48 protein-coding genes and 1 tRNA gene (1 of these 49 running past the window's edge) are annotated in these 57,671 nt (G+C 71.8%); 29 read left to right on the top strand and 20 right to left on the bottom strand.

Annotated features, from left to right (window positions below; genetic code table 11):
* From lepA to VK611_15795, 7 genes are all read left to right on the top strand, one after another.
* Window positions 1-1,722: the 3' portion of a translation elongation factor 4 gene (lepA, locus tag VK611_15825; GenBank protein ID HMG42801.1), read on the top strand. The gene continues 63 nt to the left of window position 1, outside the view; only the last 1,722 of its 1,785 coding nucleotides appear in the window; its start codon lies beyond the left edge, outside the window; its stop codon occupies window positions 1,720-1,722.
* A 59-nt stretch (window positions 1,723-1,781) separates the two neighbouring features.
* Entirely contained in the window at window positions 1,782-2,786 is a 1,005-nt protein-coding gene (hrcA, locus tag VK611_15820; GenBank protein HMG42800.1) for a heat-inducible transcriptional repressor HrcA, read from the top strand.
* Window positions 2,787-2,797: 11 nt separating this feature from the next.
* Entirely contained in the window at window positions 2,798-3,910 is a 1,113-nt protein-coding gene (gene dnaJ, locus VK611_15815) for a molecular chaperone DnaJ (GenBank protein HMG42799.1), read from the top strand.
* A gap of 58 nt (window positions 3,911-3,968) precedes the next feature.
* Window positions 3,969-4,664 carry an RsmE family RNA methyltransferase gene (locus tag VK611_15810; GenBank protein HMG42798.1) on the top strand — a complete coding sequence of 232 codons (696 nt, stop codon included), beginning with the start codon at window positions 3,969-3,971 and terminating at the stop codon, window positions 4,662-4,664.
* 113 nt (window positions 4,665-4,777) lie between these two features.
* Window positions 4,778-5,323 carry a transcriptional regulator gene (locus tag VK611_15805; GenBank protein ID HMG42797.1) on the top strand — a complete coding sequence of 182 codons (546 nt, stop codon included), beginning with the start codon at window positions 4,778-4,780 and terminating at the stop codon, window positions 5,321-5,323.
* Window positions 5,324-5,327: 4 nt separating this feature from the next.
* On the top strand, window positions 5,328-6,449 hold the full coding sequence (gene hemW / locus VK611_15800; protein ID HMG42796.1) for a radical SAM family heme chaperone HemW: 1,122 nt from the start codon (window positions 5,328-5,330) through the stop codon (window positions 6,447-6,449).
* 66 nt (window positions 6,450-6,515) lie between these two features.
* A complete protein-coding gene (locus VK611_15795; protein ID HMG42795.1) occupies window positions 6,516-7,907 on the top strand; it encodes a carboxyl transferase domain-containing protein in 1,392 nt (463 codons plus the stop codon).
* On the opposite strand, the gene VK611_15790 is transcribed toward VK611_15795, so the two are convergent.
* From VK611_15790 to VK611_15765, 6 genes are all read right to left on the bottom strand, one after another.
* Complete coding sequence (locus VK611_15790; GenBank protein HMG42794.1) at window positions 7,876-8,733, bottom strand: LysM peptidoglycan-binding domain-containing protein; 858 nt, start codon at window positions 8,731-8,733, stop codon at window positions 7,876-7,878. The genes VK611_15795 and VK611_15790 overlap by 32 nt on opposite strands.
* Window positions 8,730-10,289: a hypothetical protein gene (locus tag VK611_15785; GenBank protein ID HMG42793.1), complete on the bottom strand. Its 1,560-nt coding sequence runs from the start codon at window positions 10,287-10,289 to the stop codon at window positions 8,730-8,732. The genes VK611_15790 and VK611_15785 overlap by 4 nt, the downstream gene beginning before the upstream one ends.
* Before the next feature lie 63 nt (window positions 10,290-10,352).
* Window positions 10,353-10,748, bottom strand: a complete 396-nt coding sequence (locus VK611_15780) for a hypothetical protein (GenBank protein HMG42792.1) — start codon at window positions 10,746-10,748, stop codon at window positions 10,353-10,355.
* A 50-nt stretch (window positions 10,749-10,798) separates the two neighbouring features.
* Window positions 10,799-12,202, bottom strand: a complete 1,404-nt coding sequence (locus VK611_15775) for a hemolysin family protein (GenBank protein ID HMG42791.1) — start codon at window positions 12,200-12,202, stop codon at window positions 10,799-10,801.
* Window positions 12,203-12,209: 7 nt separating this feature from the next.
* Window positions 12,210-12,806, bottom strand: coding sequence for an rRNA maturation RNase YbeY (gene ybeY / locus VK611_15770; protein HMG42790.1), 597 nt, complete (start codon window positions 12,804-12,806; stop codon window positions 12,210-12,212).
* Complete coding sequence (locus VK611_15765; protein HMG42789.1) at window positions 12,803-13,768, bottom strand: PhoH family protein; 966 nt, start codon at window positions 13,766-13,768, stop codon at window positions 12,803-12,805. Before VK611_15765 ends, ybeY begins: the two co-directional genes overlap by 4 nt.
* Window positions 13,769-13,880: 112 nt before the next feature.
* Here VK611_15765 and VK611_15760 point away from each other — a divergent pair, with 112 nt between their 5' ends.
* Window positions 13,881-14,510, top strand: coding sequence for a hypothetical protein (locus VK611_15760; GenBank protein ID HMG42788.1), 630 nt, complete (start codon window positions 13,881-13,883; stop codon window positions 14,508-14,510).
* Between the two features lie 4 nt (window positions 14,511-14,514).
* On the opposite strand, the gene VK611_15755 is transcribed toward VK611_15760, so the two are convergent.
* Window positions 14,515-14,733 (bottom strand): hypothetical protein, encoded by a 219-nt coding sequence (locus VK611_15755; protein HMG42787.1) that lies wholly within the window; start codon window positions 14,731-14,733, stop codon window positions 14,515-14,517.
* A 102-nt stretch (window positions 14,734-14,835) separates the two neighbouring features.
* The gene (locus VK611_15750; GenBank protein ID HMG42786.1) at window positions 14,836-15,147 is read right to left on the bottom strand and encodes a helix-turn-helix domain-containing protein; all 312 of its coding nucleotides are present in this window, start codon (window positions 15,145-15,147) and stop codon (window positions 14,836-14,838) included.
* Window positions 15,148-15,398: 251 nt separating this feature from the next.
* On the opposite strand from VK611_15750, the gene VK611_15745 reads away from it, so the two are divergent.
* From VK611_15745 to era, 8 genes are all read left to right on the top strand, one after another.
* Window positions 15,399-16,103: an SAF domain-containing protein gene (locus VK611_15745; protein ID HMG42785.1), complete on the top strand. Its 705-nt coding sequence runs from the start codon at window positions 15,399-15,401 to the stop codon at window positions 16,101-16,103.
* Entirely contained in the window at window positions 16,103-17,425 is a 1,323-nt protein-coding gene (locus VK611_15740) for a hypothetical protein (protein HMG42784.1), read from the top strand. The genes VK611_15745 and VK611_15740 overlap by 1 nt, the downstream gene beginning before the upstream one ends.
* The gene (locus VK611_15735) at window positions 17,422-18,747 is read left to right on the top strand and encodes an ATPase, T2SS/T4P/T4SS family (GenBank protein HMG42783.1); all 1,326 of its coding nucleotides are present in this window, start codon (window positions 17,422-17,424) and stop codon (window positions 18,745-18,747) included. The genes VK611_15740 and VK611_15735 overlap by 4 nt, the downstream gene beginning before the upstream one ends.
* On the top strand, window positions 18,744-19,637 hold the full coding sequence (locus tag VK611_15730) for a hypothetical protein (protein HMG42782.1): 894 nt from the start codon (window positions 18,744-18,746) through the stop codon (window positions 19,635-19,637). Before VK611_15735 ends, VK611_15730 begins: the two co-directional genes overlap by 4 nt.
* 190 nt (window positions 19,638-19,827) lie before the next feature.
* Entirely contained in the window at window positions 19,828-20,646 is an 819-nt protein-coding gene (locus tag VK611_15725; protein HMG42781.1) for a type II secretion system F family protein, read from the top strand.
* A 14-nt stretch (window positions 20,647-20,660) separates the two neighbouring features.
* Window positions 20,661-20,855, top strand: coding sequence for a hypothetical protein (locus VK611_15720; GenBank protein HMG42780.1), 195 nt, complete (start codon window positions 20,661-20,663; stop codon window positions 20,853-20,855).
* A gap of 16 nt (window positions 20,856-20,871) precedes the next feature.
* Window positions 20,872-21,252: a hypothetical protein gene (locus VK611_15715; protein HMG42779.1), complete on the top strand. Its 381-nt coding sequence runs from the start codon at window positions 20,872-20,874 to the stop codon at window positions 21,250-21,252.
* A gap of 20 nt (window positions 21,253-21,272) precedes the next feature.
* On the top strand, window positions 21,273-22,130 hold the full coding sequence (gene era / locus VK611_15710; GenBank protein ID HMG42778.1) for a GTPase Era: 858 nt from the start codon (window positions 21,273-21,275) through the stop codon (window positions 22,128-22,130).
* Here the strand turns inward: era and VK611_15705 are convergent.
* The 3 genes from VK611_15705 to VK611_15695 are packed head-to-tail and all read right to left on the bottom strand — an operon-like array spanning window position 22,127 to window position 30,657.
* The gene (locus VK611_15705) at window positions 22,127-24,037 is read right to left on the bottom strand and encodes an ATP-dependent DNA helicase (protein HMG42777.1); all 1,911 of its coding nucleotides are present in this window, start codon (window positions 24,035-24,037) and stop codon (window positions 22,127-22,129) included. The two genes, era and VK611_15705, sit on opposite strands and share 4 nt — an antisense overlap.
* Before the next feature lie 54 nt (window positions 24,038-24,091).
* On the bottom strand, window positions 24,092-27,514 hold the full coding sequence (locus VK611_15700; protein ID HMG42776.1) for a UvrD-helicase domain-containing protein: 3,423 nt from the start codon (window positions 27,512-27,514) through the stop codon (window positions 24,092-24,094).
* Window positions 27,511-30,657: a PD-(D/E)XK nuclease family protein gene (locus tag VK611_15695; GenBank protein ID HMG42775.1), complete on the bottom strand. Its 3,147-nt coding sequence runs from the start codon at window positions 30,655-30,657 to the stop codon at window positions 27,511-27,513. The genes VK611_15700 and VK611_15695 overlap by 4 nt, the downstream gene beginning before the upstream one ends.
* A gap of 94 nt (window positions 30,658-30,751) precedes the next feature.
* Between VK611_15695 and VK611_15690 the strand changes: the two genes are divergently transcribed.
* On the top strand, window positions 30,752-31,402 hold the full coding sequence (locus VK611_15690; protein HMG42774.1) for a histidine phosphatase family protein: 651 nt from the start codon (window positions 30,752-30,754) through the stop codon (window positions 31,400-31,402).
* Between the two features lie 8 nt (window positions 31,403-31,410).
* Here VK611_15690 and VK611_15685 read toward each other — a convergent pair whose 3' ends face one another.
* On the bottom strand, window positions 31,411-32,310 hold the full coding sequence (locus VK611_15685; GenBank protein ID HMG42773.1) for a YhjD/YihY/BrkB family envelope integrity protein: 900 nt from the start codon (window positions 32,308-32,310) through the stop codon (window positions 31,411-31,413).
* Between the two features lie 116 nt (window positions 32,311-32,426).
* Here VK611_15685 and uppS point away from each other — a divergent pair, with 116 nt between their 5' ends.
* Together uppS and recO are read left to right on the top strand one after the other, a co-directional pair.
* Window positions 32,427-33,140, top strand: coding sequence for a polyprenyl diphosphate synthase (gene uppS, locus VK611_15680; GenBank protein HMG42772.1), 714 nt, complete (start codon window positions 32,427-32,429; stop codon window positions 33,138-33,140).
* A gap of 10 nt (window positions 33,141-33,150) precedes the next feature.
* On the top strand, window positions 33,151-33,867 hold the full coding sequence (recO, locus tag VK611_15675) for a DNA repair protein RecO (GenBank protein HMG42771.1): 717 nt from the start codon (window positions 33,151-33,153) through the stop codon (window positions 33,865-33,867).
* A gap of 74 nt (window positions 33,868-33,941) precedes the next feature.
* Here the strand turns inward: recO and VK611_15670 are convergent, their stop codons facing one another.
* Window positions 33,942-35,441, bottom strand: a complete 1,500-nt coding sequence (locus VK611_15670) for an RDD family protein (protein HMG42770.1) — start codon at window positions 35,439-35,441, stop codon at window positions 33,942-33,944.
* A gap of 99 nt (window positions 35,442-35,540) precedes the next feature.
* Here VK611_15670 and VK611_15665 point away from each other — a divergent pair, with 99 nt between their 5' ends.
* Window positions 35,541-36,884, top strand: coding sequence for a glycine--tRNA ligase (locus tag VK611_15665; GenBank protein ID HMG42769.1), 1,344 nt, complete (start codon window positions 35,541-35,543; stop codon window positions 36,882-36,884).
* Between the two features lie 9 nt (window positions 36,885-36,893).
* Here the strand turns inward: VK611_15665 and VK611_15660 are convergent, their stop codons facing one another.
* Together VK611_15660 and VK611_15655 are read right to left on the bottom strand one after the other, a co-directional pair.
* Entirely contained in the window at window positions 36,894-37,592 is a 699-nt protein-coding gene (locus tag VK611_15660; GenBank protein ID HMG42768.1) for a hypothetical protein, read from the bottom strand.
* The gene (locus VK611_15655) at window positions 37,589-40,027 is read right to left on the bottom strand and encodes a PrsW family glutamic-type intramembrane protease (GenBank protein HMG42767.1); all 2,439 of its coding nucleotides are present in this window, start codon (window positions 40,025-40,027) and stop codon (window positions 37,589-37,591) included. Before VK611_15655 ends, VK611_15660 begins: the two co-directional genes overlap by 4 nt.
* 167 nt (window positions 40,028-40,194) lie before the next feature.
* On the opposite strand from VK611_15655, the gene VK611_15650 reads away from it, so the two are divergent.
* The gene (locus VK611_15650; protein HMG42766.1) at window positions 40,195-42,372 is read left to right on the top strand and encodes an MMPL family transporter; all 2,178 of its coding nucleotides are present in this window, start codon (window positions 40,195-40,197) and stop codon (window positions 42,370-42,372) included.
* Here VK611_15650 and VK611_15645 read toward each other — a convergent pair.
* The 3 genes from VK611_15645 to VK611_15635 form a co-directional block, all read right to left on the bottom strand.
* Window positions 42,369-43,199: an ABC transporter permease gene (locus VK611_15645; protein ID HMG42765.1), complete on the bottom strand. Its 831-nt coding sequence runs from the start codon at window positions 43,197-43,199 to the stop codon at window positions 42,369-42,371. The genes VK611_15650 and VK611_15645 overlap by 4 nt on opposite strands.
* Before the next feature lie 112 nt (window positions 43,200-43,311).
* Window positions 43,312-44,091, bottom strand: coding sequence for an ABC transporter permease (locus VK611_15640; protein HMG42764.1), 780 nt, complete (start codon window positions 44,089-44,091; stop codon window positions 43,312-43,314).
* 7 nt (window positions 44,092-44,098) lie between these two features.
* On the bottom strand, window positions 44,099-45,061 hold the full coding sequence (locus VK611_15635; protein ID HMG42763.1) for an ABC transporter ATP-binding protein: 963 nt from the start codon (window positions 45,059-45,061) through the stop codon (window positions 44,099-44,101).
* A 90-nt stretch (window positions 45,062-45,151) separates the two neighbouring features.
* On the opposite strand from VK611_15635, the gene ppdK reads away from it, so the two are divergent.
* From ppdK to VK611_15620, 3 genes are all read left to right on the top strand, one after another.
* Window positions 45,152-47,794 (top strand): pyruvate, phosphate dikinase, encoded by a 2,643-nt coding sequence (ppdK, locus tag VK611_15630; protein HMG42762.1) that lies wholly within the window; start codon window positions 45,152-45,154, stop codon window positions 47,792-47,794.
* A 172-nt stretch (window positions 47,795-47,966) separates the two neighbouring features.
* Window positions 47,967-49,004 carry a TerC family protein gene (locus VK611_15625; protein ID HMG42761.1) on the top strand — a complete coding sequence of 346 codons (1,038 nt, stop codon included), beginning with the start codon at window positions 47,967-47,969 and terminating at the stop codon, window positions 49,002-49,004.
* Window positions 49,005-49,049: 45 nt separating this feature from the next.
* A complete protein-coding gene (locus VK611_15620; protein HMG42760.1) occupies window positions 49,050-49,652 on the top strand; it encodes a DUF4389 domain-containing protein in 603 nt (200 codons plus the stop codon).
* A gap of 69 nt (window positions 49,653-49,721) precedes the next feature.
* Here VK611_15620 and VK611_15615 read toward each other — a convergent pair whose 3' ends face one another.
* Window positions 49,722-51,293 (bottom strand): alkaline phosphatase D family protein, encoded by a 1,572-nt coding sequence (locus tag VK611_15615; GenBank protein ID HMG42759.1) that lies wholly within the window; start codon window positions 51,291-51,293, stop codon window positions 49,722-49,724.
* A gap of 140 nt (window positions 51,294-51,433) precedes the next feature.
* Here VK611_15615 and dnaG point away from each other — a divergent pair, with 140 nt between their 5' ends.
* From dnaG to VK611_15590, 5 genes are all read left to right on the top strand, one after another.
* Window positions 51,434-54,235 carry a DNA primase gene (gene dnaG, locus VK611_15610; GenBank protein HMG42758.1) on the top strand — a complete coding sequence of 934 codons (2,802 nt, stop codon included), beginning with the start codon at window positions 51,434-51,436 and terminating at the stop codon, window positions 54,233-54,235.
* 116 nt (window positions 54,236-54,351) lie between these two features.
* On the top strand, window positions 54,352-55,500 hold the full coding sequence (gene rpoD / locus VK611_15605; protein HMG42757.1) for an RNA polymerase sigma factor RpoD: 1,149 nt from the start codon (window positions 54,352-54,354) through the stop codon (window positions 55,498-55,500).
* A 46-nt stretch (window positions 55,501-55,546) separates the two neighbouring features.
* A tRNA-Asn gene (locus tag VK611_15600) sits at window positions 55,547-55,619 on the top strand.
* A gap of 53 nt (window positions 55,620-55,672) precedes the next feature.
* Window positions 55,673-56,182: a sigma-70 family RNA polymerase sigma factor gene (locus VK611_15595; protein ID HMG42756.1), complete on the top strand. Its 510-nt coding sequence runs from the start codon at window positions 55,673-55,675 to the stop codon at window positions 56,180-56,182.
* A complete protein-coding gene (locus VK611_15590; GenBank protein HMG42755.1) occupies window positions 56,182-57,096 on the top strand; it encodes a hypothetical protein in 915 nt (304 codons plus the stop codon). The genes VK611_15595 and VK611_15590 overlap by 1 nt, the downstream gene beginning before the upstream one ends.
* Before the next feature lie 353 nt (window positions 57,097-57,449).
* Here the strand turns inward: VK611_15590 and VK611_15585 are convergent.
* On the bottom strand, window positions 57,450-57,671 hold a 222-nt coding region (locus VK611_15585), incomplete at its 5' end, for a hypothetical protein (protein HMG42754.1).

Here is a 57,671-nt window from a genome sequence, read left to right as displayed (position 1 = left end):
CTCGCCGACCGCCTGCTCGAGATCAGCGGTGCCGTCGATCCCCGGGAGATGCGTGAGCAGTACCTCGACTCGATGGACCTGGAGCGGGAGCGCGGCATCACGATCAAGCTCCAGTCGGTCCGCCTCGACTACGCCGACCACGTCCTCAACCTCATCGACACCCCGGGCCACGTCGACTTCGGCTACGAGGTGTCCCGCTCCCTGGCCGCCTGCGAGGGCGTGATCCTGCTGGTCGACGCCGCCCAGGGCATCGAGGCCCAGACCCTGGCCAACTGCTACCAGGCCCTCGAGCACGACCTCGAGATCGTCGCCGCCCTGAACAAGATCGACCTCCCCGCCGCCGACCCCGACCGCTACGCCGCCGAGATCGAGAAGGTCCTCGGCATCCCCACCGACGAGATCCTGCGGATCAGCGCCAAGACCGGCGAGGGCGTCGCCGGGCTGCTCGACGCCGTGATCGAGCGGGTGCCCCCGCCGACCGGTGACTTCGACGCACCGCTCCAAGCCCTCATCTTCGACTCGCACTACGACGCCTACCGAGGGGTCGTGTCGTCGGTGCGGGTCATGAACGGCGTGCTCGCCACCGGTGCCCGGCTGCGGTTCATGCAGGCCGGCGCCATCCACGACGCCGACGAGATCGGCGTGCGCAACCCCGAGAGCACCCCGGTCGCCACCCTCGGCCCCGGCGAGACCGGCTACCTGATCGCCGGCATCAAGGACGTCGCCGAGGCCCGCTCCGGCGAGACCGTCACCCTCGCCACCCGTCCCGCCGAGGCCGCGCTCGACGGCTACCAGGACCCCAAGCCGATGGTGTTCTGCGGCCTCTACCCGATCGACGGCGACCAGTTCGGCGACCTGCGGGAGGCGCTGCAGAGGCTGCGGCTCAACGACGCCAGCTTCACCTACGAGCCCGAGACGTCGGGCGCCCTCGGCTTCGGCTTCCGCTGCGGTTTTCTCGGCCTGCTGCACATGGAGATCATCCGGGAGCGCCTGGAGCGCGAGTTCGACCTGAGCCTCATCGCCACGTCGCCGTCGGTGGCCTACCGGGTGCACACCATCGACGGGGACGAGATCGAGGTCGACAACCCCTCGGAGATGCCGTCGGCGCAGGAGATCGACCACATCGAGGAGCCGTTCCTCACCTGCACCATCCTCACGCCCACCACCTACACGGGCACGCTGATGGAGCTGTGCCAGTCGCGGCGCGGCGAGATGATCAAGCTGGAGTACCTGTCCACCGAGCGCATCGAGCTCGTCTACCGGGTGCCGCTGGCCGAGGTCGTGCGCGACTTCTTCGACCAGATGAAGTCACGCACCCAGGGCTATGCCAGCCTCGACTACGAGCCCTCCGGCTACGCCCGCTCCGACCTGGTCAGGGTCGACGTGCTGCTCAACGCCGTCGCTGCCGACGCGTTCAGCGCCATCGTCCACCGCGACAAGGCCTACGACTACGGCCGGCGGATGACCGAGAAGCTGCGGGAGCTGATCCCGCGGCAGATGTTCGACGTGCCCATCCAGTCGGCCATCGGCGGGCGCATCATCTCCCGGGAGACGGTCAAGGCGAAGCGCAAGGACGTGCTCGCCAAGTGCTACGGCGGCGACATCACCCGCAAGCGCAAGCTCCTCGAACGTCAGAAGGAGGGCAAGAAGCGGATGAAGTCGATCGGGCGCGTCGAGGTCCCCCAGGAGGCGTTCATCAGCGCCCTCCGCCTCGACGACTGAGCGAGCAGGCGCTCCCGGCCTCTACCAGCGAGTTGGCACTCGGTAGACTCGACTGCCAGATGCTCGACGACCGCAAGGCCGCGATCCTCCGGGCCGTGGTGGAGGAGTACATCGAGACGGCGCAACCCGTCGGCTCGGGTCACGTCGCGTCCGCTCCCGGGGTCGACGTGTCGTCCGCCACGATCCGCAACGAGATGGCGCAGCTCGAGGCCGACGGCTACCTGCTGCAGCCCCACACGTCGGCCGGACGGGTGCCCACCGAGAAGGGCTACCGGTTCTTCGTCGACCACCTGCGCAGCCCCGTCCGCCTGCCCGGCGCCTCCGCCGAGCAGGTCAAGGCCTTCTTCCAGCGGGCCCACGGCGAGATGGAGCAGATGCTGGTGGCGACCGGGCGGTTGCTGTCGAACCTCACCGACCTGGCGAGCGTGGTGGTGTCGCCGTCGTCCGTCGAGGCGACCATCCGCTCCGTGCAGCTGGTGGGCCTGACCGGGTCGGCGGCGCTGGTCGTGCTGGTGCTCAGCGACGGCACGATCGAGAAGCACGCCGTGGAGCTGCCCGGGGGCGTGGGCGACGAGCGGCTCGGTGCCGCCACCGCGCACCTGGCATCGCAGCTGCAACACGCGCCTCGGTCGTTGATCCCGGCTGTACCGGCGACCGGCGACGAGGCCACCGACCAGCTGGTCGACCGCACGCTCGAGGCGCTCTCGGGCCAGGAGCGGCGCACGGAGATCGACCACGTCTACGTCGGTGGCGCCGCCCGGGTCGCACAGGCGTTCGACGCCATCGAGACGGTGCGGTCGGTCCTGGGCATCCTCGAGCAGCAGTACGTGGTGGTGACGCTGCTGCGCGACGTGCTCGATCGGGGCCTCCACGTCGCCATCGGGTCCGAGACGGGGGTCGCGCCCCTGGCGGAGTGCGCCCTCGTGGTGGCGCCGTACGAGATCGAAGGTGAGCGCTTGGGCACCATCGGGGTCCTCGGACCGACGAGGATGAACTACCCGCAGGCGCTGGCCGCCGTTGCGGTCGTCAGTGACCGGTTGTCCGACCGATTGGCCGAGGGTTAGAGAAGAGAGCTGTGGCGACTGACTACTACGAGTTGCTCGGTGTGGGCCGCAGCGCCTCGCCGGACGAGATCAAACGGGCCTACCGCAAGCTCGCCCGGCAGCTGCACCCCGACACGCGGCCCGACGACCCCGAGGCAGAGGCACGGTTCAAGGAGATCTCACTCGCCTACGAGGTGCTGTCCGACCCCGAGAAGCGCCGCCGCTACGACCAGCTCGGCCCCGAAGGGGTCAACGGCCCGAACGTGGGCGACTTCATGGGCGGCAGCTTCAACGACATCTTCGAGGCGTTCTTCGGCGGCAGCCCGTTCGGCGGCCGGGGTCGCGGTCCGTCCGGGCCTCCCCGCGGCGCCGACATCGAGGTGGTGGTCGACCTCGACTTCGAGGACGCGGTGTTCGGCTGCAAGCACAGCGTCGTCGTGCAGACGGCCGTGCCGTGCGACGCCTGTGGAGCCACCGGCGCCGCCGAGGGCACCAAGGCCGTCACCTGCGTCGACTGCCGGGGCACGGGCCAGGTGCAGCGCGTCCGCCAGTCGTTCATCGGCCAGATGGTCACCACGTCGCCCTGCCCCCGCTGCAGCGGCTCCGGCGAGGTGATCGCCTCGCCGTGCTCGGAGTGCCGGGGCGAGGGCCGCAACCTCGACGAGCGCACCTACACGGTCGACATCCCCGCGGGCGTCGACACGGGCTCGACGCTGCGGCTGTCGGGTCGTGGCGCCGCCGGGCCCCGGGGTGGCGCCCCCGGCGACCTCTACGTCCACCTGCGGATCCGGCCGCACGAGTACATCCAGCGCGACGGCGTCGACCTCGTGTCGGAGGTGGAGGTGCCCTACACCCAGGCGGCGCTGGGCACCACGCTCGACTTCGACACGCTCGACGGGACCACCGAGCTGGAGGTGCCCCGGGGCACGGCGTCGGGCACGGTCTTCCGCCTGCGGGGCAAGGGCGTGCCGCACCTCGACCGCCGGGCCCGGGGCGACCTGCTGGTCACGGTGGTCGTCGAGGTGCCGACCGAGCTGGACGAGGAAGAGGAAGACCTGATCCGGCAGCTGGCCGAGCTGCGGGGCGACGACGTGGCGCCACCGCCGGCGGGGTTGATGTCCCGTCTCCGCTCGGCGTTCAAGTAGCCCCGTCCGGTCGACCGGTCGGATGCCCGACTTCACTCCCAGCTCCGCGAAGGCGCACGTGTTCGTCGACGACCTGGCGTCGCCGCAGCTGGGGGGCGACGACCAGCGGCACCTCCAGCGGGTGTTGCGCTTCGGGCCGGGCAGCGACGTGACGGCGGGCGACGGCGCCGGGCGCTGGCGGCCGTGCCGGCTGACGGCCGGCGCGGCCTTGGAGCCGATGGGGGACGTCGTCGTCGACGAGCGCCCCGACCCACCCGTCACGGTGGCCTTCGCCGTGGTGAAGGGCGACCGTCCGGAGCTGGTGGTGCAGAAGCTGACCGAGCTCGGCGTCGACCGCGTGGTGCCGTTCGAGGCCGAGCGCTCCGTGGCACGCTGGGACCCGTCCAAGGCGGCGCGCCAGGTCGAGCGGTTCCGGGCCATCGCCCGTCAGGCGGCGATGCAGTGCCGACGGACGTTCCTGCCGGATGTGGGCGAGCTCACGGACTTCGCTACGGTGGCGCAGCTTCCGGGGGCGACGATGGCCGAAGCGACCGGCGAAGCGCCCTCACTATCCGTGCGGACCGTTCTGGTCGGTCCCGAAGGGGGCTGGGGACCCTCGGAGCGGGGGTTTGGACTCCCTCTCGTCCGGCTGGGCGCGCACACCTTACGCTCCGAGACTGCGGCTATCACAGCAGGTGCGTTGCTCGTCGCAATCCGTAGCCACATCGTCGAACCCTCTATTGCGGCCCAGGTCAAAGGCCCGCACGGGACGTGATTGTTCGACCTATGGTCAGTGCGTAGAGTAGGCAACGTCCCACCGCGCGTTCCTGGGTGGGCGGGCGTAGGCCACCGCTTGAAATTCCCGCCGAGGTGGCCAGGAGGAACAGGATGGACAACGAGCTCGAAGCCGAGCGCGAGACAGGCTATGCCGTACGGGTTGGTGCCCGGCTCCGTGCGATTCGACGTCAGAAGCACCTGTCGCTTCAGGAAGTCGAAGCGGCGTCGGAGCACGAATTCAAGGCATCTGTGCTGGGTGCATACGAGCGAGGTGAGCGTGCGATCTCGGTCCCGAGGTTGCAGCGCCTGGCTCGCTTCTACCAGGTGCCGGTCGACCAGATGCTCCCCGCCGACGACGACTTCGGTGTCGGCCGAGCCGACGAGCAGGTCGTCGACCTGACGGAGCGGGCACGTGGTGCACGTCGTGACGATCGTCCCGTGACGATCGACCTCACGGCTGTGGAGCAGGTGCGGGGGCAGGAGGGCGAGATGATCGCCCGGTACCTGCGGATGATCCAGGTGCAGCGAGGGGACTACAACGGGCGGATGCTGACGATCCGTCGCGACGACCTTCGTGCCATCGCGTGCATCCTGGACTGTCATCCGGATCAGGTGCCGGCGCGTCTCAACAGCCTCGGGCTCAGCCTCGTCCGCTGAGGTGGTGTCGGTCCCCCTTGGCCAGCACGCCGGGCGGGGCGAGCAGTTCGGTGTCTACCTGCACGTGCCGTTCTGCACGACCCGTTGCGACTACTGCGCTTTCGCCACGTGGACCGATCGCCACCACCTCCAGAAGGACTACCTGGCTGCGTGCCGCACCGACATCGAGCGGTTGGTGGCCGGAGGGATGCCTCCGGCCACCTCCGTCTTCGTCGGGGGAGGCACGCCGTCGTTGATGCCACCGGCTGAGCTGGTCGAGGTCCTCGACCTGATCCCGCGCTCGGCCAACTGCGAGGTCACCGTGGAGGCGAACCCCGACACGGTCACCCCGGAGCTGGCCGACGTGTTCGCCAGCGGCGGTGTCACCCGCATGAGCCTCGGTGTCCAGTCGATGGTGCCGTCCGTGCTGGCCAGCCTGGGTCGCACGCACGATCCGGACAACGTCCGCCGATCCGTGGAGCTCCTGCGCTCGGCCGGCATCCCGACGTTCAACCTCGACCTGATCTACGGCGGGGCCGGCGAGACGCTGGACGACTGGCGGCGCACGCTGGACGCGGCGCTCGAGCTGGAACCGCCCCACGTCTCGGCCTACGCGCTCACGGTCGAGCCCGGGACGGCGCTGGCCGACGACGTCGCCCGGCACCCGGACGACGACGACCAGGCCGACAAGTACCTCGCCGCGTGCGACGCCCTCGAGGGCGCGGGCCTGGCCTGGTACGAGATCTCCAACTGGGCCCGACCCGGGCACGAGTGCCGCCACAACCGGCTGTACTGGTCGATGGGCGACTACCAGGCGGTCGGCTGCGCGGGGCACTCCCATCGGGCCGGCCGGCGGTTCTGGAACGTGCGGACCCCCGAGCGCTACATCGACGCCGTCGGACGCGACGTGTCGCCGGTGGCGGGGGACGAGAGCCTCGACGCCGACGGCCGTCGCCTGGAGGCGTTGCAGCTGGCGGTACGCACCCGAGCCGGGGTGCCGGCGAGCGCGCTGCCCGTCGACGAGCTCGACGGGTTGGTCGAGGTGGCCGGTGGGAGCGCCGGTCACGTACCTGACGACGGCGGGCGGCTGGTGCTCACGGTCCAGGGACGCTTGCTCGCCAACGAAGTGGCTCTGCGCCTCCGTTAGGCGCTCCGGCCCAGGCCGGGGAGGGTCTTGGTGTGCGCGGGGTCGCGGACGCGAGACTCTCCGCCCGTGCCGTTCCACCCCCTGGTCGAAGAATGGGATGCGGGCCTCACCGCCGGTGATCCGCTCGGCTTCCCCGGCTATGCGGCGCGCCTTGCCGACCTCGACGGCGAGTCGGTCAGGACCGGCTGCACCGAGCACTACGCGTTCGTCGAGAGCCGCTTCGACGTCCACGGCGGGACCATCGGAGCGGCCGCGGGGGAGAAGGTGGTGCGGGCCTACGACCGGGCGGTCGACCGTCGGCTCCCCATGGTGGTGTTCACCCGCACCGGCGGCGCCCGCGTGCAGGAGGGCATGGTCGCCCTGGCCCAGCTCGGGCGCACGGCGGCGGCGGCGCAGCGGCACTCGGCCGGTGGGCTGCTGTCCCTCGGGGTCTACGGCTCGCCGACGACCGGCGGCGTCTTCGTCTCGTACGCCTCGCTGGTCGACCTGCGGGCTGCCCACCCGACGGCCACGATCGGCTTCGCCGGGCCCCGGGTGGCCGAGGAGGCGCTGGGCACGAGCCTGCCGGCGGGGTCGCATTCGGCGCAGTCGCTCTACGACATCGGACTGCTCGACGAGCTGGTGCAGCCGGGCGAGGAGGCGGCGTGGGTGGAGGTGGCGCTGGGCCTGCGCGAGCAGGGCCTGCCGACGCGTCCGCTGCCGGCCGTCGACGATCCGGGTGTGGACGGCGCCTGGGGTGAGGTGCTGCGGGCCCGGGCCGTCGGGCGCCCGACGGGGATCGACCGGGCGGCGCGTCTGTGCTCGTCGTGGCTGGAGCTCAACAGCGGCGATCGGACGGTGCGGGCGGGGCTGGGCGTCGTCGCCGGTCGGCGCTGCGTCGTGGTCGCCACCGACCGCTACCACGCCGACGGTCGGCCGACCCCCGAGGGCTACCGGCTGGCCCAGCGGGCGTTCGCCTTCGCCGGGCGGGTCGGGTTGCCCGTGGTGACGCTGGTCGACACCCCCGGTGCCGACCCGTCGCCCGAGGCCGAGCTGAACGGGATCGGGTTGGAGATCGCCCGCACCTTCGCCGCCATGGCCGCCTGCCCGACCCCGATCGTCTCGGTGTGCGTCGGGGAGGGCGGCAGCGGGGGAGCGTTGGCGCTGAGCTGCGGTGACCGGCTGCTGATCTCCGAGCACGCCGTGTTCTCGGTGATCGGGCCCGAGGGCGCCGCTGCCATCCTCGAACGGGACGCGGCCAAGGCTCCCGAGGTGGCCGAGCGCCTCAAGCTGACTGCCCGTGACCTGAAGGAGCTCGGCATCGTCGACGACGTGATCGGCGACGGCCAGGACGCCCTCGACGCCGCGGTGGCCGCGGCCCTCGACACCGCCGTGGTGGGCGATCGGGAGCGTCGCTTCGCGGCGGCGACGGATCGTTGGCTCCACGTCACACCCCCGATCCGGAGGTCGCCGGCTTAGGCAGCGTCAGCACCTGGCCGGGGAACAGCAGGTCGGGCTGGTCGGGGACGGCGAGCCGCACGCGGTTGGCGGCGATCAGCTGGTGCCAGTAGGCGTCGAGCGCCGCACCGTCGCCGACCATGTCCTCGGCGATCGACCAGAACGAGTCACCCGACTCGACGACCCAGATCTCGTCGTCGTCCGCCCCCGCCACCGGCACCGACGGCTGCCCCGACGCCGGGGCGGTCGTCGTCGGCAAGGGCTCGAGCAGCCGCATGGTGGCCGTCGCCTTCGGCGTGGTGGCCGGAGCCGCCGTCGTCGGAGGGCCGGTGCCCGGCGTCGTGGTGTCGGGTGGCGGTGCGAGCAGGGTCATCGTGGCGGTGGCGTGGGAGGGCGCGGGTGGGAGGAGCACCATGGTGGCCGTCGACTGGCCTGCCAGGTCCTCGTGCCCGGCGAGCACCTTCACGGCCGGCAGGATGCTGGCTCCGGCGGGGGTGCCGCCGGTCCAGAGGATGGATCCGGCGGCCAGGCCGAACCCGGCGCCGCTGGCGAGGGTCCGGCGGAGCACCGTGGGGAAGGCCCGAGTGGCCAGGGCGTGCAGCCAGCGGTAGCCGAGGGCTTCGGCGAGGGCCTGGAGCCCTGTGGCCAGCAACAGGTAGCCGCAGAGGGACTGGGCCGCGAGGCGGACCAGCGCCATCGCCAGCGGGACCGGCGCGGTGGTGGCCGTCCAGTCGGCGACGGCAGCGGCCGAGCCCAGCGGGACGTCGAGGGTGCCGCCTCCCGTGCGACCCAGCAGGACCAGCCCGGCAGCCGGCAGCACCGGCGCCACGATGCGACCGGGCCTCATCTCGGCACCTCGACCGTCCGCCGCTCGCCGCCCGGCATCTCGACGGTGAGCTCGGGGCAGGGCTCGTCGCCGGACGACGCACCGATCTGGTCGGCCCCGGGGACCGAAGCCGCGGCCTCGACCTCCAGCGGGCCGGAACTGTCGGCCCAGGCAGGGAAGACGAACACGTCGCCCGTCGCCCGCTGGTAGACCGCAGGCGTCGCCCGGCCGTCGCAGTCCCAATCGCCGATGGCGATCGAGTCGTCGGCACCGGCGACCGCCCAGCGTTGGTCCTCCACCTGGACCACGCCGTCGACGATGCGGACGCCGTCGTCGCAGCCGTCACCGTCGATGTCGGCGACCACCAGGTCGGCGTCGGCCGCCGCGGCCGCCGCCTGGCAGCTCGTCGGTGGTGCTGCACTGGACGCGGCGCGTGCCGCCGGGCGCCCTGCCTGCAGCAGCAGGGCCCCGGCGACGACCGCGCCCACTCCGACGACGGCGGTAGCCAGCACGACCCGCGGAAGGGAGCGTTCCCGGGTCGGTGGACGTCGCTCCATCGACGGTGGACGACGTGGCGGATGGCGGTCGGTACGGACCGCCGGCCACGGTCGGTCGGCGAACACGTCGTCGTCCTGGGCCGACCGCTGGTCGCCGAACAGCGGGTCGACGTCGCTCGACCGCTGGTCGTCGAACGCACCGGGGCCGCGCAATCCGCCTCGTTCCGCGGCCTCGGCCGCCGCCACGAAGGCGTCGGCCTCGGCCTCGGCATCCGAGCCACTGCTGCCGCCGTGGCCGTCGTCGTCCGCCGCGACCGGCTCGGTCGGATCGTCGGCGCGGAGGGCGAGGAGGTGTGCCAGCGGCTCCGTGCGGTCCTCCGCCGGGTCGGCGGCCGGGGGCACCGACAGCCGCTCGGTCGCCTCGCCTGGCGACCGGGTGAACCCCGAGCCGGCTCGCGGCGAGGTCGGCAGCGCCGCTCCGGGGACCGCAGCCAACAGCGCCGCGGCCATCGTCCGGGCCGAGGGCCGACGGTCGGCCACCTCGTCGTTCGCACGTCGCACCACGTCGTCGAGCGCCCGCCGGTCGGCGACGTCGCCCCGTCGCCAGAGCGGCCAGCGGGGCTCCGACGGGGCGATGCGGTCGACCAGGTCGGCGACCACGCGCCCCAGCGCCAGGACGTCGTCGGCGGGCGTCTGGTCGCCCGGTGGGGCGAAGCCGCACAGCCGGGGGCGTCCGTCGGCACCGACCAGCACGTGGCTGCCGTCGAGACGGCCGTGGACCACGTCCATGTCGTGCAGGTCGCCCACGGTCGCCGCGATCGCCGCCGCCAGGCCGGCCGTCTGTCGCAGGTCGCCCCGCCAGCGGTCGACCGGATCGCCGGCGTAGCGCAGCCACAGCTCACCCGCCGCGAGCAGCTCCTCCACGTCGTCCGGCCGCACCACCGCCACGACACCGGGATGGCCACAACGCTGCAGGAGCTCGGCCTCGTAACGGAGCGCCGTCCGCTCGTCGGTCGTACGGGCGGACTTCACCGCCACCGCTCCGCCCTCGTCCGTCGCCACTCTCACTCGTGCGCTCATGACGCCTGAGGATACTGAGGAGCGTGAAAGATGTCGAGAGGACTTGAAGAAAAATAAGAGTTATCAGGGAGATACGGCGGTTGCCGAGGCGGTGGCGGTCACCGTGGTTGCGTCGGGTGTTCCCGGCATGACGGCGGTGAACAGGTAGTCCGCTCGCAGCGTGACGCTCACCTCGACCGTCTCCCCGTCGACCTCGACCCGGGGAGGACCGGCCAGGTGCGGTGCCAGCTGGCTGGCCGCGACCGTGCGGGCCACCACTCGCCGGGCCGCCGCCGGCTCGACGTGGAACACCCCCGACCGCAGTGCCACCGGGTCGGCGCCCGCGGTCACGGCGTCGTTGGCGGCCGACGCCGCCACGTCGAGGGCCTGGCGCTGCCGCAGGTGGACCAGCGACATGTCGACGGCGATCGACGCCAGCACCAGCAGGATCAGCAGGCAGGCCGGCACGAGGATCAGCACGCTGCCCCGATCCGAGCGATCCCGGTCTCGGCGGACTCGGAGACCCCGCCTCAGCACGACGCCTCACCCGGGACGCCGTCGCGGAACGGATCGACCAGCTCGCTGTGCTGCGCCGACACGTCGAACCCGTCGCCGAAGCCGCCGATCCAGGGGACGGACAGCGCCGGCACCTGGTAGGAGGCACTGAACGTCACCCGGGCACAGCGCACGTAGCCGTCGGACGAAGGGTGCTCCAGCCCGACCAGCCCGATGTCGGCGCGAGCGGCGTCGCGCCCGTGCGCGGCGATCGCCGCGAGCCCCGCAGCCGTCGCCTCGTCCGCGGCCAGCGAACCACCTCCGGCGTCGGTGACCGGGGCCTCGACGTAGGCCCGGGCCGCCTCCCGCGCCGCCGCGTTCACCGCCAGCTTGGCGTCGATCACGCTCCACGCGTTGGCCACGATCAGCGCACCGACCACGAAGACCAGCAGGCCGATCGGCAGGGCCTCCGCGCCGCCGACGACGCCCTCGTCGCCACCGCTGCGGTCGAGCCGGGACATGCGCACGCGCCCGATGCGGCGCCCCTGGATGCGCTGGGCGGTGAGCTGCCAGCCCGCCACCTCGACCGTCTCGCCCTCGACGGGCACGTGGCTCAACCGGCTGTAGACCAGCCCGCCGACCGTGTCCCAGTCGCCCTCCGGTAGATGCGCGTCGAGCAGGTCGTTGACCTCGGCCAGCGGCGTGCGACCCCGCACCAGGGCGCCGCCGCCGGGCAGCGGCTCGATCATCGGGTCCTCGACGTCGTACTCGTCCACGATCTCGCCCACCAGCTCCTCGATGATGTCCTCGAGGGTCACCAGGCCGGCGGTGCCGCCGTACTCGTCGACGACGATCGCCATGTGGAACTGGTTCTGCTGCATCTCCCGCAGCAGCTCCGGCAGCCGCTTGGTCTCGGGGACGAACGTCGCCGGGCGCAGCATCTCGGACACCGGGCGGTCCTGGAGGCCGTCGCGCTCCGCCCGCATGAGGTCCTTGGCGTAGACGAGGCCGACGACGTCGTCGATGGTGCTGCCGCAGGCTGGCAGGCGGCTGTAGCCGTTGAGCAGCATGACCTCGACCACGTCGGCGGCGCGGAAGTCGGCCTCGACCGTGACCATGTCGGGGCGGGGCACCATCACCTCGCGCGCGACGGTGTCGCCGAAGTCGATGATGGAGTCGACCAGCGCCCGCTCCTCGACATCGATGCGTGCCTCGCCGGTGCCGGTGCCAGAACCCGGGGGCCGTGCCGCCGTGCCGCCGAGGCGGACGTTCGCCACGCTCGCGGCGACGAATCCGCCGGCCACGCAGAGCAGGGCCGCGACGAACTCCCCGGGTCTCCCGTAGGCCACGCCCGCCAGGCCGACGATCGCCGCCGCCCCCGCGACGGAGCCGCCGAGAACTACGAGCAGGGTCGGGTGGGGTAGTGCCGGCCTCCGCACGAACGGCTCACTGGTTGCGGTGGAACTGGTCGAGAAGCTCGCGCTCGCGAGCCTTCATGCGCGCCGCCTCGTCGTCCTCCGCGTGGTCGTAGCCGAGCACGTGCAGCACGCCGTGCACCACCAGCAGGGCCATCTCGTCGTCGGCCGTGGTGGAGTGCTCCGGCGCCTGGCGGGCCGCGACCGCGGGGCACAGGACGACGTCGCCCAGCAGCAGGGGGGCATCATCGCCGTCAGGATCGGTGCGGTCAGGGCCGGTGCTGCCGGCATCGGGCCAGCGACCGATCGGACCGGTCTCGTCGATCGGGAAGGCCAGGACGTCGGTCGGCCCTGTCTTCTCCATGAACCGCTCGTTGAGCTCCGACATCGCCAGCTCGTCGACGAACAGCAGCGACAGCTCGGCGTCGCCCTCGACCCCCTCGGCGATCAGCACCTCGTGGGCCAGGAGCACCCAGCGGTCGACCTCGACCGGGCTCTGGTCCTGCTCGTCGGCGCCGAACACCTGGACCTCGCCCTCCTCGGGCCCCCGGCGCCGGGGGCGTCGGGAGAACGGCGGGCCCTCCCCGTCGTCACCGGGACGACCGCGGTCGGAGAGAGGGCCGGTCACTTGTCGGCCTTGGGCGCCGTGGTGTCGGCCCGCTCGTAGGCGTCGACGATGTCCTGGACGATCCGGTGCCGGACCACGTCCTTCGACGTCAGGTGGACGAACGCGAGGCCGTCGATGCCGGCGAGCACCTTGTCGAGGCCGGTCATGCCGCTGCGGCCGACCGGGAGGTCGACCTGGGTCATGTCGGCGGTGACGACCGCCCGTGATCCGAAGCCGATGCGCGTGAGGAACATCTTCATCTGCTCGGGCGTGGTGTTCTGGGCCTCGTCGAGGATGATGAAGCTGCGGTTGATCGTGCGGCCGCGCATGAACGCCAGCGGCGCCACCTCGACCATGCCGCGCTCCAGCAGCCGCTGCGCGCCCTCGGGCTCGACCATGTCGAACAGGGCGTCGTAGAGCGGGCGGAGGTAGGGGTCGATCTTCGCCGCCAGGTCGCCGGGTAGGAAGCCGAGGCGCTCGCCGGCCTCGACCGCGGGACGGGTGAGGATGATCCGGTCGACCGACTTGGCCTGCAGCGCCTGCACCGCCATGGCCACCGCCAGCCACGACTTGCCCGTGCCTGCGGGGCCCACGCCGAAGGTGATGACGTTGCCGCCCATGGCGTCGACGTAGCGCTTCTGGCCGCTCGACTTGGGCCGGACGCTGCGCCCTCGGGAGGCCCGCAGCACCTCGGAGGTCAGGACTTCGGAGGGTCGTTCGTCGGAGCGGACCATCTCGATCGTTCGTGTCACGCTGGCCGGCTCCAGTCGATGGCCTTGTTCCAACAGCAGGACCAGCTCCTCGAAGAGGTGGCCGACGCGCGGCGCCTCTTCGCCCGCGATCGCGATCTCGTTGCCTCTGACGTGGATCTCCACACCCTCGAAGGCGGACTCGACCACCCGCAGAAGCTCGTCTCGGTGGCCGAGGAGATCGGCCATGAGATGGTTGCCGGGAACGGAGATCTTGATCTGCGTGCTTGTCACCGCGGCGCAAGCCTAGAGGGTGGCCGCAGGCCCGCGCTCGCTCTCACGTCCGTTTTCAGCGCGCTCCGTACCCTTCTGTTCCGATGCGGCGTGGTCTGGGAGAGTTCCGGGTGTGAACGACCCGTACGATCCGCTCGGCGGACTGCCCGATGCCGAGCACCTGGAGGGTCTGTCGGGCCTGCTGGGGGAGGGGTTGGCGCGGCGGTTGGAGCGCTGGGCGGCGGACGCCCGCATCGACGAGGCGGCACGTCGGCGGGCCCGGGAGCGCTGGTTGGAGCAGCAGGCGCGGGAGGAGGCGACGTTGCTCGGCATCCTGGCCGACCTCGCCGAGCGGGGCACGGTGGTGACGCTGCAGCTGCGATCGGCACGGCCTCGCCGGGGGCGGGTGCGGCTCATCGGCGCCGACTTCGTGGCGCTGGCGCCGGTGGGCGACGTCGACGGTCGTGGTGGCGAGGTGCTGGTCGCCATGCGGGCCGTGGTGGCGGTGGGGACCCAGCCCGGGGAGCCGGTGTCGATCGGCGACCGGTCGGTCCGCAGCCGGATGACCCTCACCGAGGTGGTCATCGGTCTCGCCGGCGACCGGGAGCGTGCGGTTCTGGTGCTGGCCGGGAGCGAGGAGGTGGTGCGGGGGACGCTGTGGTCGGTCGGTCAGGACGTGGTGGTCGTGCGCGTCGACGGCGAGGCGATCGCGGCCACCGTGTACGTCCCGCTCGACGCGATCAGCCAGCTCACGATCGACTGAGGCGTCAGGCGACCTTCGCGGGGCGCGCGGCCCGCTCCCGCCGCCGGATCACTCGAAGGTCCGCCGTGCGGAAGCTGGCCACGCGGGTGCTCCACGAGTCGATGACGTCACGCCCGTTGCCGCAGCGGAAGAACGTGGTCATGGGCCCTTCCTGCTGGTACGCGTCGGCGCCCTCGATGACCTCGATCGTCTGGTCGTGGAGCGTGACCTCGAACTGCGGCATGTGCCGACGGTACGACGCCTGCCCTGTGAGCTACGAGAGGTGCAACTCTGTGGATCTCGAGGATTTGTCCACAGATCGCTGGGTTTTCGTCGGTAGGCGGGGTCAGGAGTCCTCGCGACTGACGGGTTCCGGGTACAGGTGCTCGAGCTCGCCGGGCTTGATGCGGGAGCTCTCGATGAAGGCTTCGACCTCGTGCGCGCGGAGTCGGATCACGCGTCCGAACCGGTACGCCGGCAGATCGCCGTGGTCGATGAAGCGATACAGCGTGCGTGGGGTGATGCCGAGCCGGCGAGCAGCTTCTTGCGTCGACAGCCACTCGGTCTCGTCGGAGCCCACGGACACTTCACTCGTGATGTCGTCGTCACCGCCGGAGACGCTCGCTGAGCTGACGGTTCCGACCTCGTCTGTGTTCACGAATCGGCAGATTACACGCCCGCTGTGTCGTTTGGGCGCCTTTCGATACAACTCTTTCGACAGTTCCGCAGATTACTTCGGTCGCACCCCGTGTGAGCAGGTCGAGCCCTTCGGATGACGTAGATTATTTTCAATTCCTTTGCGGGCTCTTCCATTCCCGGATTCCACTGCGTACTGTGGTGCTGCCACTCGTTTGAGTGGTGGACTACGACGAAGGTGCGGAACGCGGACGGCGGAGTGGGTGCGGACAGATGGTGCGGACTGAAGGTGTCCTCGGCAGAGGACGGTTCCTCGACGACGACGATGCGGGGTTGCGCGCTCGCCTGCGCACCACGAGTCGTGCCGTCCTGCCGAGCAGCAGGGCGCTCGTGGGTGCGCTGCTCCTGGCCATCTCCGGGGTGGCCACGTTCGCCGCGTGGCAGGGCGCGACGGGCGATGCGGGCGAGCCCTACGTGGTCGCCGGCCGGGCGTTGCGCCCTGGCGAGACGGTGACCGCGTCCGACGTGCGCCTGGTCGCCCTCGACCTTCCCGCCGCCGTCGCCGGCCAGGCGTTCCCCGACGTCGACGCCGTGGTCGGGCGTTCCACGTTCGGACCGGTCGGCGAGGGTGAGCTGCTCCAGACGGCCCAGCTCGGTGAGGTGGGGGAGAGCACGTCGCCGGTCGAGGTCGCCTTCTCCCTGCCACGTGACCGCCTGCTCGACGGCCGGCTGAGGCCGGGCGATCGGGTCGACGTGTTCGCGTCCGACGACGAGGCGACCACACAGATCGTGTCGAGAGCCCAGGTCGTGGCCCTCGACGAAGGCGCCGGCGGCTCCTTCACGACCGATGCCGAGATCGTCGTGACGCTCGGCCTCGCCGACGCCGCCGACCGGAGCCCGTTGATCCACGCCGTGCGGCGGGCCGAGGTGACCTTCACCCGCAGCCCGTCCGCCTCCGCTCGCGAGGAGGGTGACTGATGCCGTCGGGGCAGTACGTGGTGCTGGGCATGGCACGGCCGCAGGCGCCGTGGTTCGGCGACGTGGCGCGCTGGGCCAACTCCGGAGCGCTCCCGGTCGATTTTCTGATGGTTCTGAGCACGGAGGAGCTGTACGCCCGGCTGCGCTCGGGACGGATCTTCTCGGCTCTCCTGATCGACGCCGGGGTGTCCGGCTGCGATCGCGACCTGTTCGACCTGGCGGCGGGGGCCGGCTGTGCGGTGGTGGTGATCGACGACCTGCCGAACCGACGGTCGTGGGTCGAGCTCGGAGCGGCCGCGGTGCTGCCGCCGGCACCGGCGCGCGACGACGTGCTCGCCTCGCTGCGGGCCGTCGCCCGGCCGGTGCAACGGGTCGACGACGCGGAGCTGCGGGTGTCGCCCGCCGAGCCGCCGGGGTCCCGCCCGTCGTGGCGGGCCCCGCTCGTCGTCCTGACCGGCGCCGGCGGTACGGGGCGGTCCACGTTGGCGATGGCGCTGGCGGCGGGGCTGGCCTCGGATCCCCGTGACCGGGGAGCGGTCGTCCTCGCCGACGCCGCGCTCCACGCGCAGCAGCACCTGCTCCACGATGCGGGCGATGTGGTGCCGGGGCTGTCCGAGCTGGTGGAGGCGCATCGGTCGGGCGATCTCGACCCCGACCAGGTGCGTCAGACGTGCTTCGTCGTCGCCGAGAGCGGCTACGACCTGCTGCTCGGGCTGCGGCGGCAGCGCGACTGGGCGGCGCTGCGGCCTCGTGCCGTGGGCGCGGCGCTCGACGGGTTGCGGCGCTCGTACCGGGCGGTCGTGGTGGAGGTGGATGCCGACGTCGAGGGCGAGGCCGAGTGCGGCTCGGTCGACGTCGAGGAGCGCAACGTGCTGGCTCGCAGCTGCCTGACGGCGGCCGACGTCGTCCTCGCCGCGGGCGTTCCCGGCATCGGCGGCGTCCATTCGTTGCTGCGGGTGCTCGCCGACCTGCGTGAGCTGGGTGTCGAGCCCGGTCGGATCGTTCCGCTGGTCAACCGGGCGCCGCGCAACCCGCGGGCGCGGGCGGATCTGGTCCGGACCCTGGGCGCGCTGTCGAGCGGTGTGCTCGGCGGGGCCGAGCTGGCCAGCTCGCCGGTGTTCGTGCCGGAGCGTCGGCGGCTCGACGAGCTGCTGCGCGACGGTGCCGGGCTCCCGCCGGCGATGACGTTGCCGCTGGCCGCCGCGGTGCGAGCGGTGCTGGAGCGGGTGTCGGAGCACTCGGCTGCGGTTGCCGGGCCTGTGGCGGTGCCGCCGGGTTCGCTCGGCTCGTGGGCCACCCTCCCGACGGAGACGGCCGGATGAGTGCGGGCACCGACGATCGGCTGGTGGAGACGCCGTTGCCGTTGGCGGAGATCGAGCGTGCCGTGCAGGAGCAGGCCAAGCAGATCTCGTTGGAGGTGTCGGCGCCGGACGGCGAGCGGCGTCTGCGACAGCTGATCGACGACGAGGTGTCGCGGTGGGCCGACGAGCACCGCCGTGGGCATCGGGCGTTCGCCCTGCCCGACCCGGCGGCCGTGGCCGAGCGGGCGTTCCGGAACCTGGCCCGGTACGGCCCGCTCACGTCGCTGCTGGAGGACGACGACGTGTGGGAGGTGATGGTCAACGCCCCGGCGTCCATCTTCGTCCGCCGCCATCGCGGCAACTCGGGCTACCACGACGAGGTCTTCCACGACGACGCGCACGTCGCTCGCGTCCTGACCAAGCTGCTCGACGACAGCGACAGCGCCCACCGCAAGCTCGACCCGGCGGAGGGCCTGCAGGACGCCCAGCTCGACGACGGCGCCCGCGTCCACATCGTCCATGGCGACGTGGCCCGGGGCGGCCATGTGCTGGTCAACATCCGCAAGTTCACCGGCATCCCCTACAAGGACATCGGCGAGCTGGTCGAGCGGGGGATGTTGAGCGACGGGGTCGCCGCCTTCGTCAGGGCCTGCGTGCGGGCGCGATGCTCGATCGTGTTCGCCGGGCCGCCCGGTGCGGGCAAGACGACGTTGCTGTCCTGCGTCACGGCGCTGCTCGACCCGGCCCTGCGGGTGGTCGTGGCGGAGGAGGTGTTCGAGGCCGACGTGCCGCTGCCGAACGTCGCCCAGATGCAGACTCGCCCGTCCCGCGGCAACCGACCGGCGGTCGACCTGCGCCGTCTGGTCGCCGGGTTCCTGCGGATGGCGCCCGACGTGGCGATCGTCGGCGAGGTCCGGGATCGAGAAGCGCTGCCCCTCCTCTTGACGCTCTCGTCGGGGGTCACCGGCTACACGACCATCCATGCCGCCTCGGCCCGGCAGGCGCTGACCCGACTGCGCTTCGTCTGTCAGCTGTCCGACACGTCGACGGCGCTGCCGCTGGCCGCGCTGAACAGCCTGGTCAGCGAGAGCGTCGACCTCGTGGTCCACTGCGTGCGCTCGGCGTCCGGGCCGATCGTCAGCGAGGTCGTGGCGGTGGAGGACCAGGCCGGCGGTCCCGAGGCGACGCAGTTCACGGTCACCGACGTCTTCCGCCGCAGCGGTGCCGACCGGCCGCTGGTGTGGAGCGGCGACGTGCCGATCCGGGTCGGTCGCCGGCTCGCCGCGGCGGGCTACGACGTACGGCAGTTGCTGGGCGACGCGACGGGAGGAGACCCGTGGTGACTGGCCTGCTCCTGGCGTGCACGGCGTCGGCCGGCACCTACCTGATCTACACCTCGATCGCGTTCGGCTGGCGGGGCTTCGGCGGCGCCGCGTCGCGTCCGTCGGGATCGGGATCGTGGCAGGCGCGGGTGGCCCGCCTGCGCGACTGGATGGCGCAGGCGGGGCTCGCCGAGGTGCGGGTGCGGGATCTTGCCGTCGCCGTGGTCGGGGCAGGGCTGGCCGGCGGTTTCCTCGGGCTGGCGCTCTTCGGGTCGCCGTCACCGGCGATCGCCCTGGCGCTGGGCGGCGCCGCCTGGCCGGTCGCCGCGTGGCGGGGGCGACGACGATCGCTCCGCACCGCGGCGCAGGAGGCGTGGCCCCACATCATCGAGGAGATACGGCTGCTGACGTCGTCGGTGGGACGGTCGGTGCCGCAGGCGCTGTTCGAGGCGGGCCAGCGGGCTCCGTCGCAGCTGCGACCGGCGTTCGAGGCGGCGCACCGGGAGTGGGTGCTGTCGACCGACTTCGAGCGGACGACGGCGGTGCTCAAGGCGCGGCTCGCGGATCCGACGGCCGATTCCGCCTGCGAGACGTTGCTGGTGGCCCACGAGGTGGGCGGTGCCGACCTCGACCGGCGCCTCGAGGCCCTGGCCCGCGACCGGGTGATCGACGTGCAGGGCCGCAAGGACGCCGTGGCGAAGCAGGCGGGTGTCCGCTTCGCCCGTCGGTTCGTCCTGCTGGTGCCGTGCGGCATGGCGCTGGCCGGGATGAGCATCGGCACCGGTCGCGCCGCCTACCAGACGACCTTCGGGCAGGTGTTGGTCGTGCTCGGCCTCCTCTCGGTCGGCCTCTGCTGGGTCTGGGCCGGAGTGCTCCTTCGCCTCCCCGACGAGGAGCGAGTGTTCCAATGACCGCCCGCCGGATCCCGCGAGCCGTGCCGAGCGACCGGACGAGCCGCCAGCTCGCCATCTACGCCGCGGCGCGCGGTATTGGGGATGGGCGGTCATGGCTTTGAGATGGTTGGCGATCGGGGGGTTGGTCGGGTTCTTGGGGTGGGCCTTGGTGTTGGGGGAGCTGCCCTGGTTTCGAAGGCGGGCGCTGGTGGATCGGATCGGTCCCTACGTTGCCGGCGGGGTGCCGCGGCGTCGGGAGGTGGTCAACTTCCGGGCGGCCGGGTCGTGGCGGGAGCTCTTGGAGCCGTTCGCCCGGCAGGTCGGTGGGCGGCTGGCGGCGCTGTTCGGGGTCGCCGAGCCGCTCGCGGTGCGGTTGCGGCGGGTGCACTCGCCGCTCGGGGTGACCGAGTTCCGGGTGCGTCAGCTCGCCTGGGTCGGGGGCGGTCTGGTCACGGGGACGCTGGTGGCGGCGGCGCTGGGACTGGTCGGGCCGGTCGGGTTGCTGTTCGTGGTGGGAGGTCCGCTGCTGGCTTTCCTCGTGGTCGAGCAGGGACTGGCCGCCGAGTCCGACCGCTGGAAACGCCGCTTGTCCATCGAGCTCCCGATCGTCGCCGAGCAGCTGGGCATGCTGCTGGGCGCCGGCTACTCCCTGTCGGCGGCGCTCAGCCGCCTGGCGCAGCGGGGTCGGGGTGCCTGCGGGCGCGACCTGGCCCGGGTGTGCGAGCGGATCGGGCTGGGCCTCAGCGAGACGGCTGCGCTGCGCGAGTGGGCCGAGGTGGCCGACGTGCCGGCCCTGCACCGCCTGGTCAACGTGCTGACCCTCAACCGCAAGGCGGGCGATCTCGGCCGGCTGACCAGCGACGAGGCCCGGTCGATGCGGCGCGAGCTGCACCGGCAGATCGTGGCGACGATGGAGCGCCGCGGCCAACAGGTCTGGATCCCGGTGACGGTCGCGACGCTCGTGCCCGGCGTCATCTTCCTGGCCGTTCCGTTCATCGAGGCCCTGCGCCTCTTCTCCGAAGCGTGAAGGAGGACTGCCCCATGCTGCGCCGTCGAGGTCGTGACCACCGGGTGCGCCGCCGTCGAGGCGGCGATGTCGGCGAAGGAGTGATCTCCGCCGCGATCGCCGTCCTGATCATGGCGGCCATCGGATCGTTGATGTGGGTGGGGTTCAGGACGATCTGGTTGGACGCCGAGGCCAACACGCGTGCCAAGGTCGCCGAGATCGGGCAGTGACGATCGGGGTGTCGGGATGGTGGGGGCCGTCGCGGGGCTCGTCGTCACGATCATGTTCCTCGCCTTCGCCGTGCAGGTGATGCTCGGGCTCTACGCCACCTCGACGGTGCGCGCGACGCTGCACGATGCCGCGTCCCGGGCGGCGAACCAGGGTGCGGCGACTCCGTCGGGACTGGCGCGGCTCGCCGCCGAGGCCGAGGCGAGCCTCGGCGAGATGGGTGAGCGGACGACGATCGTCCTGTCGGTGGTCGACGACGACGGCGACGGTGTGGCCGACGCGGTCGTCGGTCGGGCCGTCAGCCAGCCGCCGCGGGTCGTGCCGTCGTCGGTCGGCGGCATGGTCGGCTTCGAGGAGATCCGCGTGGGTGTACGGGTGCGCGTCGAGCGTGTCGTGTGATGGTGGGTAGCGTCGGTGACATGTCTGACGAGGAGGGTGACTTTCGCTCGGGGTTCGTGACGCTCGTCGGCCGGCCCAACGTCGGGAAGTCGACGCTGCTCAACCAGATCCTCGGGCAGAAGGTCACCATCGTCTCGGACAAGCCGCAGACGACCCGGCATCGCATCCAGGGAGTGCTCAACCGGCCCGGCGTGCAGATCGTGTTCGTCGACACGCCCGGCCTGCACAAGCCCCGCACGACGCTGGGAGAGCGGCTCAACGACACGGCCCGGGCGACCATCGGCGACGTCGACGCCGTGGTCTTCGTGGTCGACGCCACCCAGCCCTTCGGCAAGGGCGACACCTGGGTCGCGGAGCGCCTGCCCAGGGAAGCGATCGTGGTCGTCAACAAGACCGACATCGCCAGCCCGGCCAACGTCCTGAGCCAGCTGTCGCGGACCGGTGAGCTGGAGATGGCCGCGTACTTCCCCGTGTCGGCCCGCAACGGCGACGGCGTGACGGCACTGGTCGACCATCTCGTGGAGCTGCTGCCCGAAGGCCCCCGCTACTTCCCCGAGGGCATGGTGTCCGACTCGCCCGAGGCGTTCTGGGTGGCCGAGCTGGTGCGGGAGCAGCTGCTCGCCGTGGCTCGGGAGGAGCTGCCCCACTCGATCGCGACGCGGGTCACCGAGTGGGAGTGGCCGTACATCCGCTGCGAGATCGTGGTCGAGCGGGACTCCCAGAAGGGCATCGTGGTCGGCAAGGGTGGCGAGCAGCTGAAGAAGGTCGGCACGGCCGTCCGGGCGCAGCTCCCGGAGGGCGCCTACCTCGACCTCCACGTCACCGTCGACAAGAACTGGCAGCGACGGCCGGGCTCGCTCGACCGCCTCGGCTTCTAGCGGGGCAGCTCGCGGAGGAAGGCCAGGATCTCGGAGAGGTCCTTCGTGCGGGGCATCTTGGGGAGGGCCGCGACGATCTTCGGGCCGTACTTGGCGGTGGCGAGGCGGGGGTCGAGCACGGCGACGGCGCCGCGGTCGGTGGCGGTGCGGATCAGGCGGCCCACGCCCTGCGCGAGGAGGGTGGCGGCCCGGGGCACGTCGATGGTGGCGAAGGCGTTGGCGCCCACCCGCTCGCGGCGGGCCTGGAGCAGCGGCTCGTCGGGGCGGGGGAACGGCAGCCGGTCGATGGTGACCAGCGACAGCGACGAGCCCGGGACGTCGATGCCCTGCCAGAAGCTCATCGTGGCGAACAGGCAGGTCTCGGGCTCGGCGGTGAAGCGCTCGACCAGCCGGGCCTTGGGCATGTCGCCCTGGGCCAGGATCGGGTACGGCAGCCGGTCGCCCAGCACCTCGATGGCGTGGCCCATCGCCCGGAAGCTGGTGAACAGCGCCAGGGTGCGTCCCCCGGCGGCCTCGATCAGCTGGGCCAGCTCCTCGGCGGCGGCGTCGCCCCAGGCCGGTGCCGTCGGCTTGGGGAGGTGGGCGGCGCAGTAGATCAGGGCGTTGTTGGCGTAGTCGAAGGGGCTGCCGACGTCGAGGGGGACGGCGGCCTCGGCCGGCAGGCCGACCTGGCTGCCGAAGCTGGCGGCGATCGTGGCGCTGGTCAGAACCGCCGGCCGGCGCTCCCAGAGGGCGCCGCGCAGCAGGCCACCGACGTCGATCGGGGCCAGCCGCAACGCCGGCGAGCGCTCGCTGCCCTCGACCCACACCACCTGCGCATCGGTCGGCTGGCCCAGCGCGTCGAGGTCGTCCATCAGCGCCGAGGCGGCCTGCTTGGCCCGCAGCGCCCGGGCCGCCGCGTCCTCGGGGACGCCGTCGGGCAGCCCGCCCAGCGACGCCTGCGCCCTGGCTACCCGCTCGCGCACCGCGGTCAGGGCGGTGGTGACGTCGTCGGGCAGCGGTGGCACGAGACGGTCGCCCAGGTGTGGGGCGAGCGCGTCGGCCAGCAGCCCGCCGGAGGCGTCGACGTCGGCGACTGTCGTACCGGCCTCGGCGAGGATGCCGCGCAGCAACCGACCCAGGTGCCCGAAGCGTCCCGGGCCCACTTCGACGCCGCAGGTGGCGGAGATCACGTCGTCGAGGACGTGGGCCTCGTCGATGATGGCGAGGTCGTGCTCCGGGAGGATCGCGCCGGCCGAGGCGATGTCGAGCCCGTAGAGGTGGAGGTTGACGACGATGACGTCGGCCTGGCCGGCGGCGATCCGGGCCTTCTCGGCGAAGCACGAGTCGCCCCGCGGGCAGCGGCGAGCGCCGGGGCAGTCGCGGGACGTGGTGCTGACCGCCATCCACGTGGCGTCGGACGGCTCCTGCTCCAGCTCGGCGCGGTCGCCGACCGTGGTTGTGGCGGCCCACGCCACCAGGGCGGCGAGCTGCTTCGGATCGGCGCGCTCCGCCAAGCCGTCGAGCGCCAGCTGCGGTGCCGCCTTGCCGGTGCCGCCGCCGGTCATCTCGGCGAGGCGCTGGGAGCAGAGGTAGTTGGCGCGGCCCTTGAGCACCGCCCAGGTGAAGGGACGGTCGAGGTGCTTCTGCAGGAACGGCAGGTCCTTGCTGGCGAGCTGGTCCTGCAGCGCCTTCGTGGCCGTGGCCACCACGACCCGCTTGCCCGACAGGATCGCCGGCACCAGGTAGCCCAGCGTCTTGCCGGTGCCCGTGCCGGCCCGCACGATGATGTGCTTGTCGCGGCGGATGGCCTCGGCGACCCGCTCGGCCATCTCCACCTGGCCTTCGCGAGCCTCTCCGCCGCCGGGGAGCTGGGCGACGACCTGGCGAAGCTCACCCGTGACGTCGACTGTCCTGCTGTCCGCCACTCAGGTCGTCTCCGCCAGCCTGTTGCTGTTCGCCACTCACACTGAATCTAGTGGTCAGTCGGTGACCGCGAATGCACCTCCTTCGACGATCTTTCGGGTGTTCTCGATCGCCTGGGAAACGTCGTCGAGGTGGCGGGCCACGGCACCCTGCGGCGTCAGGAAGAGGAACACCACGTCGGCGACCGGCTCGCCGGTGGCCTCGCCGACCGCCAGGGCGTAGGACGATCCCTGGAGCCGGTAGCGCTCCACGAGCTCGTCGAGCGGGTCGTCGGGCGTCTCCGGCCCGGTCTTGTAGTCGACGACCACCAGGCTCCCATCGGGCCGGCGGTAGAGCAGGTCGATGTAGCCCTCCAGCGTCTGGCCGTCGCCGAGCGGGACCGCCACGTACACCTCACGCCAGTGCGCCCCGGCCGCCGCCTCGGCGACGATCGCGGAGTCGAGGGCGGCCCGCACGAGCGTGGTGACGTGGGCCTCGTGGCCGTTGACACCCTCGGCCGCCGCTTGCGCCGCCACCAACTCGTCGATGCCGCGGCCGGAGCCGAGGTCGACCAGCTGCAGCACGCCGTGGACGGCCCGGCCGACGGCGGTGCCGTAGCGGCCCTTGCGCCACGGCGGCAGGTCGAGGTCGCCCGGGCGCTTGCGGAGCCCGGGGTCGGACTCGGCGTCGGGCTCGCCCTCGTCGGTGAGGGCGGTGGCGGCGACCGTGCGGGGCCGGGCGCTCTCGGCCAGCGCCCTGGCCCGCTGAGCCTGCCACTCGTCGAAGGGCGGGGGAGCGGCCGCATCTGCCGCACGACCCCCCGGCGAGGTGTCGACCAGCGGCAGGACGCTGCCGACGGACGCGTCGGGCAGCGCATCGAGCTCGGGCGCCAGCGTCTCGGCCAGCAGCTCGGCGTTGCTGAGCCGGGCCTGCGTCGCCGCCGGGTAGGCCCGGGCTCGCCGGTGGAGCGACAGGACCAGGTGATCGCGCGCCCGGGTGCAGGCGACGTAGAGGAGCCGGATCCGCTCGTCGTGGGACATCTGCTCGTCGAGCGGGCGCCAGGCCTCGAACGCCGGCGACGTCACCTTCTTGCCGACGTTGAGGATGCACGAGCCGTCGGGCGGCCACACGACCTGGGCGCCGGCCAGCCGACTCTGCGGCAGGGTCGAGAGCCCGGCGACGACCGTGATCGGGAACTGGAGGCCCTTGGCGGCGTGCACGGTCATGATGCGGACGGCGTCGTCGTCGGTCTCGGGGAGGACCGCCTCGGCCACCCGGCTGCCGGGTGACGACTGCTGGCGCACCCAGTCGAGGTACTGGCGCAGCGTGCCGTGGGTGGTGTCGGTCCACGCCCGGGCCTGGTCGATCACGAAGCGCATGCGCTGCCACAGATCGCGGGCGCGACCCTCGTTGCCGCCCAGCTCGAGGACCCGACGGTCGCGCACGACCCGGTCGACCATCTCGCTGGGCGTTCGCCAGCGACGCTCCCGGTGGAGCTCCGACAGGTACCGCAGACCGGCGAGCACCACGTCGTCGTCGGGCACGGTGTCCGGCTGCTCCGCGGTGTGGTCGAAGCGGCCGCCGGACTCACGGAACATGAACAGGTCGTCGTCGCCGCAGCCGAACAGGGCCGAGCGCAGTGCCGCCACTGTGCTCAGCTCGTTGGACGGGTCGTCGATCGCCCGCAGCGTGAGGAACACGTCGCGCACCAGGCGGCCGCTGTACACGAGGGACGCCGACTCGACGCGGAACGCCAGCCCGGCCTCCGCCAGCGCATCCTCGATGAACGGCAGCGACAGCCGGGTGGGCAGCAGCACGGTGACGTCGCCGGCGCGGGCGGGTTGCCAGTCGGGCTGCTGCCAGTCGGCCGAGCGGTCGACCTGCCACCCCTCGCTGAGGATGCGGCAGACCGACGTGGCGACGTCGGTGGCCTCCCGCGAGCGGAGGTCGTCGGCGGTCGGGTCGTCGCCGTGGGCGGTGCGGCCCATGATCGAGACCGTCGCACCGACAGGGGCGTCGGGCCGGACCGAGACCGACGCCTCGAACGTCGGCTGCGAGACGAGGTCGGGGCTACCGGTGATCAGCCGCCCGAAGGTGGCGTTGATCCAGGCCACCAGGTCGCTGCCCGAGCGGTGGTTGGTGGTGAGCGACAGGCGCCGGCCGTCGCCACCGAAGTGGTCGGCGGCCTGGAGGAAGAGCGCGATGTCGGCCCGGCGGAAGCGGTAGATCGACTGCTTCGGGTCGCCGACGAAGAACAGGCGGCCCGGGGCAGGCTCGATCTCCTGCCAGGGTTTCCGGCCGGCGTCCGGGTCGGGCGAGGCGACCAGCACCGCCAGCTCGACCTGGATCGGGTCGGTGTCCTGGAACTCGTCGAGCAGCAGGCGCCGGTAGCGCTCGTACAGCGCCGTTCGGACGGCCACCCCCTGCTGCGGGTCGCGCAGCACCTGCCGGGCCATCACCAGCAGGTCGTGGAACTCGAGGCGCCCGTCGCGACGGCGGTGCTCCGCAGCCTCCAGCGTGAACCGGCGCAGCTGGACGGCGATGCGCTGGAGCGCGGCGTGGGTGACCTCGTTGGCCAGTTGGTCACACTGCTCCATGAGGTCCTTGAGCTGGGCGCGCAACGCCGGCAGGTCGTAGCCCTTCGTCCAGCGGGGCTTGGCGCCCTTGCCGTTGGGACTGGCCTTCGGGCGTCCGCCCTCGGGACGGGTGAGCGCCAGCCGGGCCGACTCGTCGGGTGCGGTACGCATCTGCTGCACCCACTGCTCCAGCTCCTTGAGCAGCCGGCACAGCGGGTCGTCGCCCTCGAAGCAGTGGGCCTGCTCCTCACACGCCTGCTCGACGGCAGCGACGATGGCGGCGAGGCGCGACTCCCACTCGGGCAGCTCGGGCGCGTCGGCCGGTGCCCGCTCGGCTACCAGGTCCCAGTTCTGGTTGAACGACAGGGCGATCTCGCGCAGGGCCGTGAGCCGGACCCCGGCCGCGGTGAGCAGCAGGATGGGCCGGGCGAGGGCCTCGTCGTCGAGCAGGTCGTCGACCAGCTCGGTCCACCGGTCGTCGAAGGCGACCATCGACGCCACCTCGTCGAGCACCTCGACCCGGGGTGGCAGGCCGGCCTCGACGGGGTGCTCGGACAGGATCCGCTGGGCGAAGCTGTGCAGGGTGCCGATGGCCGCGGCGTCGAGCTCGTCGAGGGCCGCCTGGCAGCGGGCCAGCAGCGCGGCGTCGTCGGCTCGGCGGGCGTCGTCGGCGGCGGCGTCGAGGCGGCGGCGGACCCGGTCGCGCAGCTCGGCGGCCGCCTTCTCGGTGAACGTGATCGCGGCGACCGCGCTCAGCGGCTCGCCGGCGTCGAGCACCAGGGCCAGCACGCGGTCGACCAGGGCCCGGGTCTTGCCGGAGCCCGCGCCCGCCTCCACGAAGAGGGTCTCGTCGAGGGCGGTGCGGATCCGCTCGGTGGCGGCGTGGTCGGGGTGGGTGCCGTTGAGGCCCGTCGCGCCCGTCATGCCGGCACCACCAGGCTCGGTTCGGCCAGCTCGGCGTACGGCGCCACGAGCGGGTCCCTGCGTTTGCGCTCCCACTCGCGCCGCCGGTCGGTGACGCCGAGGCCGTCGGGGTCGCAGTAGCGGCAGCGGACCCAGGGATCGCTGCTCGACGCCGTGGGCCGGGCGATGAACTGGCCCTGCTCGATGCCGTCGACGATGGTGGCCAGGGTGCCGCCGACCCGGTCGAGCACGTCGTCGGTGACGTCGTAGCCGATCATCGTGAGCGCCTCGCGGTCGGTGACGAACCAGTACTCGGCGGCGACGGGCACGTCGGGCGTGCCGTGGTGCGCCCGGGCAGCGATGCCGTACACGGCCAGCTGCAGGTGGGTGCCGCGGTCGTCGGGGCTCTCGGACGACAGGCTGCGGTAGTCCCATGGTCGGCCGGTCTTGTAGTCGATCACCCGCAGCGTGCCCTGGTCGGTGAGGTCGACCCGGTCGGCCGAGCCGCGGAACCGCAGGGTGCGGCCCCCGGCGATGGGGACGTCGACGGGGTCGTCGGTGCTGTGCGGCAGACCGAAGGACATCTCCGCCGCGACCGGCCGGCTCAGCGTGCGGCGGCGGTAGGTGTCGTCCTCGTAGAGCAGGCGGTCGAGACGCATCAGGATGCGCGCCCGGTCGCGCTGCCAGAACAGCTGGCGGCCGACGACGCCCCGCGCCTCGTAGCTGTCGCACAGCGCACCGCCGATCTCACGCAGCACGGCATGGTGCTCGTCGTCCCAGGGCTCGTCGGGTGCGGGGCGCCGGCTCGGCGGCTGGTCGAGCACCCAGAGGACGAACCGCTCGAGGATCTCGTGGACCAGCGAGCCCTTCTCGAGCGGGGAGATCCAGAGCGTGTCGGCCGGGTCTTCCACGGGATCGACGTGCAGGACCTGGCGCATGAAGTAGGCGTGCGGGCACTTCGCCCAGGACTCCAGGCGGGTGGCGGAGACCACGTCGTCGAGGGGAGAGCGGACCGGGTGGCTGTGCAGGTTGCCGTCGTAGCGGGTGAAGCGGGTGCTGCGCCGGGCCGACTGCAAGGCCTTGCCGGCGACGACGACCGGGTCGTGCGTCTCGGTCCAGTCGCCCGATCCGAGGCGGTACTCCTGCTCGGTGGCCGGGAACGCCAGGTGGGTGACCGCGTAGGCGAAGGACGGCACGTCGTCGGCGGCCGCGGTGCGGACCAGCTGCAGGATCTCGACCAGCCAGCGTGAGGTCATCCGCTCGTTGCTGGCCCGGAGGTCGCCCCGCGGCGCGCACAGGACGTGGCGGGAGGCGCCGGCCAGCGCGGCGTGGAGCTGGCGACGCTGCCGGTCGATCTGCTCGCGGCGCAGCGGGAGCTCGCCGTCGGCGACCCGGCGCTCGCGGTCGGGCAGCAGCGAGTCGTCGGCGACCCGGGCCGGCAGTGAGCCCTCGGCCATCCCCAGCACGACCACGACGTCGAGGTCGAGCCCCACCGCGAACGACAGCGGCGCCACCAGGACGCCCTCCCCGAAGCGCCCGACCCGGCCCAGGTCGGCGTCGAGCTCCAGCTCGAGGGTGCGGTGGAACACGTCGAGGGTCGCGGGGGCGTCGACGTCGTCGAGCGCCACCAGCCGGTCGAGCGCGGCCTCCACTCGCTCGGCCGCCTTGCGCTCGACCTGCGGCCAGGCGTCCCGGGCGGCATCCCCCCCGAGGAGCCGCCGGGCCAGCCGGCGCACCCAGGCCACCCGCTCGTGCCACGGGGCTGGAGCAGCGGCCGCCGAGTCGAGCTGGTCGACCAGGTCGAGCAGCAGCTCACGCAAGGATCGGGCGCGGGCCGCCCGGCGCCGCAGCCACGCCGCGTAGGGCGACTCCTCGGGCTCGCCGCCGGCGTCGTCGCCGTCGGCCACCGCGGCGAACTCGACATAGGCATCGGCGGCCCGGCGCTCGAACTCGCCGGCGAGGCGTTCGAGCCGGACGTCCCAATGGCCCCGGCCTGCCACCACGATCGCCTCCCGTGACAGCCGTTCCCACTCGGCCGTGGGGGCGGGATGACCGCCGTCGGGCCGCAGCGGTGCGGCGGTGAGCAGGCTGAGCACGTCGCTGCGGCGGTAGCCGTGGCGACGCAGCGCCAGCACGTCGAGCAGCGTGCGGCCCAGGGCCCGGCCGGACAGGCTCTGGGCGGCGGTGCCGTTGGCGGGGATGTCGGCCGCGGCCAAGTGCTCGTGGACCAGCCGGGCGTAAGGCTGCGGGGTGGCGAACAGCACCGCGATGCGCTCCAGCGGCGTGCCGGCCCGGGCGGCGTCGACGACGGCCCGCACCGCCACCCGCACCTCCTCGTCGGCATCGGAGGTGGAGACCACCCGCGTCGCCTCGGCCGACACCGGCCAGCCGGCGCGGTCGGCGAGAGGTCCAGCGGCGGCGGCGTCGGCAGCCAGGCCCAACCGGCTCAGGGATCGGGCGACGCCGGCGTCGGCTCGGGGATGCCCGGTGAGCCCGACGACCACCGTGGCGGGTCCGGCGGACGCGGCGTCGCGCAGCAATGCCCCGGCGCGACGGGTCAGGTCCTGCGGGAGGTAGACGACCAGGTGACCCAATGGGTCGGCCCGGCCCTCCCGCAAGGCCGACCGGGCCGACTGCACCAGGTCGGCCTCGTCGTACCAGCCCGCGGCCAGATGCGCCCGGGCGTGCCGGAACAGCCGCACGACATCGCCGGCCCGTGGGCTGGTGGCGGCCAGTCGATCCAACGCGCCCGACGACAGGTCGGCCAGCTCGGCCGCGGCCGCGACCAGCGCCTCCTCGGTGGCGGCGTGCTGCGCCACGGGACCGAAGACGCCCGGGTCTTCGCGCAACGCCTGACGCAGCGCCGCGGCCACCACCGGCGTGGACACCGGACGCCGCCCGGCGGCCGCCAACGCCGGCGCCCCGATCAGCTCCGCCAGCCGGAACGGCGTGAGGAAGCTGACGCCGATGATCCCCCGCCCCCGCTCGCTGACCGCCCGAGTGGCGGACGCCAGCGCTCGCCGGGCCGTGACCCCGACGTGGTTCGAGGGCACCACCACCGTGACCGGTGTGAGCGGCTCGTCGGCCTTTGCCTGCCCCACGACCCGCGCCAGGGCGTCGAGAGCCGGGAGTCCGTATGCCGTCCGCACGAGGTCGATGTCCACGAGACCGATCGTAAGAGAGGGGTGTGACAGTGAAGGACGACCCCGCCGGAACTTCGTGTCCACCAGGGGGTCGCCGACACGACAGACTCTCCGAGTGGGCATCCAGGGCAAGACGCGGCTCATCCTCGTGCGACACGGTCACGCCACGGTCGCCGAGCGCGGCATCGTGGGCGGTCACCGTGGGTGCACCGGCCTCACCGAGGCGGGACGGCGCCAGACCGAGGCGCTGCGCGACCGCTTCGTCGGCAACGCCTTCTCGGCCGACGCCGTCGTCACCAGCATGCTGCCGCGGGCCCTCGAGACCGCGGAGATCCTGGCCAAGGGCATCGGCGTCCAGGTCGACGGCATCCCCCAGTTCTGCGACCTCTGCGAGCGCCACCCCGGCGAGGGCGACGGGCTGACCTGGGAGTCCTTCGTCACCCACTACGGCACCTTCGACCCACTCGCCGAGCCCGACCGGGCCCTGTCACCCGGCGGGGAGAGCTACAGCACCTTCCTGCGGCGCGTGAAGGGGGCCATCGACCGGCTGGCCCACGACCACCGCGACCAGACCGTGCTCGTCGTCACCCACGGGGGCGTGATCCTGGCCAGCGTCCTCATGCTGCTCGGCCTGGTGCCGAAGTGGGTGACCACCGAGGTCGTCAACACGTCGCTCACCGAGTGGGTGCGCGACGACAGCGGCCGCTGGCTGCTGGCCCGCTTCAACGACGCCGCCCACCTGGAGGTCCGCCGCTCCCTGGCGTGACCCCTGAGCTACGACGTCGTCGCCTCCGGGGCCGACTCGGCGACCGCGCCCCCACGGGTCACCCGCTGCGGCACCTCGCCCTCGATGCGCGGCACCTGGATCGGGACCGTCACCGTGCCGTGGCCCCGTTCGTAGCGCACGACGTTGTACGCGGTCGCGTACATGAGCAGCTTCGCCCCCAGCACGAACCACGCCAGTAGGGCGAACACCACCCCGATCGACCCGTACAGCGCCGACGAGGACGTCACCAGTCGGGGCACCCAGAACCCCGCCACCAGCTTCAGCACTCCGAACCCGACGGCGGCCACGAGCGCTCCCGGGAGATGCGCCCGCCACGGCACGCCCACGTTCGTGAGGGCGCGGAACGTCCACATGACCAGCAGCGCGTCGATCACGAACCCCAAGATCACCGAGGTGACGATCGCCGGCCCCGGCACGATCCGCACCAGCGACGCGACGCCCAACGACACCAGGAAGACGCTCCCCGCACCCGCCACCCAGGCCAACTCGTGCAGCTTGCCGACGAGGCCCCGACCCGTGACCTGCCACACCGTGTTCACCATCGCCGACATCGCGTCGACCACGCCGAGCCCCGCCCACAGCAGGCCGACGAAGCCGACCACGGTGACGGTGCCGCGGGTCCGCTCGGCCGTGGAGAAGGCCTCGACCAGCGTGTCGGCCGCGTTGCCGTCGAGGCCCAGCTGGTCGACGGTCTCGGCCGCGAGGTCGACGTTGCTCGCCGAGAAGAACCCCACGACGGCGATCCCCACCAGCACCAACGGGAACAGCGACAGCAGCCCGGCGAGCGCCAGGGCCGACGAGTAGGCGCCGCCTCCCACCGCACCGACGCGCTCGTGCACGGTGAGGAGCATGTCGAGGAAGCCGACCCGCTGCCGCAGCCGCGGCACCGTTTGTGTGAGCCTCTTGAACATTTTGCGAACACCGCTGGGAGTTGTCGCCGCACTGCCCGCACGGTGGCCTTTCGCCTCACAGGCCCGGTCACCGGGCAGGTAGTTTGCCTGTCGTGTTCCCCGAGGCCATCGATCCCAATCGCGTGCCGGTGCACGTCGCGTGTGTCATGGACGGCAACGGGCGTTGGGCGCAGCGCCGGGGGCTGCAGCGGACCGACGGCCACGCCGCGGGCGAGGACGCGCTGTTCGACACCGTCCACGGCGCGCTCGACGTGGGCCTGAAGTGGCTCACCGTCTACGCCTTCTCCACCGAGAACTGGAAGCGCCCGGCCGACGAGGTCCGCTACCTGATGCGGTTCAACGAGTCGCTGCTGCTGCGCCGGCGCGACGAGCTGCACGACCTCGACGTGCGCGTGCGGGTGATCGGCCGGCGCGACTGGCGGGTGCCGCGGCGGCTGCTGCGGCACATCGACGAGTCGGTCGAGATGACCCGCAAGAACCAGGCCATGACCCTCACGCTGGCTTTCAACTACGGCGGCCGGGCCGAGATCATCGACGCGGTGAAGGCGATGATGGCGGCCGGGGTGCCGGCCGGCAAGGTGAGCGAGAAGGCGCTCCGGGCGCACCTCTACGACCCCGAGATGCCCGACCCCGACCTGGTGGTGCGCACCTCCGGCGAGCACCGGATCTCCAACTTCCTGCTCTGGGAGCTGGCCTACAGCGAGCTGGTGTTCACCGACGTGCTGTGGCCCGACTTCCGGCGCGAGGACCTGTTCGCGGCGATCCGGCAGTTCCAGCAGCGGGACCGACGCTTCGGCGGGGTCTAGTTTCTGAGGCGTGTCGCTCTACCACGAGCGCGGGGTGGTCCTGCGGACCTACAAGCTGGGTGAGGCCGACCGCATCGTCACGTTCCTGACCCGTGACCGCGGCAAGGTGCGGGCCGTCGCCAAGGGCGTGCGCAAGACCAAGAGCCGCTTCGGGGGACGACTGGAGCCGCCGTCGCACGTCGAGCTGCTGCTCTACGAGGGTCGTGAGCTGGACATCGTCACGCAGGCCGAGACCCTCGACCACTTCGGGCCGCTGCGGGACGACTACGAGCGGCTGTCCCGGGCGGTGTCGATGCTGGAAGCGGCCGACCACGTGGTCCAGGAGCGCCAGGCCAACCCCCGCCTCTACCGGATGCTGGTGGGGGCGCTGCAGGCGCTCGCCTCCCGCGACACGCCGCTGGTGGTGCCGGCGTTCTTCCTGAAGGTGCTGTCGCTGGAGGGCTACCGGCCCCAGGTGGACGAGTGCGCGCTCTGCGGGGCGGAGGACGGCCTCGTCTCGTGGGCGATCGAGGAGGGCGGGCTGCGCTGCTCGGCCCACCGGCAGGGGCCGGCGATCAGCCCGGAGGCCGTCGTCGTGCTGCAGCGCATCCTGGGTGGCCAGCTGAGCGATGCCCTCAACGAGCCGCCGTCGCCGCACACCGCAGAGATCGACCACCTGGCGACGAAGGCGTTGGAGCACCACCTGGAGCGCCGGCTCCGTTCGGTGGCGACGCTCCATCGCTCCTGACCCGGCGGCTCAGCCGTCGGTGCGGCGCCCGGCGACCGAAAGGGTCGGCCGTCACCTGACGCCGCAAGGTCCCGTCAGATGGGCTTCCACTCCTTGGCGGTGTCGTCCCACTGGAGCCAGCGGCTGCGGTTCGGGTCCCACTGGATGTAGGCGCCGCGGGCGGCGTCCCACTGCGGCTGGTACGGCGAGTCGCCCTGCTCCTGGGCCTCGGCGGGTGACGCCCCGGCGGCAGTGGCGGGCTCGGCCGTGGCCGGCTCCGCGTCCGACGGCTCGTCGACAGCGGGTTCCTCGGCGGGTGCCTCGACGCTCGGCAGCTCGTTGCCCTCGGGCGGCGTGAGGGCGCCAGCGGGATCCTCGTCGGCGGGAGCGTCCTCGGACTCGGTGGCGGCGGGGGCCTCGTCGGACTCGGCAGCGTCGTCGGCCTCGGCGGTGCCTTCGTCGGACTCGGCAGCCTCGTCGGACTCGGCGGCGGCTTCGTCGGACGGGGTTGGTTCGTCGGCCGGGCTCTCGGCGGGCGGGTCGTCGGGCGTGACGACGGGGGTCTCGTCGCTGCTCGCCTCGCTGGGCTCGGGCCGGCTGGGTTCTGGATCCAGCACTGGTGCCGGGGCGACCGGTGCGATCTCGGTCTGCGCAGTGTCGTCAGGCCGGGGGGTGAGCACCGGGACGATCTCGGTCTGGCCCGTGTCGTCGGGCCCGGGGATCGGCGCGGCCGGGACGGGGGCGGCACCGGAGCCGAAGGGCACGTCGTAGCGGGCGGTGTCGCCCGGGCCGGGTGTCGGCGCCGGGGGAGCGGTGGGCGGGGACGCAGGCGGCGCCGTCCCCCACACCGGAGGCTGCGGCGCGTTCGGCGCCGGCGGCGCACCCCACGCACCGGGAGCGCCCGGCGCACCCGGAGCCGGAGCCGGCGGCTGGTAGGGCGGCGCGCCCGGGTAGCCCGGAGGCGCCCCGTACGGCGCCGGGGCGACCGCCGTCAGCGCCATCCCCGGCACGACGACCGGCCGACCCGCGTCGCGCTTGCGCACCACGAACGTCTTGGCCGCCATGTCGCCCACCCGGCGATGCCCGGTGGTGGTCAGCGCGCAGATGAAGCCGACCAGCGGGATGCACGGCAGGCCGTCGACGATCCACAGCACCGAGCGGATCAGCGACTTGACGATCCCCGGCTTCTGGCCGTCGTCGCTCACGGTCCGCAGACCCAGCAGCAGCTTGCCGGGCGTCCAGCCGGTGACCCCCTGCAGCACGATGTAGGCGACCACGAACGCGAGCCAAGCGGCGGCCTGGATGGCGAAGTCGTCGCCGTCGGTCCAGTACACCTTGTCGCCGAACTTCACGCACGTCGTGGCGTCCTGGGTGTCGGTCAGGATCTGGCACGCGTCTTCCTGGTCGAGACCTTGAGGGTTGTCGTCGTACTCGGCCAGCGGGCTCAGCGGTGTGGCGCTGATGAAGGCGATCAGCAGCACGTACAGCAGGGCGTCGACGATCCAGGCGGCGGTCCGTACACCGATGACGGCCGTGGGATCGTGGGCTGCTGCCGCGAGGTTGTTGGCAGGCATCGGGTAGCCGGGGGCGCTCACCTGGGTGGTTCTAGCACTCGATCGTTACTGCTCTGTGCCTCTCTGCCCCGTGGAAACCATGTTCCGGGGCTTCCGCGGCGACTCGTAGACTCGGCCTTCATGCCCGACGAGGCCACCACCACCCCTGAGCTCTTCGACAAGGTCGTCAACCTGTGCAAGCGGCGCGGCTTCGTCTTCCCCTCGGCCGAGATCTACGGCGGCTTCCGCTCCACCTACGACTACGGGCCGGTCGGCGTCCTCCTGCTGCGCAACGTGAAGGAGGCGTGGTGGCGCTCGATGGTGCAGCTGCGCCACGACGTGGTGGGCCTCGACGCGGCGATCCTGTCGCCCCCGGCCATCTGGGAGGCCTCGGGGCACCTGGCCAGCTTCACCGACCCGCTGGTCGACTGCCGCAACTGCCGTGAGCGCTTCCGCCTCGACAAGCTCGACGACCCCCGGCTGTGCCCCAACTGCGGCGCCAAGGACAGCTTCACCGAGGCCCGCCAGTTCAACCTGATGTTCAAGACCCACGCCGGTCCGGTCGAGAACGAGGGCGCGGTCGCCTACCTGCGGCCCGAGACGGCGCAGGGCATGTTCGTCAACTTCAAGAACGTGCTGGAGACGTCGCGCAAGCGGCCGCCGTTCGGCATCGCCCAGATCGGCAAGTCGTTCCGCAACGAGATCACGCCCGGCAACTTCGTCTTCCGCACCCGCGAGTTCGAGCAGATGGAGATGGAGTTCTTCGTGCCGCCCGCCGAGGCGCAGCAGTGGTACGAGTACTGGTGCCAGGAGCGCTACCGCTGGTACACGGACCTGGGCATCCCGGCCGACAAGCTGCGCCTCCGCCCCCACGACGACGACGAGCTGTCGCACTACTCGTCGGGCACGTCCGACGTGGAGTTCCTGTTCCCCTGGGGCTGGGACGAGCTGGAGGGCATCGCCAACCGCGGCGACTACGACCTGAACGCCCACGCCAAGCACTCCGGCGAGAAGCTCGAGTACTTCGACCAGGCCGCGGGCGAGCGCTACGTGCCGCACGTGATCGAGCCGGCCGCGGGCGCCACCCGCACGGCGATGGCGTTCATGATGGCCGCCTACGACGAGGAGGAGGTCGTGCGCGAGGGGCAGGGCAAGGGCGAGAGCCGCGTCGTCCTGCGCTTCCACCCCCGCATCGCCCCCTACAAGGTGGCGGTCCTGCCGCTGTCGAAGAACGAGAAGCTGGTCCCCGTGTCCCGTGAGGTGCTGGGGATGCTCCAGCCGCTGTTCATGTGTGACTACGACGAGACCCAGGCGATCGGCCGTCGCTACCGCCGCCAGGACGAGCTGGGCACCCCGTACTGCGTGACGATCGACTTCGACACCCTCGAGGACCGGGCCGTGACCGTGCGCGACCGCGACTCGATGGCCCAGGAGCGCGTCCCGCTCGACGACCTGGCGTCGCACCTCACCGCCAAGCTCACCTGACGCTCGGGTTCAGTCGGTGGCGCCGATGGCCGCCGCGACCCAGCGCATCCGGGCGAGGGTGTCGTCGTCGGTGGGCCCGGGCGGCACGATCAGCAGGAACCCCCGCCCGCATGGCACTTGCCGGGCCTCCGGCGGGAACTTCCCCGGATCGTCCAGCGGTGCCGACATGTAGACGTGCGACCCGATCTCCCAGGAGGGGTTGTAGCGCTTGACGATCAGACGGTGGAGGAGCCGGTCGCGGATCCGTGCCCTGGTGCCGTCGATCGCGTCGAGGACGGCGGCGAAGAGCTCGGCGATGGTCTCGTCGGGGTACGACCACAGAAGCTGGCCGGGTTCGTTCACCTTGAGGGAGACAGTGACCTTGAGGTCCTCGTCGCTGCCCCAGCCCCCGGAGAGGACGACGCTGTGTTCACCGTTCGGGCTGTTGCGGCGTCCGACGAGCCACTGGTGCGAGATGGCGCCTTCCATCAGTTGGCCGAGGTCGTTGCGGAGACGTCCGTCGACCAGCACCTTCGTGAGGAGCGCTCGGTCGTCGGGATCGATCGGTGCGTCGTCGAGGCCGTCTACGTGGCCGACCCACGTTGTCTCACCTGGGAGCCCGGAAGTGATCGCCCTGAGCAGATCCGAGTAGCGCTCGGCGTAGGCCTCCCACGACGGCGAGGGCGTTAGGGACGTGGCGCCGAACAGCCAGTGCGTGTTCATGATCACGGTGCCATCCCTTCCGGTGGTGCGACGAACACTGCGGTGATCCTCCCATGCAGGCGATTGTCGTCCTCGAAGGCCTCGTTGAGGAGCTCGGCGACGTCCTCCTGGGCGCAGCGCCACTCCACCGGTGCGCCGTCCGCCGCCCGCACCTGGTCGAGCGCCTGGTTCAGCTCCCCTTTGAGGCCCTTCTTCGGGTTCGGGTTGTTGCCCCACCACTCATGCCACTCATCGGTTCTCGGGTCGACGAAGCGGGAGTAGTCGCCCTTCGCGTCGAGGAGGACGTCGCCCGGGGTGCCGTCGAAGTGGTGGGTGTCGATGCCGTCGAAGTTCACGTCGTTGTGCTGGAACTCCTGGCCGTGGGGACCGCCGGCCTGGGTGCGGACCCAGTCCTCGTAGTCGCGGTTGAACGGGTTGCCGTGGCTGCGTGTCGGGACGCCCGGCTCCTGGCCCGGCGTGATCCAACGGCCCTCCTCCCGGGGGTTGCCGGTGCGCGGTCGAGGGGGCGCGTCGGCATCGGGCGCGACCTCGTCGTCGACGCTCCGGCGGACGCGGTCGTCGCCGGCCTCGATGATCTCGTCGACGTTGCGCCGCAACCGGTTGCGCACGAACGAGCTGCCCCGGGGAACCAGGCGCCCGGCCGCCTCGCTGCCCGCGTACCAGAGCACGTCGGCAGGGGTGAGGTCCCGGAAGAACCGCCGGGTCGCCTCGTTCGGGTCGCGGACGAAGTCGGCGGCGCCCCGGCCGTGCTCGGGCACCGCCGACGCCATGCTCACGTAGCCCAGCGTCGGCAGGAACGCCCAACCGAAGCCGAAGCTCAGCAGGAAGGCGGCACCGCCGATGAGGATCATCTGCTCGGCGAACGACAGGCCGGACCACCATTCGCCGAGCTCTTCCAGAAGGTTGGCGAGGAACACGCCGTCGGCCCCGCCCCCGCCACTGCCGCCCCCGCCCTCGACCGCGGCGGCGACGACCGCGACCCCGGCGAGGACGACGACCAGGCCGACGCCCGCGGCCGCGAGGCCGCGCCAGATGCCGCGCAGGCCGGTGCGGGGCCGACGGCGGTCGGCCAGGGTCTCGGCCTGCTGACCGACCTGGCGCTGCAGCCGGAGGTGGCGCAACGTGACGAGGAGCCGGCTCCGGCCCGACGTCCCGTCGGGTGCGGCCCCGACGACCGCCAGCACCAGGTGGTGCCAGATGTCGGCCAGGGTGGCGATGGTCCAGCGGACGCTCTCGGCGACGGCGCCCACCACGACGCGCCGCGACCTCGTGGTTCCGCGGGCCGAGAGCGCGAGCGCGTCGCCCGCCCGGTCGGCCAGGCGCTGTAGCCGGGTGGCAGTGGGCACGGCGGGCAGCGGCGGCAGGGTGGTGCGCGCCCGGCGGAGCCGCCGGACGTCGAGCACCATCCCCGCGGCCAGCAGAAGGGTCAGCAGAGGGCCCTCGAAGCGCCCGCGGCCCCAGGTCCGCCAGGCGTCCTGCAGCGAGTCCGGGACGTCGGCCTCGTGCTGGCCGGGGACCTCGATGTCGAAGCGCTCGGCCAGCTCCTCGTCGACCTGGACCTCGGGGAGCTCGACGATCGGACGGTTGGCGACCTCGTTGAACATCGCGTGGTCGACGGTGACGAGGCCGAACAGGGCCACCGGCAGGAGCCAGACGAGTGGTCCCAGGCGCCAGCGCAGCCGGACGGCGAGCCCGATGCCCACTGCCGCCAGAGCCGTCGGCACCGCGTGGCCGGCGAACCAGGCGGGCTCCGACGTCTCGACGACCGAGCTGATGTCGACGTGGGATCCGCCCTGCAGCCACCCCCAGCCGTAGCTCGCGTCGCCCAGGGGCAGGTCGGCGAAGAGGAACTCGCCGAGCGAGGCGAACCCGGTCGTGGTCCGCTGCCCTTCGACGATCCGGCGGACCGTGTCCTCGACCGCCTGGAACGCGAACCCGGCCGCGTAGCCGACGAGCAGGAAGTCCACCACCGCGAAGCCCTGCGCGCGCCGCCGGGCGAACAGCAGGATCGCCAGCAGCGGTACGAGCTTGAGCGACTCCTCCACCGGACCAGCCACGTACACGGCGCCGTCGGCGGCGTTGATGTCGGCGTCGATCCGGCCGCTGATGACGACCTCGAGGAGCCCGATCAGCGGCGCGGTGACGATCCCGACGCTGAAGACCAGGGCGACGAAGCGCCACGACACCGTCTTGGTCCGGGCGACGAGGAACAGCTGGACGATGCCGTAGTAGGCCCAGAGCCACGGGCGCAGTCCGGGGCGGGCCGAGTCGACCACCACGAGGCCGGTGACGAACACCGCCAACGAGGCCCACGACCAGATCGTCCACGTCAGGCGCAGCCGTCGCACGAGCACCGCATGGCGGCCGGACCAGGCGCGGACGCGCGCGGCCCACGCCGCCCACGCCCCGTTCGCCTCGACTCCCAGCCCCACAGCTGCCATCGCCCGCCCGCCTCGACACGACCCGTCGTCGTGCCACCACCGTACGACCTGTCCGGGCGGCCGGCCCGGCGCCTGCCTTCCGGCCACAACCCTGACCAGCGGTTGAGCGGGGGCCTGATCGGGCACGATGGGCGACGGCGGGCGAACGACCATTCGAGAGGTCCGTCGTGCTGCAACGTCTCGCCCGCTTCTGCTACCACCGTCGAGCTGTCGTGGTGGTGGCATGGATCGCCGTCGTGATCGCCCTGCAGGTGGCCAACACCGTCGCGGGCGGCACGTTCAAGGACGAGTTCTCGCTGCCCGACTCCGAGAGCGACGACGCCTTCACCCTGATGAAGGAGAAGGGCTTCGGCGACCAGGCCGGCTTCAGCGGCCAGATCGTGCTGCACAACGACGCCGGCTTCGACGACTCGGCCGTCCGCCGCGAGGCGCAGAGCCTGTTCGACCGGTTCGAGAAGGAGATCCCCGACACCACGGTGGTCAGCCCCTTCACCCCGGAGACCGCGCGGCAGATCTCGCCCGACGGGACGATCGCCTACGCCGAGGTCAACCTGGCCGACCGCGACTCCACGCAGTACGAGACGGCGGCCGAGACGGCCCGCAAGCTGGCCGCCGCCGCCGACATCCCCGGCACCGACGTGGATCTGGGCGGCGCGATCTTCGTCGAGCAGCCCGAGTTCTCCAGCGAGATCATCGGCATCGGGGCGGCGATGGTCATCCTGCTGATCGCCTTCGGCTCCGTGCTGGCGATGGGCCTCCCGATCATGACCGCCCTGTTCGGCATCGCCGCCGGCATCGCCCTGGTGGGCCTGGCCGTGAACGTGATCGGCATGCCCAGCTTCTCGAACCAGGCCGTGATGATGATCGCCATCGGCGTGGGAATCGACTACGCCCTGTTCATCGTCACCCGCTACCGCGAGAACCTCCACGCCGGTGAGGATCCGGAGCGGGCGGTGGTCCGGGCGATCGACACGGCGGGCCGGGCGGTCATCTTCGCCGGCACCACCGTGATCCTGGCGGTGCTGGGGCTGTTCACGATGGGCATGAGCATGATGAACGGACTTGCCGTCGGCATCGCCCTGGGCGTGCTGATGACGATGCTGGCGGCGGTCACGCTGCTGCCCGCGGTGCTCGGCTACGTGGGCCGCAACATCGACAAGCTCGGCCTGCCGCACCGGGCCCGCAAGGAGGGCGCCGACGACCGGTCGATCTGGTATCGCTGGAGCCAGGTGATCCAGAAGCGGCCGTGGCCGCCGCTGATCATCGGCACGCTGTTCCTCCTGCTGCTGGCGACGCCGCTGCTGTCGATGCGGCTCGGCAACAGCGACACCGGCACTAACCCGAAGTCGGACACCACCCGCCGCGCCTACGACCTGCTGGCCGAAGGCTTCGGCCCGGGCTTCAACGGCCCCTTCCTGCTGGTCGCCGAGACGCCGGGCGGTCAGTCGGACCTGGCGACCCTCGGCAAGCTGTCCACGAAGCTGAACCAGACCGACGACGTGGCGTTCGCATCACCGCCGATCCCCAACGACGCTGGTGACGCCGCGCTGCTGCAGGTGGTCCCGAGCAGCGCTCCGCAGGACCAGGCGACCAGCGACCTGGTGCACACGCTGCGCGACGACACGATCCCGTCGGTCACCGACGGCACCGATCTGGATGTGCTGGTGGGCGGCTACACGCCGATGATCGTCGACTTCTCCAGCTACATGGCCGAGCGGCTGCCGTTGTTCATCGGGACCGTGCTGCTCCTGTCGTTCGTCCTGCTGATGGCCGTGTTCCGGTCGCTGCTGGTGCCGCTCAAGGCGGTGGTGATGAACCTGATCTCCATCGGCGCGGCCTACGGGGTGCTGGTGGCGATCTTCCAGTGGGGCTGGGGCGCCGGTCTGGTGGGCGTCCACACGAAGGGGCCGATCGAGATGTGGCTGCCGATGATGCTGTTCGCCGTGGTCTTCGGCCTGTCGATGGACTACGAGGTGTTCCTCCTGTCGCGCATCCGTGAGGAGTACGACCGCAGCGGCGACAACGCCTCGGCGGTGGCCAAGGGCCTGGCGTCGACGGCCCGGGTGATCACGGCCGCGGCGGTGATCATGGTGTTCGTCTTCGGGTCGTTCGCGCTCGGCCCGATGATCGCCATCAAGGAGATGGGCGTCGGCTTGGCGGTGGCCGTGTTCCTCGACGCCACGGTGGTCCGCATGGTGATGGTGCCGGCGACGATGGAGCTGCTCGGCGACCGCAACTGGTGGCTGCCGAAGTGGCTCGACCGCATCCTGCCGACGATCCACGTCGAGGCCGGCAAGGACGACCCCGCCGGGTCGCGCCAGCCGGAGCCCGTCGGCCAAGGCTAGGGCTGGAGCAGCTTCGCGATCCGACGGGACGCCACCCGCGTCCCCACCCAGCCCATGACCAGCAGGTAGAGCGCGTTGAGCAGCAGGCCGGCGTGGAGGTCGCCGAGCGTGACCGACCGGGTGAGCACCACGCCCTGGTACAGCGGCGTCCAGCGGATCACCGCGGCGAGGCCGTCCGGGTAGCGCTCCAGCGGGAAGAACGTGGCCGAGAACAGGAACAGCGGCACCATCACCATGCCGACCTTGTCGAAGTCGAGGTACGACCGCATGTACGTGGTGGCGCCCAGGCCCGCCCCGGCGAAGGCGAAGCCCACCAGCAGGGCGATCGGCAACCCCAGCACCGCCCAGAACGACGGCGTCAGCCCGAACAGCGCCATCACCACCAGGAACCCGACGGCGTACACCGCGCCCCGCAGCAGCGACCAGGCCACCTCGCCGAGGGCGACGTCCTGGGCGTCGAGCGGCGTGGCCAGCATGGCGTCGTAGGCCTTGGAGTACTTGAACTTCACGAAGAAGTTGAAGGTGGTGTCGAGGATGGCGCCGTTCATGGCGGCGTTGGCCAGCATGGCGGGGGCGACGAACTGGTCGTAGGCGATGGGACGGCCGCCGGGGCCGGGCACCGTGCCGACCAGCTCGCCCACGCCGACGCCCAGCGACAGGAGCAGCAGCACCGGCTCGACGAACCCGGACGCGACCGCCAGCCAGTACGTCCGCATCACCCGCATGTTGCGCTCGAGGATCCGCAGAGCCCGCTCCGGCGGCGTCCCGACCCGGGAGCGGACGGCGCTCGCCACCTGCGTCGCCGTTACCGCGTCGACCAGCGTCATTGTTCCCCGCTCCTGGCGCTCCGCGCCGGGCCGCTCGGGCCACGCTCGCTCTTCGGCTGTGAACCCGGCCAGCGCCTTGCCTCGGTGGGCCTCGCCGCGGACGGACGCTCGCTCACGCGGCCAGCCTCCGGGTGAAGCCGCGCCCGGCGAGGAGGCAGCCGAGGGCGATGGCCGTTGCCAGGTAGGCGGTGTGGCCCACGCCTTCGACGAGGCCCAGCGTGCCGGTGGTGGCGCCCCGGCACAGCTCGACGACGTGCCACAGCGGCGTGGCCCACGCCAGCGGCCGGATCGCGGAGGGGAGGTCCGACAGCGGGAAGAACGTGCCCGAGAAGACGAACATCGGCATGATCACGATGCGGAAGATCACCGGGAAGCTGCCGTCCGTGTCGCGGGTGATCGACCACGCCGCCAGCAGCGACGAGAAGGTCAGCGCGCAGAGCACGGCAGCCGGGACCGCGAGCACGCCCCAGACCGACGGGACCGCGCCCAGCAGGGCCGCGGTCACCACGAACGACACCGCGGACGCGCCGCTCATCACGCCCCGCCACAGCAGCCAGCCGCCGAACACGTCGGCGGGCCGCAGCGGGCTGGCCACGGCGGCGTTGAAGGTGCCCTGCCACTTGTGGCCGCCCATCACGCCCCACAGGCCGTCGCCGGTCATGTTCTGCATCACGCCGCCGGCCAGGAGCCCGGGCGCCACGAAGGTCAGGTAGTCGAAGCTGCCCACGCTGCCGCTGCCGGTGCCCGAGTCGACGTAGCTGCCCAGCCCGAGCCCGATGCCGCCGAGGAACAGCAGAGGCACCACGAAGAACGAGAACACCCACGCCTTCCACAGCTTGAGCCAGCCGCGGGCCTCGCGCTCCGTGTAGCGGAGCATCACGGGGACGGCCACGGCCCCGCTACTCCTCGTCGAGCCGGCGGCCCGTGATCTGGAGGAACACGTCCTCCAGCGAGCTGCGGCGGGACAGGGCCGAGTCGTGGGTCGCGTCGAGGTCGCCGATGTGGCGGACGGTGTCGTCGGCGTGGTCGGTGTAGACGAGCAGGCGGTCGGGCAGCGGCTCGACCTGCTCGCCGGCCTCGCCCAGCCGCCCGGCGGCCGTGGCCTGGATCTCGGGCGTCGGGTAGCGCAGCTCGACGACCTCACGGGTGCAGTAGCGCTCGATCAGCGCCCGGGGCGAGCCCTCGGCCACGATGAGGCCCTGGTCCATGATCACGAGGCGGTCGCAGAGCTGCTCGGCCTCGTCCATGTAGTGGGTGGTCAGCACGAGGGTCACGCCCTCCCGCTTGAGCCGGTAGAGGCGCTCCCACAGCAGGTGACGGGCCTGTGGGTCGAGGCCGGTGGTCGGCTCGTCGAGGAGGAAGAGCTCGGGCCGGTTCATCAGGCCGCGGGCGATCGTCAGCCGGCGCCGCATGCCGCCCGACAGGGGATCGACCCGGTCGTGGCGGCGGTCGGTCAGCCGGGCGAAGTCGAGCAGCTCCTCGGCCCGTTCCCGCACCTCGGCCATGGGCAGCCCGAAGTAGCGGCCGTAGATCACCAGGTTGTCCCACACGCTGAGCTCGAGGTCGAGGTTGTCGAGCTGGGGGACCACGCCGATGCGGGCCCGGATCTGGGCGCCGTGGGTGCGGGGGTCGAGCCCGAGCACCGACAGGGCGCCGTCGGTGCGGGGCGACACGCAGGCGATCATGCGCATCGTGGTCGTCTTGCCGGCGCCGTTGGGGCCGAGGAATCCGAACACCTCGCCCCGCGCCACCGCGAAGTCGACGCCCCCGACGGCTACGGACCCGTCGAAGTGCTTGGTCAGCGCCTTCGCCTCGACGAGGGGCGGTGGGCTGTCGTCGTCGCTCGTGGCCGCCCCCTCCATCCGCCCGACGGTACCGGGAGGGCCCCGGCCCGCCCGAACGGTTTTCGGCGCGTTAGGTTCCGACCGAACCGGACGAAGAGGAGGTGCCCGATGCCGCACGTCTACGCCTTCGACCACGCCCACGAGCACCCGCCGAAGGACATGAAGGACCTCCTCGGCGGCAAGGGCGCCAACCTGGCCGAGATGACCTCGGTGCTGGAGCTGCCGGTACCGCCGGGGTTCACGATCACCACCGACGCCTGTCGGGCCTACATGGCGTCCGGCTGGCCTGCCGGCCTGGGGGACGAGGTGGCGACGCAGGTGGCCCGGCTGGAGCAGGTGATGGGGCGCCGGCTCGGCGACGTGACCGACCCGCTGCTGGTGAGCGTGCGGTCGGGCGCCAAGTTCTCGATGCCGGGGATGATGGACACCGTCCTCAACCTGGGCCTCAACGACGACAGCGTCGACGGCTTGGCGGCGGCCACCGGCGACGAGCGCTTCGCCTACGACTCCTACCGGCGCTTCGTGGCGATGTACGGCCGCATCGTCCTCGACCTCGACGGCGAGCTGTTCGACGACGAGCTGGAGCGGGCCAAGGCGGCGGCAGGTGTCCGCACGGATGCCGAGCTCCCGGCCGAGACCCTCCGGGGCCTGTGCACCACCTACAAGGCGATCGTCGCCGAGCACACCGGCCGCGCCTTCCCGCAGGCGCCCGAGGCCCAGCTGCGGGGCGCCATCGAGGCCGTGTTCTCCTCATGGGACAGCCCTCGGGCCCGGGCCTACCGGGAGCGGGAGAAGATCCCGCACGACCTGGGCACCGCGGTGAACGTGCAGGTGATGGTGTTCGGCAATCGCGACGACAACTCCGGGACGGGCGTGGGCTTCACCCGCGACGCCGCCACGGGCGAGGCCCGGCCCTACGGCGACTTCCTGGTCAACGCCCAGGGGGAGGACGTGGTCGCCGGCATCCGCAACACCGAGAGCCTCGACGACATGGCCCGGCACTTCCCGGAGATCCACGCCGAGCTGCTCCACGTCTTCGCCCGCCTCGAGGCCCACTACCGCGACATGTGCGACACCGAGTTCACCATCGAGCAGGGCAAGCTCTGGATGCTGCAGACCCGGGTGGGCAAGCGCACCGGTCGGGCGGCCCTGCGGATGGCGGTGGAGATGGCGTCGCCCGACAACGCCGGCGGCGCCTGGTCGCTCACCCGGGAGGAGGCGCTCCTGCGGATCACCGAGGATCACCTCGACCAGGTGCTCCACCCGCAGTTCGCCGCCACCGAGGTGACGGTCCTCGTCACTGGGCTCCCCGCGTCGCCCGGGGCCGCGGTGGGGAAGGTGTACTTCACCGCCGACGACGCGGTCGTCGCCGCCGAGCGCGGTGAGCCGGTGATCCTCGTCCGCAGCGAGACGTCCCCCGACGACGTGCACGGCATGCAGGTGGCGCAGGGCATCCTCACCGCCCGCGGGGGCCTGGCCAGCCATGCGGCCGTGGTCGCCCGGGGCTGGGGGATTCCGGCGGTCGTGGGGGCGGAGGCGCTCCGCATCGCCGGCAAGGAGCTCACGGTCGGCGAGACGAAGGTGGCCGAGGGCGACGTGGTGTCGCTCGACGGCGCCACCGGTCGTGTCGTGCTCGGCGAGGTCGAGCTGAGCGCCGCCGAGGCGTCGGGCGAGCTGCAGACGATCCTGGCCTGGGCCGACGAGGTGCGCACGGGTGACAACGCCGGCCGCCTGCGCCTCGGCGTCCGGGCCAACGCGGATACCGGTGACGACGCGACGGTCGCCCGCGACTTCGGCGCCGAGGGCATCGGGCTGTGCCGCACCGAGCACATGTTCCTCGCCGAGGACCGGCTGCCGGTCGTCCGGGAGATGATCCTGGCTGACGACCCCGACGGCGAGGCGGCCGCCCTGGAGAAGCTGCGGGTGGTGCAGAAGACCGACTTCGTCGACGTGCTGGCGGCGATGGACGGCCTGCCCGTCACCGTCCGCCTGCTCGACCCGCCGCTCCACGAGTTCCTCCCCAGCATCCATGAGCTGGAGGTGAAGGAGGCGACGTCGGGGCTCTCCGACGAGGAGCAGCAGATGCTCGCCGCGGCCCGGGCCTGGCACGAGCAGAACCCGATGCTGGGCACGCGGGGCGTGCGGCTGGCCGTCCTCAAGCCGGGCCTGTACGCCATGCAGGTGCGGGCGTTGCTGGAGGCCGTCGACGAGCGCCTCGCCGACGGTGGCACCCCGATCGTCGAGGTGATGATCCCGCTCACCGTCGTGCGGGAGGAGCTGGCGCTGGCCCGGAGCTGGGTGGAGGAGGTCGTCGGCACCGGGAACGAGCACGTCACCGTCGGCACGATGGTCGAGACGCCCCGGGCCGCGCTGCGGGCCGCCGAGATCGCCGAGGTGGCCGACTTCTTCAGCTTCGGCACCAACGACCTGACGCAGATGACGTTCGGCTTCAGCCGCGACGACGTGGAGTCGCGCCTGATGCCGGCGTACCTGGCGGCGGGTCTGCTGCGGCGCAACCCGTTCGAGACGCTCGACGCTGCCGGGGTGGGCGAGCTGGTGCGGCTGGGCGTCGAGCGGGGGCGGTCGACGCGGCCGGACCTGAAGGTGGGCGTGTGCGGCGAGCACGGTGGCGACCCCGAGTCGATCGCGCTGTTCCTGGAGGCCGGCGTCGACTATGTGTCGTGCAGTCCGTATCGGGTACCTGTCGCGCGACTGGCTGCCGCCCAGGCCGTCATCCACCAGACCGGTTAGGGAGGAATAACTGACTGTGTTCCCCGACCGCCTATAGTGCGTATCGACCGAAGGGGAGTAGCCCTGACGGCGTCATCGTCAATACGGCTCCGGCCCGGTGGCGTCGGCCCGTGTGGCGGGCGAGACCTTCGGCTGATTCGTCACAGGTGACAGCAGCCGGAGGCAACCCCACGTGTCCATCGCCCTACTCGCATCCGAGGCATCGAGCAGCGAGAACTTCGCCAGCTTCGACGTGCCGATCGGCATCTGGATCGGGTTCGTCGCTGTTATCTCGGCGCTGCTGATCGTCGACCTGCTGCTCGTGCACCGGACGGCGCACGTCATCACCACCAAGGAAGCGGCGATCGAGTCGGCGATCTGGATCGCCCTGGGCATCTCGTTCACCCTCGTCATGTGGTGGTGGCACGGTGGCGACGCGGCGGGCGAGTACATCTCGGGCTACCTGATCGAGAAGAGCCTCTCGGTCGACAACGTGTTCGTGTGGGCCCTGATCATGAGCTACTTCGCGGTGCCCCGCGAGTACCAGTTCCGGGTCCTCTTCTGGGGTGTCTTCGGCGCCCTGGTGCTGCGGTTCGTCTTCATCTTCGCCGGCGTCGAGCTGCTCAACCGCTTCGAGTGGATGCTCTACGTCTTCGGCGGCTTCCTCATCGTCACCGCCATCCGGCTGCTGCGGCAGAACGACGAGGAGGTCCACCCCGACAACAACCCGGTGTTGAAGTTGGTGCGGAAGGTGGTCCCGTCGACCACCCGGTACGACGGCCAGAACCTCTTCACGCGGATCGACGGGAAGAAGCTGGCGACGCCGCTGCTGGCGGTGCTGGTGGTGATCGAGACCAGCGACGTGGTGTTCGCCGTCGACTCGATCCCGGCGATCCTGGCGGTGAGCCGCGAGCAGTTCATCGTGTTCAGCTCGAACGCCTTCGCCATCCTCGGCCTGCGGTCGCTGTACTTCCTGCTGGCCGACCTGCGCGACCGCTTCACCTACCTGCAGCAGGGCCTGGCGGTCATCCTCGCCTTCGTGGGCATCAAGATGATCCTGGCCAACCAGTTCCACATCGACACCGTGTACAGCCTGGGGTTCATCGCCGTGGTGCTGGCGGGGGCGATCGGGGTGTCGTGGTTCGTCGACAAGAACAAGACCGACGGCGGCGACGGGGGCGACGGCGAGTCCGATCGTGACGACGTGGTGCTCGTCGAGGACGCGCCGTAAGCCTGAGGTTTCCCCCGTGTCTTTCACGGGCATTCGCGTCGGCCTATGGAAGCAGTAGGTCATCCATATCCCGCAGCGCTGGAGATCGACTCGCCGGAGCGCATGGCGCGCTGGCGACCGCTCGTCCAGTGGCTGCTCGCCTTGCCGCACTTCGCGATCCTCTACGCGCTGACCATCCTGTCCCGGGTCGTCGGGTTCATCAGCTGGATCATCGTGCTGTTCACCGGCAAGCTCCCACCGTGGGTCGCAGGGGTGCAGGCTATGTACCTCCGCTACTCCAACCGAGTGACGGCGTATGCCGGGTTCCTGAAGGACGCGTACCCGCCGTTCAGCTTCGACACAGCCACCCACGATCCGGGTGACTACCTCGGCGAGACCGTCGAGTTCGAGCCCCAGCTGGAGCATCGCAACCGGCTGACGGTCCTGCTGCGGGTGCTGTTGGTGATCCCGCAGCTGATCGTGCTGTTCTTCGTCGGCATCGCGGCGTCCGTCGCCTGGCTCGTCGGGTTCTTCGCCGTGCTGTTCACGGGTCAGTGGCCCGAGGGCATCCGACGGTTCGTGGTCGGTTCGATGCGTTGGTCGCTCCGCGTGGATGCGTACTTCATGCTGATGACCGACGAGTACCCGCCGTTCAGCCTCGAGCCGTAAGCCAGGCCTCGCCATCGATCGTCGTCCCCGCCCCCGGGCGAGGGACGACGATCGTGCGCGTGTGGGCCGCTATGCCACCCCTCCAACCACCTCGACGCCCTTGCGTCCGGCCTCGGTGACGAACCGGGCGTAGGTGGACACGGTGGCGTCCTGGGAGCGGACGGTCGACATGGTGCGCAGGTCGGTCAGCCAGCGCTCGCGGTCGACGTCGCACACCAGGTAGCCCCGCCCGTTGTCGATGAACTTCCAGTGGGGGCTCTCGGCCTTGATGGGGTCGTAGGTGGCGTGGAAGGCGTCGCGGCTCCCGTCGGAACCGGAGCTGATCGACGTGCCGGTCAGCTCGGCACCGACGGCGGGCGACGCCGGGTCGTAGAAGTCGGCCTTCAGGTCGGAGACCCAGGTGGCGTGGCGGTCGCCGGTGAGGACCACGGGGTTCGCCACCCTGGCCAGCTCGCCGAGCAGCCGCTGGCGGGGGACCCGGTAGCCGTCCCAGTTGTCGAAGTCGAACACCTCGACGGGGCCGGCCGAGCGGTCGTTCTGGGCGACCATCGTCTGCTGGGCGAGGACGTTCCAGCGGGCGCGTGACCGGCGCAGGCCCCGGAACAGCCACTCCTCCTGCTCGGCGCCGAACATGGTGGCCGCCGGGTCGTTGGCGCCGGCGAGGTCGGCGGGCTGGTCGGAGCGGTACTGGCGGGTGTCGAGCACGTCGACCTGCAGGAGGTCGCCCCAGCCGAAGCGGCGGTACAGCGGGATGTCGATGCCCCGGGGCTTGGCGCTCGGCGGCAGCGGCATGTGCTCCCAGTAGGCCTGGAACGCCGCGGCCCGGCGGGCGAGGAACGCCTCCTGGGGCTGGTTGGCGGGGTCCTGGGGGATCTCGTCGGCCCAGTTGTTGTCGACCTCGTGGTCGTCGAACGTGACGAGCCAGGGGAACGCCGCGTGGCACGACTGCAGGTCGCCGTCGCTGCGGTAGCGGGCGTGGCGGCCGCGGTAGTCGTCGAGGCTGTACGGCTCGTCGACGCCGTCGTGCTGGCGGAGGGCGGTGGCGCTGGGGCGGCCCTCGTAGATGTAGTCGCCGAGGAAGACGACGAACGCCAGGTCCTCCTGGGCGAGGGCCCGGTGGGCCACGTAGTAGCCGTCCTGGTAGTTCTGGCAGGAGGCGGTGGCGAAGCGGAGGTGGTCGAGGCGCTTCCCGGGTCGGGGCGCGGTGCGGGTGCGACCGGTGGGGCTCACCTCGCCGCCGGCGCGGAACCGGTACCAGTAGGTCGCGTCGTCGCGGAGGCCGTGGAGCTGCAGGTGGAGGCTGTGGCCCTCCTCGGGCACGGTGGTGACGTGGCCGCGGCGCACGACGCGGCGGAAGCGCTCGTCGGACGCCACCTCCCAGTCGACGCGGTAGGGGGTGGCGGGCATGCCGCCTCCGGGGATGAGCGGGTCGGGGGCGAGGCGGGTCCAGAGGACGACGCCGTCGTGGGTCGGTTCACCGGAGGCGACGCCGAGGGTGAAGGGCGGGGCGGGCAGCGGCGGAGGCGGCGAGGGTCGGTTGTGTCCCGTCGAAGCGAGCGCGGCGGTCGGGTCCATGATGCTGACGGCGCTGGCTCCTGCGACGGCGCCACCGGCAGCCTTGATGAAGGCACGTCGGTCCATGCCCCCAGACTCCGGCACCGGGGTGGCAGCGGCTTTGCGACGCCGTGTCGCCCAGTCGAAGGCGCGGTGAAAGGTTTGCTCCCGCGACCGCTGTCCCCGAGGCCGGGGTTCGGTACATGCGTTCGGTAACCTCGCCGGCCATGGGCATCCTCGACGAGGACGTAGTCGCCGTCCGTGCGGCCAGCGACGTCGTCGGGATCGTCAGCCAGTACCTCCAACTCCGCAAGGTCGGCCGCCGCTGGACCGGCCTCTGCCCCTTCCACCCCGAACGCACCCCGAGCTTCTCCGTCAACGCCGAGGAGGGGCTCTACTACTGCTTGGCAGGGGAGACCCAGGTACTGACCTGGGAGGGTGTCAAGCCGATCCGGGAGCTGGCGGGGACGACGGCGAGGATCCTGACCGAGAAGGGTCGGTGGGTCGACGCCCCCTTCATGTCGTTCGGCGTCCAGCCCCTGATGCGGGTCACCCTGACCCGGAACGGTCAGCGGAAGGTCATCCACGCCACGCCCGAGCATCGCTGGTTCGTGCGGGGGCGGGGGACGCACCGGTACGAGCGCACCACCGCCGAGCTTCGCAAGGGACAGTCGCTCGCCTGGTCGTTCACCCCGAACCGCACCCGCAACCTCGAGGAGCTCTCACCGTTCGGGATCGCCCACGGGATCGTCTTCGGTGACGGCAGCCTCTTCGGTCGCAGCGCTCCCACGGTTTCTCACCACGCCTCCACCGGCGGAACGCCCACCTCGGTGTTGGAACGGCCGAGGTCGGGCAGCCAGCAGCCGGACCTCGACGAGTCCCCGCAGTACCTGGCCGGATGGCTGGCCGGCTACCTCGCCGCCGATGGTCACGTCGCCACCGACGGCACCTGCAGCATCAACTCGGCCGATCGCTCGAACCTGGAGCTCGTGCGCGACGTGTGCACCCGCCTCGGCATCGGCACCTACGGCGTCGAGCGTGAGCCCGGCGAGCTCCACCGGGTGCACCTGATCGCCGAGGACCTGGACGAGCGGTTCTTCCTCGTCGACGAGCACCGGCGTCGCTTCGCCGGGTCGTCGAAGAAGTGGAGCCGCCGGGGGTGGGTCGTGCAGTCGGTGGAGGAGACCGACCGGGTCGAGGAGGTGTACTGCGCCCAGGTCGAGGGGACCCACAACTTCACCCTCGAAGACAACATCCTCACCGGCAACTGCTTCGGGTGTCAGGCGAAGGGCGACGTGATCACGTTCGTTCGGGAGATCGAGCACCTCGACTTCGTGGGGGCCGTGGAGTGGTTGGCGGGCAAGGCCGGCGTGTCGTTGCACTACACGGAGCGCAACGAGGGGGAGGGGCGCAAGCGGCGGGCGAGGCTGGTGACGGTCATGCAGCAGGCGGTCGACTGGTACCACGAGCGGCTGCTGTCGTCGGCCGACGCCGGCGGCGCCCGTCGCTACCTGCGGGAACGGGGGCTCGAGGGCGACGTGGTGCGGGAGTACCGCATCGGCTGGGCGCCCGACGACTGGGACCAGCTGTGCCGGGCGCTGCACCTCAGTGAGGACGACGCCCGCGACACCGGACTCGGGTTCCGCAACAGCCGCAACCGCCTGCAGGACACGTTCCGGGGCCGGGTTCTGTTCCCGATCAGCGACCCGCAGGGCGACCCGGTCAGCTTCGGCGGCCGCATCCTCCCCGGCAACGACGACCCCCGGAACCACGGCAAGTACAAGAACACCCCGGAGACGCCGCTCTACCACAAGAGCAAGATCCTCTACGGGCTCGACCGCTCCAAGGCCCACATCGTCTCGGCCGACACCGCGGTGGTGTGCGAGGGCTACACGGACGTGATCGGGTTCGCCCGCAGCGGGGTGCCGCTGGCGGTGGCGACCTGCGGTACGGCGCTCACCGACGAGCACGTGAAGCTGCTGCGCCGCTACGCCAAGCGCCTGGTGCTGGCGTTCGACGCCGACGGTGCCGGCCAGGCCGCGGCCGAGCGCTTCTATCGGTGGGAGCGCGATCACGACCTGGAGGTCGCGGTCGCCGACCTGCCGCCCGGCCGTGACCCCGCGGACGTGGCGCAGTCGGAGCCGGAGCGGCTGAAGCAGGCGGTCGACGGGGCGACGCCGTTCCTGCGCTTCCGGCTCGACCGAGCCTTCGCCGCCGCCGACCTGGCGACCCCCGAGGGTCGGGCCCGGATGGCCGAGCGGGCGATGACGATCGTGGCCGAGCACCCCCTCGACCTGGTGCGCGACCAGTACCTGATGGACGTCGCCAGCCGCTGCCGGCTCGACCCCGAGCGCCTGCGCCCCACCCTCGACAAGGCCATCGTGGCCGCCAAGGAGGCGCCCCGGGCCCCCGAGAAGGTCGCGACCAAGCCGAAGCGCGCCGACGGTTGGGACGACGGCCCGCCCCCCGCCGGCTGGGAGGAGTTCGGCAGCACCCCGCCGCCCGGCGACCACGGCGCTGGCGGCGACAGCCGCGGCCCCCGTGAGCAGCAGGGGCGGCAGCGCCCCGCAGCACCGGGGCGGCGCGACGACGGCACCGGCCGGCCGGCGCTGGAGGTCCTCGGGCACGCCGTGCACAACCGGGGCGAGGTCGAGACGTGGCTGCGGGTCGAGCTGTTCCGCGACCCCACCCATCGGGCCGCGCTGGAAGCGCTCGCGGTCGGCCCCTCGGTGCGGGAGGCGATCGACGCCGCGCCGCCCGATGTCGCCGACCTGCTGGCGCGCCTGGTGGTCGCCGAGCCCGACTCCGAGCCCTTCGACGCCGTACGTCGTCTCGGCACGGAGGTGGCCCGGACCGAGCTGACCGGACTGCGTCTCGGGGCCGCCAGCCACGACGACCCGGGCGCCGTCCTGGCCGAATCGGCCTTCCTGGGTCACCTGGTCGACGACCTACGCGGGCTCGATACCAGCATGACCGCGCTGGATCGGTTGCTAGCCTGGCTCAATCAACGGGTTGGAGACGGGGGATGACGGAAGCTGCATCGACGCTGAGCGCATGGGACAGGTCGGCCCGATCGACGGTCGAGCGTGCCATCGCAAGAGCCCGGTCCACGGGGCGTCTGACGCAGGATGATCTCGTACGCTTGTTGCCCGACGTCGAGCTCAGCGTGGAGGTCCTCGACGAGATCCGGCGGCGCTGCAAGGAGGCTGGCGTGGTTCTCGAGGAGTCCGGTGATCTTGACATCACGGTGTTGGACGGTGAGCTGACCGCCGACCCGTCGCTGGGGCGCGCGGCCGCGGCCGAACGTCGCCGGGCTCGGCTCGGCGGGAAGAAGGCCGGCGAGAGCGGCGCTTCGACGTCCGATCCGGTGCGCATGTACCTGCGCGAGATCGGCCGCGTCCCCCTGCTCACCGCCCAGGGCGAGGTCGACCTGGCGATCCGCATAAAGGCCGGCGTCGAGGCGTCGGTGCGCCTGGCCGAGGCCGAGGCTTCGGGCGAGACCGGCGCCGAGAGCCTGCCCGCCGACGAGGCCGGCGAGCTGCAGTTGCTCGCCGACGACGGCGACATGGCCAAGAGCGCCCTGATCCAGGCCAACCTGCGGCTGGTGGTGTCGATCGCCAAGCGCTACGTCGGGCGGGGCATGCAGCTGCTCGACCTGGTGCAGGAGGGCAACATGGGCCTGATGCGTGCGGTCGAGAAGTTCGACCACACCAAGGGCTTCAAGTTCTCCACCTACGCCACCTGGTGGATCCGCCAGGCCATCACCCGGTCGATCGCCGACCAGGCCCGCACCATCCGCATCCCGGTGCACATGGTCGAGTCGATCAACAAGGTGCACCGGGTGCAGCGCCAGATCGTGCAGGAGCTCGAGCGCGAGCCCACGGTCGAGGAGCTGGCCGAGCGGGTCGGCCTGACGCCCGAGCGGGTGCGGGAGATCCAGCGCATCTCGCTCGACCCGCTGTCGCTCGATTCGCCGATCGGCGAGGAGGACGACTCGTTCCTCGGCGACTTCATCAAGGACGACGACGCCGACGAGCCGCTCGACATCGCCACCCGGCAGATGCTGCAGGAGGCGGTCAACGAGGTGCTGGGCGAGCTGAACGACCGCGAGCGCGAGGTCGTGCGCATGCGCTTCGGCCTGGGCGACAACACCGAGGCCCGCACCTTGGAAGAGGTCGGCAAGGAGTTCGGCGTCACCCGCGAGCGCATCCGGCAGATCGAGTCGAAGACGCTGGCCAAGCTGCGTCACCCCAACCACGCCCAGCGCCTGCGGGACTACCTCGACGGCGAATAGCGCTCACGGGGCTGGGCATGGCGACTGCTACAGTCCAGAGGCTCATTCCGGGGTAGCTCAGCTGGCAGAGCGACGGACTGTTAATCCGTTTGTCGTGGGTTCGAGCCCCACCCCCGGAGCAAGTAGCCCGGTGCCCATGTAAACCAGCCAGCCTCCTCTGGCGTATCTGGGCATGGAGACGGTTCTGCAGCGAACGTTCGAGGAAGCCTTCCCCGAGCTGTTCCGCGTCGCTTACCGCGCGGCGTACCGGGTGACGGGTGACGCTGCGGCGTCGGAGGACGCGGCCAGCGAGGCGCTCGTCCGGGCCGGGCTGCGGTGGCGTCGCATCAGCGGCCGATCGCTGCCGTGGGTCGTGCGGGTGGCGACGAACCTCGCCATCGACCAGACCCGTCGCCGTGCCCGCGAGCGTCCTGTGGCCCATCACGGCACGACGTCCGACGGCATCGAGTCGGTCCAGGCCAGCGTCGACCTCCACCGAGCGTTGAAGGCGCTGCCGAAGCGCCAGCGCGAGGTGGTCGTCCTGCGCTACTTCGGCGAGCTGAGCGAACGGGAGATCGCCGCCGAGCTGGGCGTCGCGCCCGGGAGCGTGAAGAGCCATGCCAGCCGCGGCCTCGCCGCTCTGCGGGCAGGACTCGAAGAAGAGTCCCCTGACGGCCAACTAGAACCCGAGGAGCTTCGCTGATGACCGCCGACCTGCCGTTCGTGCACCCCGCCCAGGACCCCTCGATCGAGACCACCGACCGGGCCCGGAGTCGGGTCCAGCGCCTCGTGCGCCGACGTCGAGCCCAGCGTCGTGCTCTCGGATCGACCGCTTTCGTCGCTCTGGCCACCGTCGGTGCCTTCGGCACCATCGGGACGTTGACCGGTGGCGATGACGACGACCTCGTCGCCCAGGGAGGGGTCGGCGATCGCGCCGACGTCGATCCGGACACAGCGTGGTCCGGCGCCGTCCTCGCGGAGGACGGGCGCACGTTGACGATCATGGTCGGGTCCTCGCCCGCCGGCGACGGACCATGTGACCAGAACCTCGTCCACGAGGTCCTCGAGACCGGCGAGTCCGTGACCGTCGGGTTCGAGGAGTTGCCCGGCCCTCCGGCCTCCGAGGATGTCGCCTGCATCACGCTGGCGCAGCCCCAGAGGTTCGACATCGACCTCAGCGCACCGCTCGGCGACCGGCAGGTCTACGACGGCGTGGGGCCCGAGCCTCAGACGGTGCACCGCCTCGCCGAGCTGGTCGACGTCACCACCGTGCCCGACGGGTGGACCGCCGAGGAGCCGATGATCTCCGGTGTCGAGGGGGACGGCTGGCAGCAGACCTTCCATCGGGACGGCGCCGACTGGTACTTCGCGGTCGACCAGCAGCCGGAGTCCGACGCCACCACACCGGAGGGGACGCCGGCGCCCGTGACGGTCCACGGCATCGAGGGCCTGCGCTACTCGGGCCAGATGAACGACACGATGGAGTCGATCGTCTGGGTCGAGGGAGGCGTGTCGATGACGGCGCGGGGCGAGATGCAGGGCCCGCCCACGTTCACCCACCGCGACGAGCTGCTCCAGATCGCCGAGGGCGTCCGGTTACCCGCAGCCGACGGGTAGCAACGCAGGAGGACGGGCTGCCGAATCTGGCTCCATCAGTTCCCTTGCCTTGCCGTAGTGACCTACGCGTGTGGAGCGTCACCCTCGATGCGAAGTCCTGGCCTGCGTCTTTGCACGTCTCGGGCGAGCGAGCCACGCACAGTTATCAGGCCAGTTCGACCGAGCTACCTCGCGACCAGTTGCGGGCGTTTCCCGGGGAAGCGTGGGGGGTGCGACCTCGCGACCCCCGTGGGTGACGGACTCCGGCTGCGATGGCCTGCCAGACTCACGAGCCAATGAACGGTCAGTCACCTCCGCCGGGCCAACAGGCTCTTGGTGAGTTGGGTTGGCGGTCCCTCCTGCGTTCTCTGGTGCTACTGCCAATCGTCGCCATTCCGGCCGCGCCGCTCTTCGCCTGGCTCGGTGATGTTTCGTTGGGAGGCGGCTATGTGAGGGCTCTCGCAATGAGTGCGCTCGGAGGCGTCATCCTGCTCGTGCAGGCTCGAATCGCCCGCGAGGAGCGCGGCGAGTCCGGCTAGTGGGCTGTCGCGAAACGTTCCGCCGGTAACTGTCTTCAGGCGACTCTGCGGCGGTTC

The organism is Acidimicrobiales bacterium (genome assembly GCA_035316325.1).
Taxonomy (GTDB): Bacteria; Actinomycetota; Acidimicrobiia; order Acidimicrobiales; family VFJN01; genus DASXTK01.
Note: the sequence above shows the minus strand (reverse complement) of the source record. Positions and strands in the feature narration are given on the sequence as shown.

Excerpts from the sequence above, each read along its gene's own strand:
- ppdK (HMG42762.1), top strand. The coding sequence starts at position 45,152 with ATGCCGCACGTCTACGCCTTCGACCACGCCCACGAGCACCCGCCGAAG.
- VK611_15735 (HMG42783.1), top strand. The coding sequence starts at position 17,422 with ATGAGTGCGGGCACCGACGATCGGCTGGTGGAGACGCCGTTGCCGTTG.
- VK611_15755 (HMG42787.1), bottom strand. The coding sequence starts at position 14,733 with ATGCCGCAGTTCGAGGTCACGCTCCACGACCAGACGATCGAGGTCATC.
- VK611_15635 (HMG42763.1), bottom strand. The coding sequence starts at position 45,061 with ATGGAGGGGGCGGCCACGAGCGACGACGACAGCCCACCGCCCCTCGTC.
- hrcA (HMG42800.1), top strand. The coding sequence starts at position 1,782 with ATGCTCGACGACCGCAAGGCCGCGATCCTCCGGGCCGTGGTGGAGGAG.
- VK611_15590 (HMG42755.1), top strand. The coding sequence starts at position 56,182 with ATGACCGCCGACCTGCCGTTCGTGCACCCCGCCCAGGACCCCTCGATC.
- VK611_15595 (HMG42756.1), top strand. The coding sequence starts at position 55,673 with ATGGAGACGGTTCTGCAGCGAACGTTCGAGGAAGCCTTCCCCGAGCTG.
- VK611_15740 (HMG42784.1), top strand. The coding sequence starts at position 16,103 with ATGCCGTCGGGGCAGTACGTGGTGCTGGGCATGGCACGGCCGCAGGCG.
- VK611_15790 (HMG42794.1), bottom strand. The coding sequence starts at position 8,733 with ATGAGGCCCGGTCGCATCGTGGCGCCGGTGCTGCCGGCTGCCGGGCTG.
- VK611_15615 (HMG42759.1), bottom strand. The coding sequence starts at position 51,293 with ATGGACCGACGTGCCTTCATCAAGGCTGCCGGTGGCGCCGTCGCAGGA.
- VK611_15720 (HMG42780.1), top strand. The coding sequence starts at position 20,661 with ATGCTGCGCCGTCGAGGTCGTGACCACCGGGTGCGCCGCCGTCGAGGC.
- VK611_15805 (HMG42797.1), top strand. The coding sequence starts at position 4,778 with ATGGACAACGAGCTCGAAGCCGAGCGCGAGACAGGCTATGCCGTACGG.
- era (HMG42778.1), top strand. The coding sequence starts at position 21,273 with ATGTCTGACGAGGAGGGTGACTTTCGCTCGGGGTTCGTGACGCTCGTC.
- VK611_15745 (HMG42785.1), top strand. The coding sequence starts at position 15,399 with ATGGTGCGGACTGAAGGTGTCCTCGGCAGAGGACGGTTCCTCGACGAC.
- dnaG (HMG42758.1), top strand. The coding sequence starts at position 51,434 with ATGGGCATCCTCGACGAGGACGTAGTCGCCGTCCGTGCGGCCAGCGAC.
- VK611_15645 (HMG42765.1), bottom strand. The coding sequence starts at position 43,199 with ATGACGCTGGTCGACGCGGTAACGGCGACGCAGGTGGCGAGCGCCGTC.
- VK611_15700 (HMG42776.1), bottom strand. The coding sequence starts at position 27,514 with ATGACGGGCGCGACGGGCCTCAACGGCACCCACCCCGACCACGCCGCC.
- VK611_15620 (HMG42760.1), top strand. The coding sequence starts at position 49,050 with ATGGAAGCAGTAGGTCATCCATATCCCGCAGCGCTGGAGATCGACTCG.
- VK611_15665 (HMG42769.1), top strand. The coding sequence starts at position 35,541 with ATGCCCGACGAGGCCACCACCACCCCTGAGCTCTTCGACAAGGTCGTC.
- VK611_15715 (HMG42779.1), top strand. The coding sequence starts at position 20,872 with ATGGTGGGGGCCGTCGCGGGGCTCGTCGTCACGATCATGTTCCTCGCC.
- VK611_15785 (HMG42793.1), bottom strand. The coding sequence starts at position 10,289 with ATGAGCGCACGAGTGAGAGTGGCGACGGACGAGGGCGGAGCGGTGGCG.
- VK611_15655 (HMG42767.1), bottom strand. The coding sequence starts at position 40,027 with ATGGCAGCTGTGGGGCTGGGAGTCGAGGCGAACGGGGCGTGGGCGGCG.